Here is a 42,920-nt window from a genome sequence, read left to right as displayed (position 1 = left end):
CCGGCGCGCGCGCCGGCGACCGGGCAGATCGCCATCGTCGTGCATGGCTCGTCAGGATCGAGCATCGCCGTCCATGCGCTGGCAAAGGGGCTCGCCGCGCGCGGCATCGATGTCTACGCGCCCGATATTCGCGGCCATGGGGCCTCCGGGACGCGCGGCGACATCGGCTATCTCGGCCAACTCGAGGACGATCTTTCCGATTTCGTCGGCGAGATCCGCCAAGCCAATGCGACCGCTGCGTTGACGCTGATTGGCCATTCTTCCGGCGGCGGTTTTGCGCTGCGGGTCGCGGGCTCGCCGATCCAGAACCTGTTTGCGCGCACGATGCTGCTGGCGCCCTATCTCGGCCACGACGCGCCGAGCAGCCGGAAGGACGCGGGCGGCTGGGCAAGCCCGGACATTCCGCGTTTCCTCGCTCTGTCGATGCTGCGCCGGCTCGGAATTGTCTGCTGTGAATCGCTGCCGACCATTGCGTTTGCAGTCGACCCGAACACGAGTGCAATCCTGGCTCCGACCTATTCCTATCGCCTGATGCGCAATTTCGGTAGCTCGAACTCTTATCGCGACGATCTTGCCGCCGCCGGCAAACCGGTCGCGCTGTTCGCGGGCGCCGCCGACGAATTGATGTTTCCGGACAGGTTCCAGGAGGCCGTCGGTCAGCGTATCCAGGTGAAGCTGATCGCCGGCGCCAATCACATGGGGATCATCAGCGACCCAGCGGCGGTGTCGGCGATTGCGGATGAGATGGTGAGAGCGGGGAGCGGATCATGATCAGTATCGATTCCAAGGACGCCGCCTCGGCACTGAAGGAGATCGACGACATCGTCCAGCGCGTGAAGCAATCGCAGCTCTATGAGCTGGCCAGCGCTGCGGCGTTATGGTGGGGTGTGCTGGTCTTCGCCGGCAACGTCGTCACCTGGCTCTGGCCCTACTACGCGGTCTACGCCTGGCCCGCCGTCGACATCCTGGGTGTCGGCGGCCTGGTTGCGCTCCGCCTGCTGAGTCCACCGCAGGTCCATGGTGCCGCCTTCGACATCAGGCTCGTGCTGGTCTTCGTGCTGTTCTTCGCGTTCGGTTATATCTGCACCAACGTGCTCGGTCATTTCGGCCCGCGCGAGCTCGGCGCATTCTGGCCGATCTACTTCATGTTGTTCTACACACTCGCGGGGCTCTGGTTCGGCTATGCATTCGTTGCGATCGGCCTCGGCATCATCGCTCTGACGTTGGTCGGCTTCTTCTATATCGGTGAGCCGTTCCCGCTCTGGATGGCCTTCGTCAACGGCGGCGGCCTGATCCTGGGCGGCCTCTGGATGCGGCGGATCTGATGGCCGAGCTTGACGACATCATTCATCAGCCGTTGCGGCTGAAGATCATGGCCGCTCTGAACGCACTGCCGGTCGCCACCGGCCTGGAATTCGCGCGCCTGAAGAAGCTCACCGGCGCCACCGACGGCAATCTCGGCGCGCATATCGAGACCCTGGCCAAGGCCGGTTACGTCTCCGTGGATAAGGCCTTCGTCGGCAAGAAGCCGCAGACCACCGTCACCGCGACCGCCTCGGGCCGCGGCGCGTTCGCCCGGCATGTGGCGACGTTGCAGGAGATCATTGCGGGGAAGCAGAGCTAGGCGTATCCCCGCCGTCATTCCGGGCTCGCGCCAAGAGGCGCGCCCCGGAATGACGGAGCCCCCTCTTGAGGCCAGCGCGGATTCGTGCGACCGACGCGTCCAGCACACCCCCGTTTTGAGACACGCATGCACATTCTACTGCTCGGTTCCGGCGGCCGCGAACATGCCCTCGCATGGAAGATCGCGGCGTCCCCTCTGGTGACCAAATTCTGGTGCGCACCGGGCAATGCCGGGATCGCCCGCGAGGCGGAGTGCGTGGCGCTCGATGTCGCCGACCATGCCGCCGTGATCGACTTCTGCAAGACCAATGCTGTCGAACTGGTCGTAGTCGGCCCTGAGACCCCGCTCGCGGCCGGCATCGTCGATGATCTTGCAGCCGCCGGGATCAAGGCGTTCGGGCCGAGCAAGGCCGCCGCCCAGCTCGAAAGCTCCAAGGGCTTTACCAAGGCGCTGTGCTCCGAGTTCGGCATTCCCACCGGCGCCTACAAGCGCTTCACCAAGGCAGCCGACGCACTCGCCTACATCCACACCCAGGGCGCGCCGATCGTGGTCAAGGCCGACGGCCTTGCCGCCGGAAAGGGCGTCGTCGTCGCCAAGAGCATGCGCGAGGCCGAGGACGCCATCGCCATGATGTTCGACGGCGCCTTTGGCGAGGCCGGCGCCGAGGTGGTGATCGAGGAATTCCTGCCGGGCCGCGAGATCAGCTTCTTTGCGCTGTGCGACGGCGAGACCGCCATTCCGCTGGCCTCCGCCCAGGACCACAAGCGCGTGTTCGACCATGACGTCGGCCCGAACACCGGCGGCATGGGCGCCTATTCGCCGACGCCGCTGGTCACGCCGGCGATCCATGACGCGATCATGGCCAAAATCATCCTGCCGACAGTCGCCGGCATGAAGCAGCGCAGCACGCCGTTCCGCGGCGTGCTCTATGCCGGGATCATGCTGACGACGCAGGGCCCAAAGCTGTTCGAGTTCAACGTCCGCTTCGGCGATCCCGAGTGCCAGGTGCTGATGCTGCGCATGATGTCCGACATCGTGCCGGCGCTGCTCGCCTCCTGCGACGGGCAACTCAAGAACTTCGATCTGCGCTGGTATCCGGAATCGGCGCTCACCGTCGTGATGGCCGCTAACGGCTATCCCGGCGACTACCGGAAGGGCACCCGCATCGACGGGCTCGACGAGGCCGCTGAGGTCGACACCGTCGAGATCTTCCATGCTGGCACGGTGGCGAAGGATGGCGCGATCCTCGCCAATGGCGGCCGCGTGCTCAACGTCTGCGCGCTCGGCAAGACTGTGGCGGAGGCGCAGGCGCGCGCCTACCAGGCCGTCGATCGCATCCGCTGGCCAGAGGGCTTTTGCCGCCGCGATATCGGCTGGCAGGCGGTGGAAGCGGAGAAGGCCAAGATTTAACTAACGTTTTTCCGGAACGCGCGCATCGGACGCACGCTTGCCGGCAGCCGCCGTGCTACTTTGCATGGGGTTGTTTTCGGCATTTTGGTTGGTGCCGCCGTGGCCGCGCCTCAAAGGGTGGCCGAAAACGACATTTGAGGGGAGGAAAGTCATGTCCGATCTCGCCGACCTCTACCCGGGCTTTGCCTCCGAATGGATCAACACCTACTCGGGCCGCATCTTTGCCCGCGTCGGCGGCAAGGGGCCGCCGCTGCTGCTGCTGCACGGCTTCTCCGAGACGCATGTGATGTGGCACCGCGTCGCGCCGCAGCTTGCCGACGCCTTCACGCTGATCATTGCCGACCTGCCGGGCTATGGCTGGTCGGACATGCCGGACAGCGATGCGCAGCATACGCCCTACAGCAAGCGCGCAATGGCGAAGACCATGGTCGAGGCCATGGAGCAACTCGGCCACGTGCATTTTGCGCTCGCCGGCCACGACCGCGGCGGGCGAGTCTCCTATCGCCTCGCGCTCGATCATCCCGGCCGGCTCTCGCGGCTCGCCGTGCTCGATATCCTGCCGACCTATGATTACTGGGAGCGCATGAACCGGCAGTATGCACTGAAGATCTATCACTGGACCTTCCTGGCGCAGCCCGCGCCGCTGCCGGAAACGCTGATCGCGAGCAACGGCGAATTCTTCCTGCGTTTCAAGATGGCGAGCCAGACCAAGTCGAAGACGCTGGACGCGATCGACAGGCGCGCGCTCGAGCACTACCTCGCGCCGTTCCGCGACCCCGCGCGCGTGCATGCGATGTGCGAGGACTATCGCGCCGGCGCCTATTTCGACTACGAACTCGACAAGGCCGATTTCGCGGCCGGCAAGAAGATCACGATCCCGATGCTCGCGCTGTGGGGAAACGCCGGCGTCGCCCAGGCCGCCGCCACGCCGCTCGACACCTGGAAGCAATGGGCGACCAATGTCGAGGGCATGCCGGTGGACTCGGGGCATTTCCTGACCGAGGAAAACCCCGACGTGACCGCGAAAGCGCTGCGCGAGTTTTTCGTAGGCAGCTAGCGCCGCTCGCGAAAGAACTCGCGCAAGAGCCGCGCGGCCTCGCTCTCGCCGACCGCCGAATAGACCTCGGGCGTGTGATGGCAGGTTGGGGAGGCGAAGAACCGCACCCCGGACTCCACCGCGCCGCCCTTGGGGTCGGCCGCGCCGTAATAGAGCCGCCTGACCCTTGCAAAGGAGATCGCGCCCGCACACATGGTGCAGGGTTCGAGCGTCACGTAGAGGTCGCAATCGACCAGCCGCTCGCTGCCGATCTTCTTGGCGGCTTCGCGCAGCGCGATGATCTCGGCATGGGCCGTGGGGTCGTGGTCGGTCAGCGTTCGGTTGGCGGCGGTCGCGATGACCTCGTAATTGCGCACCACGACGCATCCGATCGGAACTTCGCCCGATTTTCCGGCATTTTCGGCGGTTTTGAGCGCCAAATCCATGAAAGAAGGGGCTTTCATGCCTCGTATCATCGCCAGAAACCTGCTACTAGCTCCGCCTTCAGCAAGAGTGGATACCGATTTTGCCTGAGCATGCGGCTCCGAACGAGCGCGCACAATGCTCATCGCGCCGCCCCCCAAGTGAGATTATTCATGCCCCGCGACAGCGACAAAGACAACGATTCCCGCGACCGGCGTGATCGAGGCCCGTCCAAGGGTCGCACCGGCAAGCCGCGCGGCCCCGAGAAGAAGTTCGCCAAGCGCGGCTTTGCCGGCAAGGGCGATCGCGACGAGCGCCCGTCCCGTGGCGACCGCGACAGCCGCCCGTTCCGCCGCCGCGAGGACGGCGACGCGCCGCGCCGCGACTATGGCGACCGGCCGCGCTTCAAGCGCGACGACCGCGGTCGCGAGGAGCGCGGCGAGCGCAGCTTCAAGCCGCGTGGCGACCGTCCGTTCAAGCCGCGCGGAGACCGCCCGCAATTCGACCGCGACGAGCGGGCGCCGCGCGGCGAACGGTCCGAGCGGCGGTTCGACGACCGAAAGTTTTCGCGCGGCGGCTCCGACCGGCCGCGCAAGGACTTTGGCCGCGATCGCGATTTCGAAGGCAAGCGCGACTTTAGGGATCGCAAGGGCGACTCCGGAGATCGCAAAGGCGACTCTGGAGATCGCAAGCGCACCTTCGAAGGTGGGGATCGCAAGCGCAGCTTTGGCGATCGCCCGCGCGACCGTGACGATCGTCCCCGCAAGTCTTTCGGCAAGGATTTTGGCGGCCGTGAGCGCGGTGAGGATAAGCCGTGGCGCCAGCGCGACGACCGGCGGGAGGGTGGTCGTGGCGAAGATCGTCCGCGCTTCTCGCGGCGCCGCGAGGAGGGCGGTGAAGATCGTCCGCGTTTCCAGCGCTCGCGCGAGGAACGCTTTGGTGACGACCGTCCCAAGTTCGGCCGGTCGCGCGACAAGCGGCCGGAGGGCCGCATGGACTGGCAGGAGCATCCGCGCAGCGAAGGCCGCTTCCGCGACCGGCCGCGCCGCGACAACGAGGACGACGGTCAGATCTTCGCCAGGCGTCCGGCCTTCGGCGGCCGCGGCGCCTATCGCGAGCGCGATCGTGATTTCGACAGGCGGCCGCGTCGTGAGGAAGAGCCGAAGCCGAAGAAGGCCGGCGAGCGCATCGCCAAGGTGCTTGCGCGCGCAGGCCTCGCCTCGCGGCGCGATGCCGAGGAGATGGTCACGCAGGGCCGTGTCACCGTTAACGGTCGCGTGATCAACTCGCCGGCGCTCGATGTCACCCAGAACGACGTCGTTGCCGTCGACGGCAAGCCGTTGCCGCCGCGCGAGCGCACGCGGCTGTTCCTCTATCACAAGCCGCGCGGGCTGATGACGACGCATGACGACCCCGAGGGGCGGCCGACGGTGTTCGACAACCTGCCGGAAGGCCTGCCGCGGCTGATCAGCGTCGGCCGGCTCGACTTCAACACCGAAGGTCTCTTGCTGCTCACCAATGATGGCGGCCTCGCGCGCACGCTCGAATTGCCCGACACCGGCTGGCTGCGCCGCTACCGCGTCCGTGCCCATGGCGAGATCACGCAGGCCCAGCTCGATGCGTTGAAGAATGGCATCGAGGTCGAGGGCGTCAAATACGGCCCGATCGACGCCACGCTCGAGCGCGACCAGGGCGCCAATGTCTGGCTGGTGTTCGCGATCCGCGAAGGCAAGAACCGCGAGGTGCGCAACGTCTGCGCTCATCTCGGGCTCGAGGTGAACCGGCTGATCCGCGTGTCCTACGGTCCGTTCCAGCTCGGCGAGATCCCCGAGGGGCAGGTCGACGAGATCAAGTCACGCGTGCTGCGCGAGCAGCTCGGCGACAAGGTGATCGAGAAATCCGGTGCGCAGTTCGACGTGCCCTCGAAATCCGCCTCCCGCGACGACGATGCTCCGCACGAGAAGAAGCCGATGAAGCGTGCCGTGATCAATGACCGCAAGGGTCGCCGTGTGCTGGTGCAGCGCACCGGCAGCGAGGAGGCGCGGGAGCGCAACGAGATGGAAGCGAGCGGCTACGGCCCGCCGCGCCGTCCCAAGCGCGGCTATCACGGCAAGCGCGATCTCAGGCCGAAAGACGAGTAAATGCGCGTCGTCGGCGGACGATTGAAGGGGCGCAATCTCGCCTCGCCGTCCTCGCGCGACATCCGTCCCACGGCGGATCGTTTGCGCGAGTCCGTGTTCAACATCCTGGTGCACGCCTATGACGATCCGATCGAGGACGCGCGCGTGCTCGATCTTTTCGCCGGCACCGGCGCGCTCGGCATCGAGGCGTCCTCGCGCGGCGCGAAATTTACGCTGTTCGTCGACAATGGCGCCGAGGCGCGCGCGCTACTCCGCAATAATGTCGAGGCGCTGGGCTTGGGCGGCGTAACGAAGGTCTATCGTCGCGATGCAACGGACCTTGGACCTGCGCATCCCGTCGAGCCGTTTTCGCTCGTGTTCCTCGATCCACCCTATGGCAAGGGTCTGGCTGAGAAGGCGCTTGGTTCATTGCGTGATGGCGGCTGGCTGACGCCAGATGCATTGCTGGTGGTCGAGGAAGCGAAAGCCGCGCAATTCGCCGCACCTGAAGGTTTCGAGGAACTGGAGCGGCGCGCGTATGATGACACCGAGTTCGTGTTTTTGAGGAAATCGTAGGGTGGGCAAAGGCGCGCTCTTCGCGCGCCGTGCCCGCCTCTTTTGTCGCAATCGTGGAGAGATGGTGGGCACGGCGCGTTGCGCCTTTGCCGACCCTACGACATCGGGATCATCTTCGCCCGAACAGCTTCTCGACATCCGCGAGCTTCAGCTCCACATAGGTCGGCCGGCCGTGATTGCACTGGCCGGAATTCGGCGTCTCCTCCATCTCGCGAAGCAGCGCGTTCATCTCCTCAGGTCTGAGCCTGCGGCCCGCGCGCACCGAGCCGTGGCAGGCCATGGTGGCGGCGACGTGCATCAGGCGGCGCTCCAGTGGCAGCGCCTCGTCCCACTCGGCCATGTGCTCGGCGAGATCGCGCAGGAGGCCGCCTGCATCGGTCTTGCCGAGCAGAGACGGCGTCTCGCGCACCGCGACGGCGCCGGGGCCGAAGGATTCGATCGCGAGCCCGAACGAGGACAGCTCGCGGCTGCGCGCGAGCAGCCGCTCCACCGTCGCCTCGTCCATCTCGACGATCTCGGGGATCAACAGGAGCTGCCGCTGCACACCGTTTTTCGCCAGCGACGCCTTCAGCCGTTCGTAGACGATACGCTCATGGGCTGCATGTTGGTCAACGATGATGAGGCCGTCGCGGGTCTGTGACACGATGTAGGTCTCGTGGATCTGCGTGCGCGCAGCACCGAGCGGACGATCGACCATATCGCCGACCAGCTGCGCCTCGATTCTCACATCCGCAGCCGGCGCGCCGACGTCGAAGGCCGCCTGCACGCGCTCCGCGAAAGCGGGCGCAGCGGTGCCCTCGAACGACGGCAGCGGCGCCGTCGGGGCGGATGGCGACTGCCGCCAGTCCCAGTTGCCGGGGCGCGGCGCGAACGCGGGGCGGAATGACGACAGCGCGCTGCCGCCGCTGTTCGCGGCGGTACGCCGGCCCTCGCGCGCTAGACCTTCCTTCAATCCGTGCACGATCAGCGCACGCACGAGACCAGCATTGCGGAATCGCACTTCGGTCTTGGCTGGATGCACGTTGGCGTCGACCTCGCGCGGGTCGAGCGTGACGAACAGCGCCAGCACCGGATGGCGGTCGCGCGGCAGATAGTCGAAATAGGCCGCGCGCACCGCGCCCAGGATCAGCTTGTCGCGCACGGGCCTCCCATTGACGAAGAGATATTGCCCGAGCGCATTCGCCTTTGTCAGCGCCGGGGCAGCCGCGTAACCCGCGACGACGACGCCGTCGCGCTCGGCATGAACCTCGATCGCGTGGCTACGAAATTCCGCGCCCAAAATGTCGCCGAGCCGGGTCAGCCGGCCGGCGGCGCCGGGCAGGGCAGCAGCCCAGGTGACCGGCGCGCGCTCCTCGCCGGCGAGCGTGAAGGCGATATCGGGCCGCGCCATCGCCAGCCGCCGCACGACCTCGCGGATCGCTTCGGCCTCGGTGCGGTCGGTCTTCAGGAATTTCAACCGCGCCGGCGTTGCGTAGAAGAGATCGTTGACCTCGACGCGCGTGCCGTGCGCAAGCGCCGCCGGCATGATCTCGGACCTCTCTCCGCCCTCGACCGACAGCGCCCAGGCGTGCGACTCGCTGGCGTGGCGCGTGGTGATCGAGAGCCGCGCGACCGAGCCGATCGAGGGCAGCGCCTCGCCGCGGAACCCGAGCGTTCGGATTTGCAGGAGGTCTTCGTCGTCGAGTTTCGAGGTCGCGTGGCGTTCGACTGCGAGCGACAGGTCCTTCACGGTCATGCCGCTGCCGTCGTCGGTGATGCCGATCCGCCGCCGGCCGCCGCCATCGGTGAATACGTCGATGCGGCTCGCGCCGGCATCGACGGCGTTCTCGACCAGTTCCTTGACCACGCTCGCCGGACGCTCGACCACCTCGCCGGCGGCGATGCGGTTGACGACTTGCTCTGGAAGCTGACGGACGGGCATGGGCTCGGACTTGGATTCGCTCGGGGACGGCTATCTTAAGCCGTGTTGCGTCAAAAGCATGTGTTGGGCAACGCCAACGTGGCGGGCTGGGGAAGAGGGCGGTCTATCACATTGAAGACATTGGACGTTCGAAAAAAATCGCGTGCCGGCAGCGGGCCCGTCTTCTCCGTCGGTCCTGATTGTGAGCCGTGGGGTGCGGGTGTAGCATCGTGAAAAAACGGCAACAGGACGGGAGGACGCCATGTGCCATTTGTTCGCGCATCAGCCCCAACGCGATTATGAGTCCCAGACCCGCTCGCTCAGGATCGGCGGGCATTGCACCTCGATCCGGCTGGAAATGGCGTTCTGGGATACGCTGGAGGAGATCGCGGCCAAGGAGAGCATGAGCCTCGGCAAGTTCCTGACGACGCTCTACAACGAAGTCCTCGACCATCATGGCGAGGTCAACAATTTCGCCTCGCTGCTGCGCTGCTCCTGCCTGATCTACCGCTCCAAGAACGTCGTGCAGGTGCAGGAGTTCAAGGGTGCGGCCACGCGCATTCTCGATGCGGCCGAATAAGCCGCATCTGTCCTTCAGGCGCGCGCAATCGCACAAACGCAAAAGCGGCTCTGTCCGGCAGGACTGAGCCGCTTCGTCATGTAGGGTATCAGATTTCCTTCTTCTGCATCGCGCCGGCGATGTAGTCCGCCTGACGGATAGCGAGCGCGACGATGGTCAGCGTCGGGTTGCAGGCCGCGCCGCTGGTGAATTGGCTGCCGTCCGAGACGAACAGATTCTTGACGTCGTGGGTCTGACCGAACTTGTTGACCACGCCATCCCGCGGCTTTTCGCTCATCCGGTTGGTGCCGAGATTGTGGGTGCTCGGATAGGGCGGTGTCGGATAGGTCACGGTGGCGCCGACGGCGTCGTAGACCGCCGCACCCTGCTTGTAGGCGTGCGCTCGCATCGCGACATCATTGGGATGATCGTCGAAATGCACGCTTGCGACCGACATTCCGAACTTGTCCTTCACGGTCGGATCGAGCGTGATGCGGTTCGTCTCCTGCGGCATGTCCTCGCCGACCAGCCACATGCCGGCCATCCGAGGATAGCCGTCGAGCGCAGCGGTGAACGGCCGCCCCCAGGCGCCGGGATTGAGGAACGCCGCCATGAAGGGCAGGCCGATCGACAGCGTCTCCATCTCGTAGCCTCCGACGAAGCCGCGCTTCGGATTGTTGGCCGCCTCGTCGCGGATGATGCCGGCCATGGTCGTGCCGCGATACATGTGCACCGCCTTCTCGAACACCGCATAGACGCTGCCCGTCATGTGGCGCATGTAGTTGCGGCCGACCTGTCCGCTCGAGTTGGCAAGGCCGTCGGTGAATGTGTTCGAGGCACTGTTGAGCAACAGCCTCGGGCTTTCGATCGAATTGCCGGCGACCGCAACGATGCGGGCCTTCTGGCGCTGCATCGCGCCGGTCTCGTCGGCGTAGACGACACCGGTCACCTTGCCGCTCGCATCATGCTCGATCTTGATCGCCATGCTGTTGGGCCGGACCTCGAGATTGCCGGTCGCCTCGCCCTTCGGGATCTCGGTGTAGAGCGTCGACCATTTGGCACCGGACTTGCAGCCCTGGAAGCAGAAGCCGATCTGCTGGCACGATCCGCGGCCATCGCGCGGCTGGCTGTTGATCGCCATATTGCCGGTGTGCACGGTCTTGTAGCCGAGCTTCTTGGCGCCGGCCTCGAGCACCTTGAAATTGTTGTTGCCGGGAAGCCCGGGAATGCCGTTGGTGCGGGTTACGCCCATCTTGTCTTCGGCCTTGGCGTACCACGGCTCCATCTCCGCGAGCGTGACCGGCCAGTCGAGCAGGTTCGCACCGGGAATGTTGCCGTAGGTGCTCTTCACCCTGAACTCGTGCTCGTCGAAGCGCAGCGACGCGCCGGCCCAGTGCACCGTGGAGCCGCCGACCGCCTTGACGATCCAGGCGGGAAGATTCGGGAAGTCCTTGGCGACCCGCCAGGTCCCCGACGTGGTGCGTGTGTCCGACCAGGCGAGCTGGGAAAAGCTGTCCCACTCGTCGTTGATGAAGTCCTGATTCTCGATGCGCGGACCGGCTTCGAGAATGACGACCTTGACGCCCTTCTGTGCGAGCTCGTTGCCCAGCGTGCCGCCTCCGGCACCGGAGCCGACGATCACCACAACGCCGCTGTCGTTCAGATCGAATTTTGCCATATGCGTTTCTCCTGAACCGTTGGGTGCGACTTAAGCTTTCGATAGCCAGTCGATGTCGGCAAAGCCGCGGTTGATGTAGCCGCCATGCTCGGCGGATGAGCCCTCGTAGCCGAACCGCGGCCAGACCTCTTTCTGGTTGTAGAGCGACACGATGAGGTCCCCGCGCACCTTCTGGAAGAAGTCGCTCTGCTCGATCTCCTTCAGCAGCACGACGCGGTCCGCTTCCCAGGGCACCTCGGCGTAGGGCAATTTGTGGCGGTCGCGTGAGTTCTGGTCGAGCCTGGCGATGCCGTCGCTGATGAGGGTTTTGACGGTCGGGTCCTTGGCCGCCTTGCCGTCCCATGGCTTGATCGCCGTGATGTAGTAGCTGTCGCCGAGAACGTCGTGCGGATAGATGTCGCGCGCAACCTTCAACAGCGTCTTCATCGTCGCGGGCTCCAGCGCGCTCGAGTCATCGGCCCAAGCGTTTTCGATGTTCACGCCAACGCTGGTCGCAGCGGCCACGACCGGCACGGCCGTTGCCGCGCCCTGAAGGAAGACGCGGCGACTATGCTTGCTTCGACGATCGACTTCTCTCATGGGATTCCTCCGTGATTTTGCGTTTTGATCAGTTGAAACGTCCGCCCCGCTGGATCACCTCGATCTTGTAGCCATCGGGATCACTGACGAAGAAAAAGCGCGCCAGCGTCTTGCCCTCATGCTTGAAGTCGCGCAGCGGCCCCGGTGCCAGCTGCTCGCGCTCGAAGCGGGCGTGTTCGGCGTCGAGATCCTCGACCACCACGGCGAGATGTCCGTAGCCGTCGCCGAGCGCGTACGGCTCCTTGCGATCGGAATTGACCGTCAGCTCAACCTCGAAAGGTGAGGAAGGGTGACGCAGATAAATCAGGGCGAAGTCCGGAAATTTCAGATGGTCGGCGATTTCGAGGCCGAAGGCGCGCCTGTAGAAGTCGAGCGAGCGTGCCTCCTCGAGCACGCGGATCATGGAATGAACCGGCTTTGCCATCAGTTCAGCTCCTTCAGATAAGCGATGATGGCGGCGCGGGTCTCGGGCTTGGCCTGCCGGTAGGCCATGACCACGCCGGGAATGACGGCTTGCGGATTGGTCAGCCAGGCATCGAGTCTCGCCTCGTCCCAGGCGAAGTCCGCCTTCGCGAGGCCCTCTGAATAGTGAAACCCTTCAGTCTTTCCGGCCGGTCGTCCCACGATCTTGACCAGTGGCGGGCCTTGCCGCATCGGTTCCGACAGGTTCGTCGTGTGGCACACCGCGCATTGCTGCTTGAAGAGTGTTGCGCCATCCGCCGGCTTTGCAGCCGGCAACGGCATTTGCGCGTCGGCGACCCGCACCACCAGCACCACTGCGGTGCACAATCCCACCACGACTGCGCGCATCGGCAAGAACCCGCCCATCCACATCAACGTCAGCGTGCGCAAACTCTAGGCGGCGCCAAACATGCAGTGGTAGTAGCGGGCTGTTTCGTCGCAAGTGGGGGCTCGCGGCTTGTGTGTGTTCCGCGCCGCCGCATATGAGGAACACAATTTCGCGAAACCGCCTAGAAATCCCTAAACGATCACCACACGACGCGGATTGCATGAGAGTCGCGCCGTTCGAACTCTCTAGGCGATGAAATGGTCCGGCACATGCGAGCGGCGCGGGGAGCAACCGAACCGTTCATCGCGAAAAAATCCAGGAGAAATGGATGAAGTTGGTGAAGACCTCTGTGATCGCATGCGCTGTTTCGGCTCTCATTGCTGCGCCAGTTTTCGCGCAAGGTGCGTCAACCGGCGTCAAGACAGGCGGCACCGTGCAAAGCAAACCTATGCAGGGCGCCGCGCCGTCGGGCGAGGACGAAGCGCTCGGCGCACAGCAGGGAGCTGCGGGCGAGCAAATGGGCATGAAGTCGACCAAGGGTACGAAGGGCGCGGTCGGCACCACGGGCAGCGCAATGCATAAGGGGACGGTCAACGATTCCGTTTCGGGCAGTGCCGCCGGCGGCAAGCGCTACTAGCATCGAGACGCGAAACAGCTAACCTCCGGTCGCTCTGCGGCCGGAGGATTTGGCCGGTCAATCGTCGAAACCGCCGCCGCGCCTGGCCTTGATGTCGCCGCGGCGCTTCTTGCTGTCGAGCCGGCGCTGCTTGGAGGCGAAGGTCGGTCGTGTCGCACGGCGTGGCGTCGGCCGTACCATGGCCTCGCGCAGCATCTCGAGCAGGCGATCGATCGCGTCCTGGCGGTTGCGCTCCTGGGTGCGGAAACGCTGCGCCTGGATCACGATGACGCCGTCCTTGGTCATGCGCTGGCCGGCGAGGCGCGCAAGGCGCAAGGCGGCGTCCTCCGGCAAAGTCAGCTTGCGCGTGTCGAAGCGCAGTTGCGCTGATGTCGCGACCTTGTTGACGTTCTGTCCGCCCGGGCCGGAGGCGCGGACGAAGCCGATCTCGATGTCTTCTTCGTCGATGACGAGATCGCGGGAAATCCGCAGCATGGTGGCACCACTCGTGATGCCCCGACCTATCGCGGGCACCCTCATTTGGCAATGCTGCATCAGGGAAAATGCGAATGGCCGGGGCAAGCCCGGCCATTCAGCGCGGAGAAGCGCGAGTTCAGTTCGACTTCGGCGCGGCCGCAGCGGCCGCTGCGGCGGGCTGCGCGGCCGCCTGGGGGGCGCGGCCGACGATGACGGTCAGGAGGCCCTGGCCCCACAGCCGCTTCGCGGCCTGCCTGGCGTCGTCCAGCGTCACGGCATCGACGATGGCATTGCGCTTCTCGATATAATCGATCGGCAGCTTGTCCTGTTGATATTGCAGCAGCGCCTGGGCGAGCTTGGAGGAGGTGTCGAGCGCCAGCATCTGTGAGCCCTTGAGGTAGGACTTCGCCTCGTCGAGCTCCTTCTGCGTCGGTCCCTCCTCGGCGATGCGTCGCACCTCCTTCTCGATCGCATCGATGGTGTCGCCGGCGCGGTCTGCACGCGTGCCGGTGTTGCCGATGAAGACGGCCGAGTGCTCCATCCACAACAGCGATTCAAACACCGAATAGGCCAGCCCGCGCTTCTCGCGCACCTCGCGATAAAGCCGGGAGGACAATCCGCCGCCACCCAGGATGTGGTTGACGACGTAGGCGGCCATGAAGTTCGGATCGCTGCGCTTCACGCCGGGGCCGCCGAAGGTGATCACCGTCTGCGGCACGTCGAGCGGCACGAAAGCGCGCTGCGGCGGCGAGGCTGGCTCGATGTCGGGGACCGGCGTGAGGTTCGCCTTGGCCGGCAGGCCGCCAAACGTCTTGTCGAGCAGCTTGCCGAGCGTTGCGGGGTCGACGTCGCCGACGACCGCAACCTTCAGCGTGTCCCTGGCGAGGACGCGACCGACATAATCCTTCATGTCGGCGACCGTGATGGTCGGCACGCTTTCCAGCGTCCCGCTGGTCTGCCGACCGTAGGGATGATCGCCGAAGGCGATCTCCAGGAACTTGCGGCTGGCGAGAGCGGTCGGATTGGTGGTGTCACGGCGCAGGCCCGAGATGATCTGGGAACGGATGCGCTCGACGTCGGCGGTGTCGAAATGCGGCGAGGTCAGTGCCATCCGCAACAGGTCGAAAGCTTCGTCCTTGTTGTCGCGGAGCATGCGCAGGCTGCCGCGGAACGTGTCGCGGCTGGCGCTGAAGGAGAGCTCGATGGCGCGGCGATCGAGCCGCTCGTGGAAGGTCTTGGAATCGAGATCGCCGGAGCCTTCGTCGAGGAGGTCACCGACGAGGTTGGCGACGCCCGGCTTGCCCTTGGGATCCTGCGATGCGCCGCCGGCAAAGGAATACTCCATCGCGATCAGCGGCACGGTCGCGTCCTGCACGAACCAGGCTTCGATACCGCCCGGCGAGGTCAGATGCTGGATCCTGGCTGCGGCCTGCGACGGCGACAGGGACGCCAAAGAGAGAGCCACCGAGGTGACGACGGAGAGCGCAATGCCGCGCACGCGGAGGAAGGGATGGGTCACGAACGCTTCTCCTCGCGCTTGGCGGTGGTGGTGTCCTTGATCAGATAGCCGGTGACCGAGCGCTTCTTCTCGAGCCACTTTTGCGCGGCGGCGCGTACCTGTTCGGCGGTCACGGCGCGGATGCGATCGGGCCAGCTGCGGATGTCCTCGATGGACAGGCCCGTCGTCAGCGCGCCGCCATACCAGCGCGCCAGCACTGCCTGATTGTCCTGGGCGTAGATTGCTTCGGCGATGAGCTGGGTCTTGACCCGCTCGAGATCCTCGGCGCGGATCGGGTTCTGCACGATGTCGGCGATCACGCCGTCGATGACCTGCTCGACCTCTGCAAAGCTGACGCCCTGCTTGGGAGAGGCCGCGATCGAGAACTGGCTCGGGTCGAGCGAGGTACTCGAATAGCTGGCGCTGGCGGAGACCGCGAGCGGCTTGTCGACCACGAGCGCACGGTAGAGATAGGAGTTGCTGCCGCTGCCCATCAGTTGCGCAAGCACGTCGAGCGCGGCGCTCTCACCGGCCGCCGCCGTGGTTGCCGATGGCACGAGGTAATAGCGGCGCAGACCGGGCTGCTCGACGCGCGGATCGGATAGCGTGACGGTGCGCGGGGCCGCCGGCTCCGGCTCCTGCGGTCGGATGCGTTGCGCGGGGATCGCTGGCTGTGCCGGGATCGGGCCGAAATTGCGCTCGACCAGCGGGCGCACGTCGGCGACCTCGACATCGCCGGCGATCACCAGGATCGCGTTGTTCGGCGCATAGAAGCGGCGGTAGAATGCCAGCGCATCCTCGCGATTGAGCTTCTCGATCTCCTGGTGCCAGCCGATCACCGGCCGGCCATAGGGATGGTTGAGATAGAGCGCGGCCATGACCTGTTCGTTCAGCCGTGCCTCGGGGCTGTTCGCGACGCGCATGTTGTACTCTTCGAGCACGACGTCGCGCTCGGGCAGCACGTTCTCGTCCTTGAGCACGAGCCCGGTCATGCGATCAGCTTCGAACTCCATCATGGTCGGCAGCTGTTCGCGCGGCACACGCTGATAGTAGTTGGTGTAGTCGACCGAGGTGGAGGCGTTCTCGTTGCCGCCGACGCGCAGCACGGTCTGGGAAAACTCGCCGACCGGATGTTTCTCCGTGCCCTTGAACATCAGATGCTCGAGAAAATGGGCGAGCCCCGATTTGCCGGGCGTCTCGTCGGCCGAGCCGACCTTGTACCAGATCATCTCCGTGACCACGGGCGTGCGGTGGTCGGGGATCACCACGACCTGGAGGCCGTTACCGAGCGTGAAGCTGCTGGGCGGTGCGGATGTTACCGTTGTCTGGGCGAATGCGCCGCCGGTCGTAAGAGCACAAGTCGAAAGCAACGCGGCGAGGAGGCAGGCAGCCGATCGGTATGAGGACATCACAATCCTTGTGAAAGCCCGGAGCCAAATGTCCGGGTGCAAAAGCACGGCATGCTACACCGTGCGGCCTAGCACTTTGCGTCACGAAGCAGAGAACGCCGTCATCGTGAAGTTAAAGATACGTCATGTGCCGCGTCCGGCCTACACCGGACGATTGCGGCAGTTCCGCAGAAGCACGCGGGCCGGCAAGAGCGCTATTGCTCTTTCTCCTTGCCGCTCAGCACGTCGTAATACGTCTTGCGGGTCTGGTCCGGCCCCGTGCCATAGGAATAATTCGGCGAGGGCGTCTGGTAGCCGGCGGGCGGCTCGGTCAGGGATTCCCGCGGCGGCTCAGACTTGAATTGCGTGGATTCGCTGCTGTTGCCCTTGAGGAGCTTGAACAGGCCGCCGGTGTAGCCGAGCTGGGCCGGACTCATGGTCGGATTGTTCTGAGTAGGCTGGCCCGGTTCGTTGCTGGTGGTACGAGTAGGGCCGTTCGTCTTGCCCGCGTTCAGCTCGGCTGGCGTGAGCGGCCGGGCGGCTTCCCACGGCTGCTGGAATTTGGTGCCGGATTTCTTTCTTGCGGCAGCAAGCTCCTTGCGGCGCTTTTCGTCGGGGTCCTTGGGCCAGTTCGGTGCGCTCGCCTCGGCGGACGACGCTGGCGGCGGCAGGTCGAGCTTCGGCGGCACCACCAGGGGCGAACGTTCGCGGTATTCGATGCCGGGCCTCTCCAGGCTGCGGCCGCCCTGGGCGCCGAGGCCCGTCATCAGATTGTCGATGATCTTTTCCTCGAACGTCCGGTCGTCCTCTTCGTCGTCATCGCCGGCACGGGCTGCGCCGGCCACCATCACGAGACCGATGCCGAGTGCGACCGAAGTGAGCTTCAGCGAGCGCAACAGCCCGTGCCTCGGGCTTAGCATCATCCAACCTTTCGGCTCGCTTTCGCGCATCGCTGTACCTGTTCTGTTTCGTATTCGATCGCCGCGCCTTGCGCGGGCCTGCCTCGCAAGCAAGGTTCCACCGTCCGGGCCCGTATCGGCCGGGATCAGGGCGCTTTTGCGGCGGGTACCCCCAGGAAGGAATCATACAATAGGGCCGCCACCCCAGCAACGATGGCCACGTCAGCGAGGTTAAAGACGTACCAATTGTAGGTTTTTCCGGCGATTTCGATGTGAAACAGCGCGAAATCAAATACGGCCCCATAGGCTAGGCGATCGATGGCATTGCCGAGGGCGCCGCCGATGATCAACCCCAGCGCCACCGTTGCCAGCCGGGTCTGCGCGCGGGTCATCCAGACCGCCAGCAGAACCACCGCCACGGCCTTGACCGCCATCAACGCGATCGGCCCCGCCGTGCCTTCGGTCTGCAGCCAACCATAGCTGATGCCTTTGTTCCAGGCCGGCATGAGGTCGAAGAACGGCGTCAACCTCAGCCCGCCGCGACGGTCGAGGTCGAACACGTTGAGCAGCCAGAGTTTCGAGACCTGGTCCAGCACGAGCGAAATCACGGCAGACAGAATGCCGGCGCGGAGAGGGGTCATTTCGAGATGGCCTCCGGCGCCGCAACGAATTCCAATGTCGTCCCGGCGAAGGCCGGGACCCATAACCCCAGGCGGTTATCGTTTGAAAGACGCGTGGTCATCTGTCTTCGCTGCAAATTGACGGCGGGGGATTATGCGTCCTGGCTTTCGCCAGGACGACATCGAACTAGATTGCTACCCCCAACGCCTTCCATTCGCGCAGCGCCTTGGCATCGCGCGGGGTGACGTCGGGATAGTCCGCGTCCTCGCCGACGGTCGGCAGGATCTTCCAGGAGCGGGCGCATTTGGTGCCCACCGCCTTCTCGACCACGACCGCAACGCCAGGAACGGCATCGAGACGGAACGCTGCCTCCGGCGCCTCGCCCTCGCGCACCTCGTAATTCGAGGTGATGCAGACCTCGGCGAGATCGACGTCAAATAGCGTCATCTGTGTGTTCCGGTCAGCGATATAGATCACCGGTGATGCCTCGAGCGACGAACCGATGTTCTTGGCCGCGCGCTCGAGCTCCAGCGCGCCGGTGACGACGCGACGCACGTTGCGGATGATCTCCCATTTCGCGGCGAGCTTGTCGTCGCGGAAGTCTTCGAGACCTTCGGGGAACAGCGTCAGATGAACCGAGGGCTCGGCGTCGGGCCGGTACATGCGCCACGCCTCCTCGGCGGTGAAGCTCAGGACCGGCGCCAGCCATTTCAGGATCGCGTTGCAGAGCGTATCGATCGTGGTCAGCGCCGCCTTGCGCGTCAGCGAGGAAGGCGGATCGCAATAGAGCGTGTCCTTGCGGATGTCGAAGTAGAACGCCGACAGCTCGCTGTTGAGGAACGCCGACAGCGTCGCGATCACGCTCTTGAAGTCGAAGGCTTCATAGGCCTTGCGGATCACATCGGTGCGGACCGCAAGCTCGTGCAGCATCAGCCGCTCGAGCTCGGGCATGTCGGCGGGCGCAACGGCGTCGGCCGGCTTGTAGTGATGCAGTGTGCCGAGCATCCAGCGCACGGTGTTGCGCAGCTTGCGATAGGTCTCGACCGTGTTCTTCAGGATCTCGGGGCCGATGCGCTGGTCGTCGGTGTAGTCGCATGACGCGACCCAGAGCCGGAGGATGTCGGCGCCGGACTCCTTGATGACGGCCTGCGGCTCGATGGTGTTGCCGAGCGACTTCGACATCTTGCGGCCATCCTCGGCCTGGGTGAAGCCATGGGTCAGCACGATGTCGTAGGGCGCGCGCCCACGCGTGCCGCAGCTCTCGAGCAGCGAGGAGTGGAACCAGCCGCGATGTTGGTCCGAGCCCTCCAGATACATCACCGTGTCCGTGCCGCCGTCGACCTTGCGCTTGATGCCGGCAAGGCCCGGGAAATGCACGGGGTCTTCCAGCACGAAGGCGTGCGTCGAGCCGGAATCGAACCAGACGTCGAGGATGTCGTCGACCTTCTTCCAGTCCTCATTGGCGCGGCTTCCGAGGAAGCGCTCGCGGGCGCCGTCCATGTACCAGGCATCGGCGCCCTCCTTCTCGAAGGCGTCGCCGATGCGCGTGTTGACGGTCTCGTCCTGGAGGATCTCGGCCGAGCCGTCGCCCTTCTCGCGCACGAACACGGCAATCGGCACGCCCCAGGCACGCTGGCGCGAGATCACCCAGTCGGGGCGCGCCTCGATCATGCCGTTGATGCGGTTCTCGCCTGATGGCGGCACCCATTGCGTCACCGAGATCGCGTGCAGCGCGCGGGCGCGCAGCGTATCGCCGGACTTCGTCTTTCCGTCCACAGCAATGTCCTTGTCCATCGCGATGAACCATTGCGGCGTGTTGCGGAAGATCACCGGCTTCTTGGAGCGCCAGGAATGCGGATACTGATGTTTCAGCCGGCCGCGCGCGATCAGCTTGCCGGCATCAACCAGCGCCTTGATCACGGCCTCGTTGGCGTCGCCCTTCTCGCCCCTGTCGTTGATGACGCGCTTGCCCGCAAAGCCCGGCGCCTGATCTGTATAGGCACCGTTCTCATCGACGGTGTAAGGGATCGCGGTCGGGATGCCGCGTGCATCGAGCTCGCGCGTGTTCGCCGTCCAGACGTCAAAATCCTCGCGGCCGTGGCTCGGCGCGGTGTGCACGAAGCCGGTACCGGTGTCGTCGGTGACGTGATCGCCGGGCAAGAGCGGCACGGTGAAGCCGTAGCCGGCGCCAAGCCCCTTCAGCGGATGGGCGCACTCGATCGCGTCCATCGTGTCGCCGGGGATGTCGCGGACCTTCTCGTAAGACGTCACGCGGGCCTGCTTGAAGACCTCTGCGGCGAGCGCGTCGGCGAGGATCAGGAGATCGCCAGTCTTGGCCCAATTGTCGGCCGGCGCGTCCGTCACCTTATAGAGGCCGTAGGCGATCTTCGGCGAGAACGAGATGGCGCGGTTGCCGGGCAGGGTCCACGGTGTAGTGGTCCAGATCACGACGCTCGCGGAAGCGAGCGCGCCATGCGCGGGCGAAGTGACCGGAAATTTCACCCAGACCATGTCCGAGGTGTAGTCCTCATATTCGACCTCGGCTTCGGCGAGCGCAGTCTTCTCGACCACGCTCCACATCACCGGCTTGGAGCCGCGATAGAGCGTGCCGTTGGCGGCGAACTTCATCAATTCACGCGCGATCTGGGCTTCCGCCGGATAGCTCATGGTGGCGTAGGGGTGGGACCAGTCGCCGATCACGCCGAGACGCTTGAACTCCTCGCGCTGCACGTTGAGCCAGTGCGTCGCATAGGCGCGACATTCTTTGCGGAAGTCGACCATCGCCGCGGAGTCGCGGAAGTCGGGCTTCTGCTTGCCCTTCTTGCGATAGTGCTCCTCCTCGACCTTCCACTCGATCGGCAGGCCGTGGCAGTCCCAGCCGGGCACGTAGTTGGAATCGAAGCCGAGCATCTGCTGGCTCTTGGTGACGAGATCTTTCAGGATCTTGTTCAGCGCCGTGCCGATGTGGATGTTGCCGTTGGCGTAGGGCGGGCCGTCATGCAGCACGAATTTTTCGCGGCCGCGCGCGGTTTCCCGCAGCTTCTCGTAGAGGCCGATCTCGTACCAGCGCTTGAGGATCTCCGGCTCGCGCTGCGGCAGGCCGGCGCGCATCGGGAATTCCGTCTGCGGCAGGAACAGGGTTTTTGAATAGTCTTTGGCTTCGGACTTTTGCGGCTTTTCGGACATGAATGATCTGGCTCGGAAGGGCGCGGAAGGAATGCGATCACGATCGCGGGGTGAAACGACAAAATCCCGGTCTTGCGCCGAGCGAAAGCTCAGACGGAAGCCGGGCCGCTAATCCCTATGATGCGCCGCGCAAACATGGGCTCTCCATAGCAGTCGGGCGGCCAAATCGCAAAGGGCCGGGAGGGGCCGTTTTGGGCTTCAGTCGACGCTTCCCAGCCTCGGGAAGGCGTTGGGGGTGGCCGCCAGCAGGGCCTTCGCACGGGCTGAATCCTCGTCCATCTGGCGGATCAGCGGCTCGATGTCGTCGAACTTCAGTTCCTCGCGAATGAAGCCCACGAACGCGCAATCGAGCTCTTGACCGTAGAGGTCGCCCTTGAAGTCGAACAGGAAGATTTCCAGCAGCGGCGCGCCATTGTCGAAAGTCGGACGCCGGCCGAAGCTTGCGACCCCCTCCAGCCGCTCGGCCCCGCGGCCGACCCGGACCGCGTAGATGCCGTGCTTGAGGGCGCAATTGGCGTCGAGGCGGATATTGGCGGTGGGATAGCCGAGGTCGCGGCCGCGCTTCTCGCCGTGGATGACCTCGCCGGTCACAAACCAGGGCGCGCCCAGCATGGTCGTGGCCTCAATGAGCTGGCCTTCCGCCAGTGCGGTGCGGATCGCGCTGGAGGAGACCGGCCGCTCGTCGATATCGACATGCGGCTGGACGTCGACCTCGATACCCAGGCGGGGCGCCTCATTGACGAGCAGGCCCGGCGAGCCGACCCGGCCCTTGCCGAAATGAAAGTCGTAGCCGACCGCGATCCCGCTGACCCCGAGCCGGCCGATCAGCTCATGGTGAATGAAATCCTGCGCGGATGTCCCGGCGCGGGTCTTGTCGAACGTCATGACTACGGCGCCGGCAAGCCCGGTGCCGGCCAGAAGCCGCAGCTTGGCTCGCTCATCCGTGAGGCGGAATTGCGGGGTGTTAGGGCTGAAAAACCGTCGCGGATGCGGCTCGAAGGTCAGCGCAAATGCCGGCCGGTTGTGCGTCCGGCCCATCTCCAGCGCAGCCGCAATCACCGCCCGATGGCCGAGATGAACGCCGTCGAAATTGCCCATGGCGACCACGGCTCCCCTTGGGATCGTGTGAGCCGGCGTGGAATCGCGGATAACAGTAAAATGCGGAGCCATCAGGGGAATTCTCTGGGGCGGGTCGGCCCGGGACCGTGACGTGACGCGCCAGGCGAAGTCAAGCGGAGGATGCGGCCGCATCGCTTCGCATTTCCGGGGTTTCCGGCAAGGGCCAATTAACGCGCTGTTTAACGCCTTGGTGCTAGTCCTTCTGAGATGGAACTGTGGGGCGTCGGGCCCGGCAGTGCGATCGTTAATATTCCTGTTGCGTTTGGGGGAGTCGAGATGGCGGTTGATTTGTCGATGCCGGTTCTGGTGGTGGATGACTACAGCACCATGATCCGTATCATCCGGAATCTGCTGAAGCAGCTTGGCTTCGAGAATATCGATGACGCCAGCGACGGCTCGGCGGCGCTGAACAAGATGCGCGGCAAGAAGTACGGGCTCGTGATTTCCGACTGGAACATGGAGCCGATGACGGGCTACGACCTCCTGCGCGAAGTGCGGGCCGATCCCAACCTCGCCACCACGCCCTTCATCATGATCACGGCGGAATCCAAGACGGAGAACGTGATCGCGGCCAAGAAGGCCGGCGTGAACAACTATATCGTCAAGCCGTTCAACGCGGCGACGCTGAAGACCAAGATCGAGGCGGTCTTCCCGGACATGGCAAGCGCGTAAGCGTCGATCCATCAGATGGATTTGAATGCCCGGGCTTGTCCCGGGCATTTGCTTTGGGCACCGTCATTCCGGGGCGATGCGAAGCATCGAACCCGGAATCTCGAGATTCCGGGTTCGCCCTTCGGGCGCCCCGGAATGACGGTCATGCATTTACCATTTCAATTCGCGCATCAGCGCCTTCGGCGGGTGGCCGAACAACTCCAGCACCGAGGCCGGATCAAGCTGGTCGAGGCCCTCGAACTCCTCGGAATGAATGCCGCGGGTAACGAACAGGCAGTCGATGCCGAACTCGCGCGCGCCGGTTAGGTCGGTGCGCACGGAATCGCCGATCGCGAGAACCTTCTTGCGATCGATCTGATGGCCCTGGCGCTCGCCCGCGAGTGCCATCGCGCGCTCGTAGATCGGCCGGTGCGGCTTGCCGTAGAAGATCACCTCGCCGCCGAGTTCGCGGTAGAGTTCGGCGATGGCGCCGGCGCAGTAGATCAGCCGGTCGCCACGCTCGACCACGATGTCGGGATTGGCGCAGACCAGCGTGAGCTTGCGCTCGCGCGCCTTCAGCATCATGCCGCGATAATCTTCTGCCGACTCGGTCTCGTCGTCATAGAGGCCGGTGCAGACGATGTAGTCGGCCTCCTCCAGCGGCGCGAGCACCGCGTCGAGCCCGCGATGGATCGAGCTGTCGCGCTCGGGGCCGAGCCAGAACAATTTTCGGCCGGGATGATCGGCGACATAGAGCCGCGTCAGATCGCCCGAGGATACGATGGCGTCATAGGTCTCGTCGGCAACGCCGAGCTTGCGCAACTGTCGCTGCACCGAATCCGCTGGACGCGGCGCGTTGGTGATCAGGACGACCGTCCCGCCCTGGTGCCGGAAATTGTGCAGCGCCTCGCAGGCTTCGGGGAAGGACTCTAGCCCGTTATGGACCACGCCCCAGATGTCGCTGAGCACGACGTCCACGTCCGCGACGAGCTCGCGGAGGCTCTCGACGAAATGCAGCGTGGTCATGACATGAACAGACGGTCAGATGCGGCGCGCGAGCGCCGCATTGCCGGTGATGCGCTGTGACGGCGGCACGGAAGTGGTTTCGCCTGAGCTGGACGGGGCGGAGCCATTGGATACCTGTTGCTGCGCCTGGTCCGGCGCGCCTCCGGCCGTAGCAGATGCACCCTCCGGCCGCAATGGCCGGGGCGGGGCGAACAGGAAACCCTGGCCGAACCGCACGTCGTAATCCAGGAGATCGACGACTGCGCGCTCGCCCTCGATCCGCTCGGCGATGAGGTCGATGCCGAAGCGGCCGAGCAGGTCGGACAGGTCGGAGGGATGGATGTCCGAGGTCGAGGCCTGCTTGGGATCGAGCAGCAGCGCAGCCGGCACCTTGATGAAGCGCACGCCGCGGTCGGCGAGCTCGCGCGGCTCGATGCGCAGGTCAGTCACGTGGTCGATCGAGAAGCGGAAGCCGCGCTGGGCGAGCGCTGCTAGGTTCTCGGTCTCGGCGGGACCGAGGTTGCGGAACGTCGATTGCTTGAATTCGAGCACCAGCGAAGGCGCGAGCGCCCGGTTGGCCTCGAGGAAGTCGAGGCATTGGGCAAAGGTGGTGGAATTGCCGAGCGTGGAGGCCGCGACGTTGCAGAACACGCCGACGTCCTTGTTGCGCACCATCAGTCGGCGCAGCACCTGCACACAGCGCAGCATCACCATGTTGTCGATGCGCCCGATCAGCCCCGAGGCTTCCGCGATGCTGATGAACTCCTCGGCGGCGACGAGCTGGTCGCGCTCGTCGCGCACCCGCGTCACAGCCTCGTAGAAACGGACCTTGCGCTGCGGCAGCGTCACCATCGGTTGGAGGAAGATGTCGATGCGGTTCTCGTCGATCGCGCTGCGCAGTGTCGCGAGCAGCTGCGTTTGGTTGCGAGCGCTGGCAGTCGCAACGGGAGCGATTGGGGCTGCCCGTGGAACCGGCGGCGGCGCGGCTGGCTGAGGCTCCGGAGTTGCCAACAGTCCGTGTGCCGTCTCGGCTTCCGGCTGTGCGGCGGGCGTGTCCGTTGCCAGCAGGTCCTCATGCGTCGCCACGGTAGCGGCGAGCTGCTTGACGAGCCCGCCGAGCTCGTTGATCTCGGCGGCCACCGACTGGACGCGGTCCGCGTTGGTGGAATTGGCGGACGCGACGCGCCCCTCGACCGCCGCCAGCCTGCGGCCGAATTCGGCGACCTGGCGGGCGAGATCGGCAGTGCCGCGCGACAGATCGGCGATCTGGTTGCCGACGTCGCTGCGGTCGCGCAGGCGCATCGAGACCGCGTTGTACAGGATCAGGAAGGTCAGCGCGGTCAGTGCCACGATCGCGGATTCGGTTCCACTGATGCCGGCCACCGAATGAAGGACGAGGCCCAGCGAGGCTGCGACCAGCACCATGCAGATGGCGATGAAGATCGTAGAAATACGGATCATGACGTGCGCTACGCCCTAAGTGTTGACTGCCCCACCCGGGAAGACACGGGCACGTCTCTTGCACGCTTTTGTCAAACGCTCCCCCAAGCGGGGGTGACCTTAACATCATTGTTGATTCGCGGGGATAGTCGTCGCGCGCTAGGCGAGACCGGCGCGGCGAAAGCCTTCCAGGTAGCGATTGCGGTCGGTCGCGAACTGGATCGGCATGAACTCGGCAATCCAGGCGAGCGAGACGTTCGGCTGGGCCCGGCGTAGCTCCCGCAGTGCGGAGCGGGCAAGGTCCGCGTGGCCGGCCATGCCAGCTGCCGAGGTCAGCACCCTGTGCGCGCCGACGAAATCGCTGCGCTGGCGCAAGGCCTCGTGCGCGAGCCGAATCGCCTCCTCATAATCGCCGCCGAGGAAGCGGGCATAGGCTGCGATGCCGAAATAGACTGGCGCGTAAGGATCGCGCGGGCTGAGGCGGATGGCGCGGCGGGCTGCCGCGTCAGCATCCTGCCAGCGGCCGCAATAGCTGAGCGCCAGCCCATGATAGCCCTGCGCCAGCGCGAAGCTCGGATTGAGCCGCTGCGCGGTCTCGAATTCGGCGAGCGAATCCTCGAAGCGCCGCGCGAACAGATGGACGTGGCCGAGCGCGTTATGTGCCCACGGATCCTCGTCGTCGGCCCGGATCGCCGCGAGTGCCGCGCGCTCGGCGATCGGCACCGCGGCCGCCATGTCCATCCAGCCCATATGGGCGGTGAACATGTAGCTGGTTCCGAGCAGGCCCAGCGCCTTGCCGTAATTCGGGTCGAGCGCGATGGCCTTTTCCAGCAGGGCCTGCGCGACCACGTGGTCCTGCCGCGTCACGCGCCAGTAGTGCGAGAGTGCACGCATCAGCAGGTCCCAGGCATCCATGCTGTCGGGTGGTTTGTGCTGGGCGCGAAAATTCTCGGCCGCGTAGAGCTGCGGCTCGATCGCGGCGACGATGGCTTCCGTGATCTCGTCCTGCACCGCGAACACGTTGGCGAGCTCGCGGTCGTAACGTTCCCCCCAGAGATGGCTGCCGGTCGCGACGTCGTTGAGCTGCGCGGTGATGCGCACACGGTCGCCGCCCTTGCGCACGCTGCCTTCGACGACATAGCGGACGCCGAGCTCGTCCGCGACCTGCCGGAGGTGAACCGTCCGGCCCTTATAAATGAAGGAGGAGTTACGCGCGATCACGAAGAACCAGCGCAGCTTCGACAGCGCCGTGATGATGTCCTCGCTGATGCCGTCGGAAAAATACTCCTGCTCAGTATCGCCGCTCATATTGGTGAACGGCAGCACGGCGATTGCCGGCCGGTCGGGCAGCGGCTGGGCGGATGGCTGCGTCCGCCCGGCCGGCGCCGCCGACGGGGCAGCTTTGCTCGTTTCGACGACGTCGCCGACGAAGCGCACGCCCTTGCGCGCTACGGTGCGGATCAGCCGTTGCTCATCGCCGGTGTCGTTTATCGCGCGCCGTGCCGCGTTGATGCGGCTTGCGAGCGTGGAGTCGGAGACGACGCGCCCGTTCCACACTGCATCGAGCAGATTGTCGCGCGTCACCACGCGGTCGCGGTTGCGGATCAGATGCATCAGCAGGTCGAACACCTGCGGCTCGAGCGCGATGAGGCTGTCCGCCCGCCGCAATTCGCGGCGTTCGGGATCCAGCGAAAAATCCTCGAACTGGAACGCCACGGCCGGCTCCCGCTCAGAAATCAAGGCGCTCTCAACGTAAAATAACGGCACTCTCAAAGCCAGTCACGGGCCTGCGCTCTATCGTCCCGGCATCTTCAACCGGAGGAAATTGCCATGTCGACATCCGCAGCACTCAGCAAGCCCGCCGACGCACAGCCGGACCTCGCCGCGCTCAAGCAGCGCCAGCACGGAGCCTGGTCGTCCGGCGATTATGCCGTCGTTGGCACCACCTTGCAGATCGTCGGCGAACAGCTCTGCGAGGCGCTCGACCTGCGCGCCGGCAGCAAGGTGCTCGACGTTGCCGCCGGCAACGGCAATGCGACGCTTGCCGCCGCCCGCCGCTGGTGCGATGTCACCTCGACCGATTACGTGCCGGCGCTGCTCGAGCGCGGCCGCGAGCGCGCCGCGGCCGAGCGCCTGACCGTCGCCTTCCGTGAGGCGGACGCCGAGGCGCTGCAGTTCCCGGATGCCTCATTCGACGCTGTACTTTCGACCTTCGGCGTCATGTTCACGCCCAACCAGGACAAGGCGGCTTCCGAACTTGCGCGGGTGTGCCGCCCAGGCGGCAAGATCGGGCTCGCCAACTGGACGCCGCAGGGCTTTATCGGGCAGCTCTTCAAGACGCTCGGCAAGCACCTGCCGCCGCCGGCCGGGGTGAAATCGCCGGCCCTGTGGGGCACAAAGGCCCGGCTCGAGGAGATGTTCGGCGGCCAAGCGTCGGAGATCGTCGCCGAGCCTCGAATGTTCGTTTTCCGCTACCGATCACCCGAGCACTGGCTCGACGTGTTCAAGTCGTTCTATGGACCCATGCTGAAGGCATTCGCCGCGCTCGACGACAACGGCCAGGCGGCGCTGCGTCGCGATCTCCTGGGTCTCGTCGGCGAGTTCAACCATGCCGATGACGGTACGGTGGTCGTGCACAGCGAATACCTGGAAGTGGTGATCAGCAAGCGCTGAGCTGCCGTGGTCAGGCCGGCGCATGTCCGGCCTGACCACACCAAAGCGCAATGAGATTAGTATGAATCGTCATCGCGCTTTCGGTTGTTGTTTGAGCATGATCTCCGCGCAAACGCGTTCCGCGTTTGTCGCGTGGGAAAACCGCTCCGCACTCTTCCGGATCATGATCTAGGATGGCGCGGCGGCGCCGACCGTATCGGCCGAAACGGCTTCGCGACGGCCGAGCGGCTTGGGCTTTCCCTTGGTTGTATCCCGCAAGGTTTGCCGCTCGATCTCCGAGTTCAGCTCGGCTCCGAACATGATGACGATGGCGGATACCCACATCCACATCATCAATCCGATCGCTGCTCCCAGCGAACCGTAGGTGGCGTTGTAATTGGCGAATTCCGAGAGATACCAGGAGAGCAGCGCCGAGCCGGCGATCCACAGAACGGAGGCCGTCACCGCGCCGATGCTGAGCCATTCCCAGCGCGCGGCGTCGCGGCTGGGCGCGAAGCGGTAGAGGATGGCGAGCGCGACCAGCAGGACGACGAACAGCAGCGGCCACCGCGCCGTCGCGACGATCAGCTTGCTCTCCGGAGCGAGGCCGAGATGGTTCAGCGCGAGCGGTAAGGCGACCACGGCGCCGACCATCAGCAGAAGCGCGACAAGGCTGCCGACCGTGAAAGCCAGCGACACCAGATTGAGCCGGATGAAGCTGCGCTTCTCGCGCTCCTCATAGGCGACGTTGAGCGCGTCGATGATGGATTTGACGCCGGCATTGGCGCTCCAGATCGCCAGCACGAGGCCGAACAGGAAGGTGGCGCCAAGAGCCGTGTTGCCCTTCGACACCACCCGTCCGATCTGGTCCTCGATGATCTGGAACGTTCCCTCGGGCAGCATCATCGCCAGCGTCTGCAGGTTGGCGCTGATCGTCGAGGGGTTGGCGAACAGCCCATAAAAGGAGACGAGGGCGGTGATGGCGGGAAAAATCGCAAGCAGCCCGAAGAAGACCACGCCGCCTGCGGTCGCGAGCAGGCGATCCTCGTCGATGCGCTGGTAGGTGCGCCAGAGAATGTCCTTCCAGCCGGCAAAGGGAATCTTGAACGGGCTTTTGGACCGGCGGCCGTGGCCGCCCTGCAAGGCGGCGCGAGCGGGATGGGTTTCGGGCGAATTGCCTTCCGAGTTGCGGCGATCCTCGACGGCGGCGGATCGCGGCGAGACGTAGCCCTGAAAGTAGCGTTCCGCCGATAGCACCAACACCGTGGTGGCGGCGACAAGCAGCCAAACGTCGAGCTGCTCGGAACGCCGCGGCAGCATCATGCGTCCAATCGATGGCTGTGGCGCCTTCGGCGCGCCGCCGTCAGACCCAATAGCCCGATGGCCGCGAGCATCAGGCCGAGCTGCACCGAACGGTTGCCCCGGGCCGGCGAACCGCCGTTGCGATGGCTCTTTTCGCCCGGCGCGAGTGGCACCAGTGGGATCGCGGTCGCGACCTCCTTCACGGCCTCCTTGACCGTTCCGCGCGGAATCCGGGGCGTGGCAATCGCGACACGCAGCCGGCTTGCGAGCGGCACGACCGTTTTGGGCTGACGTTTCATCTGGGCCATCGCGATGCCGGCACAGATCGCCGCCAGCACCAGAAGCACGGCGCCGACGGCGCCGAAGGCCCAGAACATTCCGTAGGTGAGCTCGACCCAGCGGAACAGCGCCATCAGTCCGACGAAGAAGGCGGCGATGACGAACAGGCCCGCGACGGCGAACAGCCCGGCGGCGACCGCATAGGACGTGGCCTTGCCGGTGGCTTGACTGGTTCGGTCGCGGAAGTAGGACCGGGTGGCGCGCTTGAGGTGGTTGAGCTTGAGCGCCACTCCGGCGCGCAGCAATTCGCCCGATGGCGCAAGCATGCGAAACATCCTCCAGCGGCCGTGGCTGACAGCGTTGTTGGTGGATGAACGTAGAGGCGTTTGACTTGTTCCGGCAACCGCTCGCGTCAGCCGAGATCGGCGGCCGCAATCCAGAATACCTCGCCCTCCGAGTCCTCGGTGTCGAGCCAGAGCAGCGGCAGTTCGGGGAACACCTCATCGATGCGCTCGCGTCCCCGGCCGATCTCGCACAGCAATCCACCCCCAGGCGTGAGGTAGCGAGGTGCGTCTTGCAGGATGCGGCGCACGACATCGAGCCCGTCGGCGCCGCCATCGAAGGCGAGCTTCGGCTCGGCACGGCATTCCGGCGGCAATGACTTCATCCCTTCCGCATCGACATAAGGCGGGTTGGAGATGATCAGGTCGTAGCGTGCGTTGCCGAGCGGCGCGAACAGGTCGCCGCGATGGAGCGTGACGCGGTCTTCGAGACCGTAGTCGGCGACATTGCGCGCGGCAACCTCGATCGCCCCTTTGGAGATGTCGACGGCATCGACTTGCGCGTTCGAGAAATGCTGCGCAGCGAGGATCGCAAGGCAGCCGGAGCCGGTGCAGAGATCGAGCACACGTTCGACGCCGGTGGGATCGTCGATCAGCGAGCCTTCCTCGCCGTCACCGCCGAGATGCGAATCCAGGAGCTCGCCGATGAAGGAGCGTGGCACGATCACGCGCTCGTCGACGTAGAAGGGCAGGCCGCGCATGTAGACCTTGTTGACGAGATAGGCGGCTGGCTTGCGCGTGGCGATGCGCGCCTCGATCAGAGCAAGGATGGACTTGCCTTCGGCCGCGCTGACGCGGGCATTGGCGAAAATCTCGAACTGCTCGGGATTGAGATGCAGCACCTCGCAAATCAGGAAGGCAGCCTCTGCCACCGGATCGGTCGTGCCATGCGCGAAGGCAAGCTTGGTTTCGACGAAGCGGCTCACCGCATAGCGGACGAAATCGAGCAGCGTCACGAGCTCGCCGGCCGCGACCTTTGCAAGCTTTGGCGCGGCGCGGCCGCGCGTGGTCTTCTTGGATGCTTTTGCCATCAGGATTTGGTCCAGCGTGCGGCGGCCTGGTCGTCGCGGGTATTAGCCTCGACCCAGCCGGTACCCGTCGCGCTCTCTTCCTTCTTCCAGAACGGCGCGCTGGTTTTCAAGTAATCCATCAGGAACTCGGCGGCCTGGAATGCCGCCTGGCGATGCTGCGAGGCGGTCACCACCAGCACGATGTTCTCGCCGGGCGTGATCCGGCCGACGCGATGGATCACGGTGACGCCGTCGAGCGGCCAGCGCGAGGTGGCCTCGTCGACGTGACGCTTGATCTCTTCCTCGGCCATGCCCGGATAATGTTCCAACGTCAGCGCCGAAATCTTCGCCCTGTCCTCGTCGCCGCGACAGATGCCGGAGAAGCTTACGACCGCGCCGATATCGGTGCGACCGTTCGTCAGCGCAGCGATCTCGCTTGCGACGTCGAAATCGTCTTGCTGGATGCGGATGGTGACGGGGCCGGACATGCGCGCGACGCTAGCCGCCGGTCATCGGCGGAAAAAACGCGATCTCGCGGGCGCCGGCGATCGCCGCATTCGGCTTGACGTGGGCGTGATCGATCGCGGCGCGGATCACCTTGGGCTTCTCGAACGCATAGGCATAGGCTTCGCTCCGGCCGGAGAGCCATGCGATCAGTTCCTCGATCGTGCGCACGCTGGCTGGCGGCTCGATCGTCTCCTCCGCTTTGCCGATGCGCTCGCGCACCCAGGCGAAATACTTCACCTTCATCCCTCATCCTCCTTGATGAGGTGATGGATGCCGGCGCGGAAATAATCATAGCCGGTGTACATGGTGAGCAGCGCCGACGCCCACAGCAGGAGCAGGCCGATCTGGGTCACCACCGGCACCACCTGGTCGCCGGCCTCGCCCGCGAGCAGGAAGCCGATCGCAACGAGCTGGACCGTCGTCTTCCATTTGGCGAGCTTGGTCACGGGCACGCTGACGCGCAGCGCCGCCAGATATTCGCGCAGGCCCGACACCAGGATCTCGCGGCACAGGATCACGATGGCGGCCCACAGCGACCAGCCGTGGATGATGCCGTCGGCCGCCAGCATCAGAAGGCACGAGGCGACCAGGAGTTTGTCGGCGATCGGGTCGAGCATCCGACCGAAGGCTGACTGCTGGTTCCAGATCCGGGCGTAATAGCCGTCGAGGTAATCCGTCACCCCTGCCGCGATGAAGATGGCAACCGCCACCCAGCGCAGCCACAGCGGCCCGTCCATGATCGACTGGGCGTAGATGCAGCCCACCACCACCGGGATCGCAGCGATCCGGGCGTAGGTCAGGATGTTCGGAAGGGACATCGAGCTCTTGGTGGCCCCCCGTGTCGTGGCGATGTTCATTCGTTCTACCAATACCGCTGCCGCATCCAGGTCAACCGTCCCGGCCTCAATGAGGTGCGGAGACGACGACCATATGACTGCTGTCCCCTTTAGTTCACCCCGGCTGGGGATGGAAATACTCGAAAATCTTGCGGGCGCTTTCCGCGCTCACTCCCGGAACCTTGCCGAGATCGGCGATCGACGCCCGCTCGATCTCCTTCAGGGTTCCGAAATGATGCAGCAAGGCACGTTTGCGTGACGGGCCGATGCCCGGGATCTCCTGCAAACCGGCCTCGCGGATGTCCTTTTTGCGCAGCTTGCGGTGCGAGCCGATGACGAAGCGGTGGGCCTCGTCCCGCAACCTCTGAATGAAATAGAGTACGGGATCGCGCGGTTCGAGCTTGATCGCCTCGCGTTCCGGCATGAACAGCGTCTCGCGCCCGGCGTCGCGTTCCGGCCCCTTGGCGACCGACATCAGTGATACCTGGGTGAGCCCGAGGGTCTCGAAAATCTCCCGGACGGCGTTGAGCTGGCCGCGGCCGCCATCGATGATCACGAGATCGGGCCATTGCGGGAAGTCGTCGTCCTTGGCCTTCGTAGTTTCTTCGGGCGGACTGAGCAGCCGCTTGAAGCGGCGCTGCAGGACTTCCCGCATCATCGCATAGTCGTCGCCGGGCGTGAGCCCTTCCGACTTGATATTGAACTTGCGGTACTGGTTCTTCACGAAGCCGTCGGGCCCTGCGACGATCATGGCCCCGACCGCATTGGTGCCCTGGATATGACTGTTGTCGTAGACCTCGATGCGTTTCGGCGGATGGGGCAGGGTAAGGGTGGCGGCCATCGCTTCGAGCAGCCGGCTCTGTGTCGCCGTGTCAGCGAGCTTCCGCCCCAGCGCTTCGCGCGCATTGGTCAGAGCGTGGGTGACGAGCTCCTTCTTCTCGCCGCGTTTCGGCGTCGAGACTTCGACCTTGTGGCCGGCCTTGATCGACAGAGCGTTGGCAAGCAGCTCGCTTTCCTCGATCTCGTGCGAGAGCAGGATGAGCTTTGGCGGTGGCTTGTCGTCGTAGAACTGCGCGAGGAACGAGCCGAGCACCTCCTCCGGTGTGAACGTCTTCTCCGCGCGCGGGAAATAGGCGCGGTTGCCCCAGTTCTGCCCGGTGCGGAAGAAGAACACCTCGACGCAGGAGAAACCGCCCTCCTGGTGGATCGCGAACACGTCGGCTTCTTCCACGGTGCGCGGATTGATGCCCTGCTGCGACTGGATCGCCGACAGCGCGGCGAGACGGTCGCGATAGAGCGCGGCGCGCTCGAATTCGAGCTCGCCGGAGGCCTTCTCCATCTCGCCGGCAAGCTCCTGCTTCACGGCGTGGCTCTTGCCGGAGAGGAAGTCGGTCGCTTCGCGCACCAGCGTCGCATAGCCCGTGAAGTCGATCTCGCGGGTGCAGGGGCCGGCGCAGCGGCGGATCTGGTGCAACAGGCAGGGCCGGCTGCGGCTTTCGAAAAACGAATCGGTGCAGGAGCGGATCAGGAACGCGCGTTGCAGTGCGGTGATGGTGCGGTTGACGGCGCCCGCGGAAGCGAACGGGCCGAAATAGCGCCCGGGCCGGGTCTGCGCGCCGCGGTGCTTGAGGATCTGCGGCGCCCAATGGTCGCCGGTGATCAGGATATAGGGAAACGACTTGTCGTCGCGGAGCTGCACGTTGAAGCGCGGCCGGAGCTGCTTGATGAGGTTGGCCTCGAGCAGCAGCGCCTCGGTCTCGGTCGTGGTCGAGACGATTTCGACCGAGACCGTCGCCGCGATCATGCGCAAGATGCGCGCCGGCTGCGGCGCGCTAAGGCGCGCGTAGTTGGAGAGGCGTTTTTTGACGTTCTTGGCCTTGCCGACATAGAGCACGTCGTTGTTCGCATTGAGCATGCGATAGACGCCCGCCGAGGTGGGGGCTAACCGCACCGCGCGCTCGATCGCGTCATGTCCGGTCGCCAGCGGGCCTTCGCCGACTGCGCCGGTCTCTTCCAGGATGTCCGGCAGCCGCGCCTCGTCCTCGTCGTCGCCGCCATTCGTCGCGGGATCGACGTCGGGCGGCGTCAGCGCCTGCGGCGAGACGTCCGGCGCTGGGCCGCGCCGCACCTTCCGCGCGCGCGCAGTGTCCGGGGTGTCGGAGGAATCGTGATCCATATTGCGAATTTAGGCGCTGGGAGTGCCGATTTGAAGTTTCACCGGGGCTGGCCAAGCGGACCGCGCGCGGTGTTCCCGGTAACGCTTCCTTAAGACTGTTAAGCGGGCGGTAACCGCGCTTAACAACCCTTTAACTTAAAACTCTCGATAAATCCTACGCGAAAAGTTCTTGGTTCCGTAACCATGCGGTTTTGCCTTGCGCGCCGGTGCATGCAGACCGCGATGGCCTTGCGGCGGTTGCGTTGGAGTGTGTGATGAAGAGGCTCGTTATGGGCGCTGTGGCTCTGGTTGCAGCGGGCTGGAGCGCTTCGGCAGAGGCCGCCGATCTCAATTACGGGCAGCGTGCACCCTATACCGTCAACCAGCCGCTCAATGCCTATAGCTGGGCCGGTCCCTATCTCGGCGCCAATCTCGGCTATGAATGGGGTTCGGTCGGCAATAATCCCGCCAAGCCGGCCGGCTTCGTCGGCGGCATCCAGGCCGGCTACAATTTCCAGAACGGCCCGTGGGTGTTCGGCCTGGAAGGCGATATCCAGGCGGCCGGCGCCGACGATACGTTCGCGCCGTGGAAGTTCTCCAATCCCTGGTTCGGAACGTTGCGCGGTCGCGCCGGCTACGCCTTCAACAACATCCTGTTCTATGGCACCGCCGGTCTTGCCTTCGGCGAGTTGCGTGCGGAGACTTTCGGCTGGACGGAATCGCACACCACGGCGGGCTGGACTGCAGGTGTCGGCGCCGAGTTCGGCATCGCGCAGAACTGGAGCGCCAAGATCGAATATCTCTTCCTCGATCTGTCCTCGAGCCAGTTCGCGATCACTGGCGTGTCGAACGGTTATAGCGCCAGCGTGGTGCGCGCAGGCGTGAACTATCACTTCTGATAGCTAAGAAGAAAATACCGGACCTAAATCTCCCGGCCTCGCGCCGGGACTTTTTTGCGTCAGGCTTCGCCTAAGAAAGGATCACCAGGTTGACCGCCTTGGGTCCCTTGCCCTTCTTGTCCGGCTCGACTTCGAAAGTGATACGCTGTCCTTCGGTGAGGTCCTTCAGTCCCGCCCGCTCCACCGCCGTGATGTGAACGAAGACGTCGCGACCGCCGTCGTCCGGCTTGATGAAGCCGTAACCGCGCTCGCCGTTGAAAAACTTAACCGTGCCCGTCATGGCCATCGGGACTCCTCCCCCGCATTGCTCCTCCGCCGTGATGCAGTCCCGCACCTCGGCATGACCGGACATACGAGCCCGGGGAGCTGGCCACCCTTGGGCGGACGCGTCAGTCCGCCTGGATCCTTGTTAGGCCTTCACTCCGCCGCAACCATTCGCGGAAGCGGAACGTAAAGCCAGTCACGGGGCACAGCATAATACGGTTCTTTGCGGATTGACTACCGTTCATGCATAGTTTTCCCAATAGGTGTACTACTTTAGGGCTTTGGTACCTCCAGGCGGAAACGGGCCGCGCCGCCCTGGCCCAGCGGCTTTTCGAGCTCCGGCAGGATGGTCTTGAGCTCGCTCTGCAGCGTAAAGGGTGGGTTGACGATCAACAGCCCTGTCGTGACGAGTGGCGCGTCGGTACTTTGCGGTGCGACGCTGAATTCGAGCCGCAGGCATTTGCCCTGAGGTTTGGCTGCGGCTGCGGCCCGCGCCACCTGTTGCGCGAGCGCGTCGGTCGCGCGCCTGGATTTGGCGGGATACCAGATCACATAGATGCCGGTCGGCCACTTTGCGAACGCTTCCGAGAATGTCTCTCCGAGCCGCTCGAACTCGTCCTTGGCCTCGAAGGGTGGGTCGATCAGCACCAGACCGCGCCGCTCCTTCGGCGGCACGAAGGCCGGCAGCGCAACCCAGCCGTCGAGATCGACCACGCGCGCCTGCGTGTCGCGGCGCAGCACATCGATCAGCGCCTTGCGCGCCTTCGGCTCGAGCTCGCAGGCGACGAGGCGGTCCTGCGGCCGCAACAGGCCACGCACGATCAGCGGCGATCCGGGATAGGTCTTCAATTCGCCGCGTGGATTGAAAGCGCGGACGATGTCGAGATACGGCTTTGTGAGTGCGGCGACCTCGTTGGTCAGGCGTGCCTGCATGACGCGGGCGATGCCGGTCAGCCACTCGCCGCTGCGGCGCGCCTCCTCGCCTTCGAGATCGTAGAGGCCGGCGCCAGCATGCGTGTCGATGACGCGGAATGCGGCCGGCTTGTCCTGGAGGTAGGTCAGGATACGCGCCAGCACGATGTGCTTGATGACATCGGCGAAGCTGCCGGCGTGAAAGGCGTGGCGGTAGTTCATGTCGGACAGTTACGACATCGGGCGATGAAAGTAACTGCTGTCGTTGCGCAAAGGCGCCTCGCGTCGTTCCGCAATCACGAGGATGCAGACCTGCGATTTCAACCGCCGCGGATCGGCGGCATCGTCACCTGATCGCGGCGGCAGGCGCGGCGGTCGAGCTCCTCGCAGGAACGGAATTGCAGGTCCTTGTTCAGGCAGATGCGCACCTCCGACAGCCGTGTCCGGTTGCACGTCACCGAAACGCCGGAGCTGCTCAGACCCGGATTGGCCTTGATGAAGGCCTCCTCGACATCGGCGGGCGATACGGTCTTGGGCTGCGACAGATCGAGGTATTCGGCAGGAATCTTGATGACCGCGCGCGCTTTCCGGATGGTCTCGAAGTAATTGCGGTCCGTCAGGCCCGAGCAGGTGCCGTGCTTGTCCCATTCGTTGAAGATCAGCCCCGGCGCCGGCATCAGATCGAGCATGGAAGAGACGATGTTGCGGTTCAGCCGCGGCGCCGGCCGTTGGCAGAATTCCGGAAAGCCGTTCTCATATTGCGGCCACAGGCCGTGCACCACGAAGGCGTAGGGCCGTCCTCCGCACTGGATCTGGGAGCGGCCGCCGCGCTCGGCTGCCTCCTCGCAGAACGACGGCGACCAGGACAGCGACAACACGTAGAAATCAAACTCGCCGGGCGCATTCTGCCGCTTGTCCTGCGCCATTGCGTTGCCCGCCAGCGCAACGAGGCCTGCGGTGAGCAGGAGGGAGATCAGGAAACGGGACAGGGAATGCAATCTGGAATAAAACATGGCGACGCCCTTCAACTAGACTGTGCAAGAGAGCCTAGCAGGCGGCAAGAACATTTCAAGAACAAAATTGACGCCGCCGCTTTGGCGCGTACGATTCGCCCGAATCAGGGTTTTGCCGACCGGCAGACGGGATTGTATGCCCAGTTGCGGTCTAGACCGACCACGCACCATTCGACGCCCTGGCCGAACCCGGCAAAGCCACCGTCCTCGATGATCGAGAAATGCACCTTGCGCACCTTGCCGTCGCTGAGCATGGCCTCGCCCGTGCAATAGCGGCGCGGAATGTTGTCGGACTGCCAGGGCCGGAAGGCGGTCTCGTGGATGCCGGCGAAGCCCGTGATCTTCAACGAAGAATTCCAGAAGGAGCTTTCCTTCTCCCAGAACTGGGTGGCAATCGTGGGCAGCGCCTTGTCGCAGTCGGCGACGCGGCCGTCATAGCGCGGCCCATCCAGCCAGAAGTTCAGCTCCAGCGGATTGGCTGCCTTGGCCTCGCTGAGCGACAGCGCCCCCAGAACGAGGCCGAAGACCGCGGCAAAGCGGAGCGATTTCAGGGAGGTGGCGAGGTCGCGCATGGGCAATCCAGGAGGCATGGCTGCAGGCACCCGACCGTGCCGTGAAGGGGAGGAGAGGTCAAGTGCAGCACGGCAACACTCGCCGACGAGTTACACGTAAGGCCGCGTTCCGAAGGCCTTCCGTTCTTTTCAGCGCGCTCGCGGCGCCGTAGACTGGCGCCAGCCAAATGGAGTGACGGGAATGCGAATCATTGCGGCCGCGAGCCTTGTTGCCAGCCTGGTTGTCTCGGGACTGCTGGCGAGTGCGCCGGCGCGCGCCGACATCCTCCCGCTGCCCCCCTTCAAGGGCAACGACACCGGCGGCATCATCGCCTATTCGATGGCGACTCAGGTCGATGCGCGGCAAGTCGCGGTCGACCACTGCGCGCGTTACGGCAAGGTGGTGAAATTCCTCGCCGTGCAGCCCTATGATGGCGGCTACATCTCCTTCTCCTGCCGCTGGGTGCCGTATGGCGCAACCGAGCAGCCGCTGCGCACGCTTTACTGATCCTTTAAGACCGCAAGCGGCGACCGGGAGTTTGGCGCATGACGCGACGGCCTGTTGTTTTCTGCGTTAGCCTCTTCGCGCTCGCGGTGTCGGCGACGACGGTTGCGCATGCGGTGGATCTGCCGGTGCGCAAGGCCGGCCTCTGGGAAATGAAGATGCTCCGGTCCGGCGGGCCGATGCCGGAAATGACCATGCAGCACTGCACCGACGAGAGCGTCGACAAGGAGATGAACAACAACGTCTCCCCGATGGCCAAGCAGATCTGCACCAAGCAGGACATCCAGAAGACCGCCAGCGGTTACGTCAGCGATTCCGTCTGCAACGTCGCTGGCGCCACCACGACCTCGCATGCCGAAATCACCGGCGACTTCAACACTGCCTATACGGTGAAGAGCACCGCGCACATCCAGGGCGGCGTTGCCGGAACTGCCGGGCACGACTCGACTACGACGATCGAGGCCAAGTGGCTCGGCCCGTGCAAGGCGGACCAGAAGCCCGGCGACATCGTGATGCCCGGCGGCTTCAAGATGAACGTCAAGGACGCCGCGAAGCTGAAGGATCTGCTGCCGAAGTAGCTAAAGCATGATCCGGAAAAGTGTGAAGCGGTTTTCCGAAAAGATCATGCTCAAACAACAACCTAAAGCGCGATGATGATTCAGCCGAATCTCATCGCGCTTTTGGCTTGTAGCCCGGATGGAGCGAAAACGAAATCCGGGGCCGGTCTGTCGTCGCCCAGCAGAATTCCGGATGCGCTGGGCTCCATCCGGGCCACGCAGCTTACACCGGTATCCGCACCGACGCCCGCAATCCGCCCATCGGGCTGTCGCCGAGCGTGATGTCGCCGCCATGCGAGCGGGCGATGTCGCGGGCGATCGCAAGGCCGAGGCCGGTGCCGCCTTCGTCCTGGTTGCGGGCGTTGTCCAGCCGCAAGAACGGCTTGAACACTTCCTCGCGCAAATGCGTGGGGATGCCGGGCCCGTCGTCGTCGATGGTGACGGTGAGGTAACGGTGATCGCGCTGGCCGGTGATGGCGATCGTCTTGCCGTAGCGCGCCGCATTGGTGACGAGGTTGGCGAGGCAGCGCTTGAACGAGGCCGGCTTCACCGTCACCACGGGCAGGCCATTGAACGCGACGGTCGCGGTGTGGCCGTGGCGCTCGGCATCGCTGCGCAATTCCTCGAGCGCCTGCGCCATGTCGGTCGGCTGCGACTGCTCGCCGGAATCGCCGCGCGCGAAGGCAAGGTAGTCCTCGAGCATCATCGACATCTCGTCGACATCCTTGCGCATGCCCTCGAGCTCGGGATTGTCGCCGATCAGGGCCAGCTCCAGCTTGAAGCGAGTCAGGATGGTGCGCAGATCGTGGCTGACGCCGGCCAGCATCGCGGTGCGCTGCTCGATCGAACGCTCGACGCGCGATTTCATTTCCAGAAACGCCATTGCGGCACGCCGGACCTCGCGCGCACCGCGCGGGCGGAAGTGGGGCGCATCGCGGCCCTTGCCAAAACTTTCGGCAGCGTCCGCAAGCTTGAGGATCGGCTTGATCTGGTTGCGCAGAAACAGCACGGCAACGATCAAAAGGATCGACGAAGTGCCGACCATCCAGAACAGGAAAATCTCCGAGTTCGAAGCATAAGCCGCGCTACGCTGCGCGAACACGCGCATGATGGCGTCGTCGAGCTGGATGCGGATCTCGACGACGTTGGAGCGGCCGACGGTATCGATCCAGAACGGGCGTCCGATCTGGCGGCCGAGCTGCACCGAGAGCGTCTGGTCGAGCAGCGAGAAGAACGGCTTTGGTCCTGGCTGCGGCATGTCGCCGGCGGGCAGGAAGTCCACCACCAGCCCCAATCGCTGCTGGGCGATGCGTCGGATCTGGTCGCGGTCCTTGTCCTGCGGATAGCCCTTGTAGACGTCGATCAGCGCGGCGACGTCCTGCACCACCGCTGCCGACAATCTTCGTGTCACCGTGTTCCAGTGCCGCTCCATGAACACGAAGGCGACTACCGATTGCAGCACCACCATCGGGACGATCATGATCAGGAGTGCGCGGGCATAGAGGCCGGTCGGCATCCAGCCCTTGAACGCGTTGCCCATCCAGCCATTGGCTGCGGACACGCGGTCGGCGGCGCTCCTCAGCAGCGTCAGGCCGGTATCGATTGTACTCATCGCGTCCGCTTCATCCGGTCTCTATGGCGAGGCCACCAGCCGGTAGCCGATGCCCCGCACCGCCTGGAGGAACAGCGGATTGGCGGGGTCACGCTCGATCTTGCGGCGCAGACGGTTGATCTGCACGTCGACCGCGCGCTCGTTGACGCTGCCATTGCCGGTCAGGGCTGCGCGCGGCACCGTCTCGCCCTGGCTGTCCGCGAGGATGCGCAGCATCTCGCGCTCGCGGTCGGTCAGGTGGATGACCTCCTCGCCCTGGCGCAATTCGCCGCGATCGAGATGGAAGACGTAAGGGCCGAACGCGATCTTCTCGATCGTGGTGACCTGCGGCGGGGCGGTACGCTTGAGGATGTTGTTGATACGCAGTGCAAGCTCGCGCGGCTCGAAGGGCTTTGCCACATAGTCGTCTGCGCCGATCTGCAAGCCCTCGATGCGGGCTTCCGCCTCGTGGCGCGCCGTCAGCATCACGATCGGCACCGAGGAGGATGTCCGGATGAAGCGGGCGAGTTCGAAGCCGGTCTCGCCGGGCATCATGACGTCGAGGATCAACAGATCGAAATGCAGGCCCATGAGCTTGGCGCGGGCATCGCTCGCGCTGGCGGCGGTCGAAACGCGATAGCCTTCTGCGGCGAGGAAGCGCGACAGAAGATCGCGGATGCGGCGGTCGTCGTCGACGAGCAGGATATGCGGTGCGTCGTCGGCGGGCTCCACCGGCGGACGGGCGAGCGTGGCTGCGAGCGGCACGGTCACTCCTTTGTGGCTTGGTTGACGTTGGCGAAGATCGTCTCCAGCACCTTGTCGGGATCCTCGCGGTCGATCATCGCGCGCAGGAAGCGTTTCACGGTCTCGGCGTCCTGCGGGCCGATCTCGGTGAGTGCCCGGTTGATTCGCGTGGTCTGGAGTCCGGCGAGCTTCTGCACCAGCGCCTCGCCCTTCGGTGTCGCATAGAGCAGGCGCTGACGGCGGTCGTTATCGCCGGTCTTCTGCACGATATAGCCCTCATCGAGCAGTTGCTTGAGCACGCGCCCGAGCGACTGCTTGGTGATGCGCAGGACGTCGAGCAGGTCGGCGACCTTGAGGCCGGGATAGCGGTAGACGAAATGCATGACGCGGTGATGGGCCCGGCCGAAGCCGAACGCCTCCAGTTCCTGGTCGGGATCGCCAACGAAATCGCGATAGGCGAAGAACAGGAGCTCGATGATATCCCAGCGCAAATTGCCCGCATCGCTTGCTGCCGGCTTGGTCTCGGCGGCATCGGGGGAGGGGTGTGCGAAATTTATGTCAGGCATATTGACGTATCTTGGGTTCAATGTTACAAAACGATCGGCCCGGACGAAATTTTAGATCGCTTCGTTCGGGAATGATGTTGTCCAAAGCGGCCGGGGAAGTGCCGGACAGGCAGCGCCGGCCGGACCAGATCTACCGTGCGATTGTCGAGCGGCATGTCGGCAAAACATACTGGACTTCCGCCCTCCGCAAAAGCATGTCCTGTCGCGACATGCTGGCCACGGGAAACCGGCCGTAACAAGGCTGGTCACGGTCGGGGCCAGACCTGGTTAAGTTTATCAAGCCCGAAAGAGGCAGGCCGGCGCGATTCCGCGCGCCGATTGCGACAGCGGGAGGCAAGGGAAAAATGAGTCTGAAATTTGAAATCCAGCCTGCCACCACTCCGACCTCCGAGGCGGAGCGCATGGCAAAGCTTGAAAACCCTGGCTTCGGCCGGGTGTTCACCGACCACATGGCCGTGGTCCGCTACAGCCAGGCCAAGGGCGGTTGGCATGATGCGCACGTCGAAGCCCGTGCCAATTTCCAGCTCGATCCGGCCGGCGCCGTCCTGCACTACGCCCAAGAGATCTTCGAGGGCCTCAAGGCCTACAAGCGCGACGACGGCGGCGTGAACCTGTTCCGCCCCGACGCCAATGCGCGGCGC

45 protein-coding genes and 1 pseudogene are annotated in these 42,920 nt (G+C 64.8%); 15 read left to right on the top strand and 31 right to left on the bottom strand.

The genetic code is table 11. The features are described from left to right. From SO156_RS37910 to purD, 4 genes are all read left to right on the top strand, one after another. A partial coding sequence (locus tag SO156_RS37910) for an alpha/beta hydrolase (RefSeq protein WP_498538355.1) occupies nt 1-771 on the top strand: 771 nt, incomplete at its 5' end. Beyond that, on the top strand, nt 768-1,325 hold the full coding sequence (locus tag SO156_RS37905; RefSeq protein WP_458150274.1) for a hypothetical protein: 558 nt from the start codon (nt 768-770) through the stop codon (nt 1,323-1,325). The genes SO156_RS37910 and SO156_RS37905, both read left to right, overlap by 4 nt. After that, a complete protein-coding gene (locus SO156_RS37900; protein WP_458150275.1) occupies nt 1,325-1,624 on the top strand; it encodes a winged helix-turn-helix domain-containing protein in 300 nt (99 codons plus the stop codon). Before SO156_RS37905 ends, SO156_RS37900 begins: the two co-directional genes overlap by 1 nt. Nucleotides 1,625-1,750: 126 nt before the next feature. Next, nucleotides 1,751-3,034, top strand: a complete 1,284-nt coding sequence (gene purD, locus SO156_RS37895) for a phosphoribosylamine--glycine ligase (protein WP_458150276.1) — start codon at nt 1,751-1,753, stop codon at nt 3,032-3,034. Here purD and SO156_RS37890 read toward each other — a convergent pair whose 3' ends face one another. Then, a complete protein-coding gene (locus tag SO156_RS37890) occupies nt 3,035-3,187 on the bottom strand; it encodes a hypothetical protein (protein ID WP_498538354.1) in 153 nt (50 codons plus the stop codon). Here SO156_RS37890 and SO156_RS37885 point away from each other — a divergent pair. Continuing rightward, nucleotides 3,186-4,091, top strand: a complete 906-nt coding sequence (locus tag SO156_RS37885) for an alpha/beta fold hydrolase (RefSeq protein ID WP_498538353.1) — start codon at nt 3,186-3,188, stop codon at nt 4,089-4,091. The two genes, SO156_RS37890 and SO156_RS37885, sit on opposite strands and share 2 nt — an antisense overlap. Here SO156_RS37885 and SO156_RS37880 read toward each other — a convergent pair. Then, on the bottom strand, nt 4,088-4,546 hold the full coding sequence (locus SO156_RS37880; RefSeq protein ID WP_283040273.1) for a nucleoside deaminase: 459 nt from the start codon (nt 4,544-4,546) through the stop codon (nt 4,088-4,090). The two genes, SO156_RS37885 and SO156_RS37880, sit on opposite strands and share 4 nt — an antisense overlap. A gap of 120 nt (nt 4,547-4,666) precedes the next feature. On the opposite strand from SO156_RS37880, the gene SO156_RS37875 reads away from it, so the two are divergent. Together SO156_RS37875 and rsmD are read left to right on the top strand one after the other, a co-directional pair. Continuing rightward, nucleotides 4,667-6,634 carry a pseudouridine synthase gene (locus SO156_RS37875; protein ID WP_498538352.1) on the top strand — a complete coding sequence of 656 codons (1,968 nt, stop codon included), beginning with the start codon at nt 4,667-4,669 and terminating at the stop codon, nt 6,632-6,634. Next, the gene (rsmD, locus tag SO156_RS37870) at nt 6,635-7,189 is read left to right on the top strand and encodes a 16S rRNA (guanine(966)-N(2))-methyltransferase RsmD (protein ID WP_498538351.1); all 555 of its coding nucleotides are present in this window, start codon (nt 6,635-6,637) and stop codon (nt 7,187-7,189) included. A 109-nt stretch (nt 7,190-7,298) separates the two neighbouring features. Here rsmD and mutL read toward each other — a convergent pair whose 3' ends face one another. After that, on the bottom strand, nt 7,299-9,110 hold the full coding sequence (gene mutL / locus SO156_RS37865; protein ID WP_498538350.1) for a DNA mismatch repair endonuclease MutL: 1,812 nt from the start codon (nt 9,108-9,110) through the stop codon (nt 7,299-7,301). Nucleotides 9,111-9,351: 241 nt separating this feature from the next. On the opposite strand from mutL, the gene SO156_RS37860 reads away from it, so the two are divergent. After that, nucleotides 9,352-9,669: a ribbon-helix-helix domain-containing protein gene (locus SO156_RS37860; protein WP_458148776.1), complete on the top strand. Its 318-nt coding sequence runs from the start codon at nt 9,352-9,354 to the stop codon at nt 9,667-9,669. An 88-nt stretch (nt 9,670-9,757) separates the two neighbouring features. Here SO156_RS37860 and SO156_RS37855 read toward each other — a convergent pair whose 3' ends face one another. From SO156_RS37855 to SO156_RS37840, 4 genes are read right to left on the bottom strand one after another with little or no spacing between them, the layout of a single operon-like run. Further along, complete coding sequence (locus SO156_RS37855; protein ID WP_498538349.1) at nt 9,758-11,326, bottom strand: GMC family oxidoreductase; 1,569 nt, start codon at nt 11,324-11,326, stop codon at nt 9,758-9,760. Between the two features lie 30 nt (nt 11,327-11,356). Next, a complete protein-coding gene (locus tag SO156_RS37850; protein ID WP_498538348.1) occupies nt 11,357-11,905 on the bottom strand; it encodes a gluconate 2-dehydrogenase subunit 3 family protein in 549 nt (182 codons plus the stop codon). Between the two features lie 28 nt (nt 11,906-11,933). After that, a complete protein-coding gene (locus SO156_RS37845; protein WP_498538347.1) occupies nt 11,934-12,329 on the bottom strand; it encodes a VOC family protein in 396 nt (131 codons plus the stop codon). After that, on the bottom strand, nt 12,329-12,715 hold the full coding sequence (locus tag SO156_RS37840) for a c-type cytochrome (RefSeq protein WP_458148783.1): 387 nt from the start codon (nt 12,713-12,715) through the stop codon (nt 12,329-12,331). The genes SO156_RS37845 and SO156_RS37840 overlap by 1 nt, the downstream gene beginning before the upstream one ends. 308 nt (nt 12,716-13,023) lie before the next feature. Between SO156_RS37840 and SO156_RS37835 the strand changes: the two genes are divergently transcribed. Continuing rightward, nucleotides 13,024-13,332 carry a hypothetical protein gene (locus SO156_RS37835; RefSeq protein WP_498538346.1) on the top strand — a complete coding sequence of 103 codons (309 nt, stop codon included), beginning with the start codon at nt 13,024-13,026 and terminating at the stop codon, nt 13,330-13,332. Between the two features lie 57 nt (nt 13,333-13,389). Here SO156_RS37835 and arfB read toward each other — a convergent pair whose 3' ends face one another. The 7 genes from arfB to SO156_RS37800 form a co-directional block, all read right to left on the bottom strand. After that, the gene (gene arfB / locus SO156_RS37830; RefSeq protein WP_458148771.1) at nt 13,390-13,806 is read right to left on the bottom strand and encodes an alternative ribosome rescue aminoacyl-tRNA hydrolase ArfB; all 417 of its coding nucleotides are present in this window, start codon (nt 13,804-13,806) and stop codon (nt 13,390-13,392) included. Nucleotides 13,807-13,924: 118 nt separating this feature from the next. Further along, nucleotides 13,925-15,307: a M16 family metallopeptidase gene (locus SO156_RS37825; protein ID WP_498538345.1), complete on the bottom strand. Its 1,383-nt coding sequence runs from the start codon at nt 15,305-15,307 to the stop codon at nt 13,925-13,927. Beyond that, nucleotides 15,304-16,695, bottom strand: coding sequence for a M16 family metallopeptidase (locus SO156_RS37820; RefSeq protein WP_498538344.1), 1,392 nt, complete (start codon nt 16,693-16,695; stop codon nt 15,304-15,306). Before SO156_RS37820 ends, SO156_RS37825 begins: the two co-directional genes overlap by 4 nt. A gap of 194 nt (nt 16,696-16,889) precedes the next feature. Next, complete coding sequence (locus SO156_RS37815; RefSeq protein ID WP_498538343.1) at nt 16,890-17,624, bottom strand: hypothetical protein; 735 nt, start codon at nt 17,622-17,624, stop codon at nt 16,890-16,892. A 95-nt stretch (nt 17,625-17,719) separates the two neighbouring features. Continuing rightward, on the bottom strand, nt 17,720-18,214 hold the full coding sequence (gene lspA, locus SO156_RS37810) for a signal peptidase II (RefSeq protein ID WP_498538342.1): 495 nt from the start codon (nt 18,212-18,214) through the stop codon (nt 17,720-17,722). Between the two features lie 166 nt (nt 18,215-18,380). Continuing rightward, entirely contained in the window at nt 18,381-21,380 is a 3,000-nt protein-coding gene (gene ileS / locus SO156_RS37805; protein WP_458148767.1) for an isoleucine--tRNA ligase, read from the bottom strand. Between the two features lie 198 nt (nt 21,381-21,578). Then, entirely contained in the window at nt 21,579-22,550 is a 972-nt protein-coding gene (locus SO156_RS37800; RefSeq protein WP_498538341.1) for a bifunctional riboflavin kinase/FAD synthetase, read from the bottom strand. Nucleotides 22,551-22,775: 225 nt separating this feature from the next. Between SO156_RS37800 and SO156_RS37795 the strand changes: the two genes are divergently transcribed. Then, nucleotides 22,776-23,171, top strand: coding sequence for a response regulator (locus tag SO156_RS37795; protein WP_008567674.1), 396 nt, complete (start codon nt 22,776-22,778; stop codon nt 23,169-23,171). Nucleotides 23,172-23,321: 150 nt separating this feature from the next. On the opposite strand, the gene SO156_RS37790 is transcribed toward SO156_RS37795, so the two are convergent. The 3 genes from SO156_RS37790 to SO156_RS37780 form a co-directional block, all read right to left on the bottom strand. Beyond that, complete coding sequence (locus SO156_RS37790) at nt 23,322-24,176, bottom strand: TIGR01459 family HAD-type hydrolase (RefSeq protein WP_458148764.1); 855 nt, start codon at nt 24,174-24,176, stop codon at nt 23,322-23,324. A gap of 15 nt (nt 24,177-24,191) precedes the next feature. Continuing rightward, nucleotides 24,192-25,616, bottom strand: a complete 1,425-nt coding sequence (locus SO156_RS37785; RefSeq protein ID WP_458148763.1) for an EAL domain-containing protein — start codon at nt 25,614-25,616, stop codon at nt 24,192-24,194. Between the two features lie 138 nt (nt 25,617-25,754). Then, on the bottom strand, nt 25,755-27,311 hold the full coding sequence (locus SO156_RS37780; protein ID WP_498538340.1) for a winged helix-turn-helix domain-containing protein: 1,557 nt from the start codon (nt 27,309-27,311) through the stop codon (nt 25,755-25,757). A 114-nt stretch (nt 27,312-27,425) separates the two neighbouring features. Between SO156_RS37780 and SO156_RS37775 the strand changes: the two genes are divergently transcribed. After that, nucleotides 27,426-28,268, top strand: coding sequence for a class I SAM-dependent methyltransferase (locus SO156_RS37775; RefSeq protein ID WP_498538339.1), 843 nt, complete (start codon nt 27,426-27,428; stop codon nt 28,266-28,268). 168 nt (nt 28,269-28,436) lie between these two features. On the opposite strand, the gene SO156_RS37770 is transcribed toward SO156_RS37775, so the two are convergent. The 7 genes from SO156_RS37770 to uvrC form a co-directional block, all read right to left on the bottom strand. Next, nucleotides 28,437-29,567 carry a YihY/virulence factor BrkB family protein gene (locus tag SO156_RS37770; RefSeq protein ID WP_498538356.1) on the bottom strand — a complete coding sequence of 377 codons (1,131 nt, stop codon included), beginning with the start codon at nt 29,565-29,567 and terminating at the stop codon, nt 28,437-28,439. After that, a complete protein-coding gene (locus SO156_RS37765; protein ID WP_458148760.1) occupies nt 29,567-30,154 on the bottom strand; it encodes a phage holin family protein in 588 nt (195 codons plus the stop codon). Before SO156_RS37765 ends, SO156_RS37770 begins: the two co-directional genes overlap by 1 nt. Before the next feature lie 86 nt (nt 30,155-30,240). Beyond that, complete coding sequence (gene prmB, locus SO156_RS37760; RefSeq protein WP_458148759.1) at nt 30,241-31,200, bottom strand: 50S ribosomal protein L3 N(5)-glutamine methyltransferase; 960 nt, start codon at nt 31,198-31,200, stop codon at nt 30,241-30,243. Then, entirely contained in the window at nt 31,200-31,667 is a 468-nt protein-coding gene (locus SO156_RS37755; RefSeq protein WP_458148758.1) for a molybdenum cofactor biosynthesis protein MoaE, read from the bottom strand. The genes prmB and SO156_RS37755 overlap by 1 nt, the downstream gene beginning before the upstream one ends. Before the next feature lie 10 nt (nt 31,668-31,677). Next, entirely contained in the window at nt 31,678-31,929 is a 252-nt protein-coding gene (gene moaD / locus SO156_RS37750; RefSeq protein WP_027523064.1) for a molybdopterin converting factor subunit 1, read from the bottom strand. After that, on the bottom strand, nt 31,926-32,543 hold the full coding sequence (pgsA, locus tag SO156_RS37745; RefSeq protein ID WP_449382822.1) for a CDP-diacylglycerol--glycerol-3-phosphate 3-phosphatidyltransferase: 618 nt from the start codon (nt 32,541-32,543) through the stop codon (nt 31,926-31,928). The genes moaD and pgsA overlap by 4 nt, the downstream gene beginning before the upstream one ends. A 94-nt stretch (nt 32,544-32,637) precedes the next feature. Then, nucleotides 32,638-34,698 (bottom strand): excinuclease ABC subunit UvrC, encoded by a 2,061-nt coding sequence (gene uvrC / locus SO156_RS37740; protein WP_498538338.1) that lies wholly within the window; start codon nt 34,696-34,698, stop codon nt 32,638-32,640. 254 nt (nt 34,699-34,952) lie between these two features. Here uvrC and SO156_RS37735 point away from each other — a divergent pair, with 254 nt between their 5' ends. Beyond that, on the top strand, nt 34,953-35,576 hold the full coding sequence (locus tag SO156_RS37735; RefSeq protein ID WP_458148755.1) for an outer membrane protein: 624 nt from the start codon (nt 34,953-34,955) through the stop codon (nt 35,574-35,576). A 70-nt stretch (nt 35,577-35,646) separates the two neighbouring features. Here SO156_RS37735 and SO156_RS37730 read toward each other — a convergent pair whose 3' ends face one another. The 4 genes from SO156_RS37730 to SO156_RS37715 all read right to left on the bottom strand — a co-directional run bounded on the left by SO156_RS37730 (nt 35,647) and on the right by SO156_RS37715 (nt 38,337). Further along, nucleotides 35,647-35,862, bottom strand: coding sequence for a cold-shock protein (locus SO156_RS37730; protein ID WP_027523068.1), 216 nt, complete (start codon nt 35,860-35,862; stop codon nt 35,647-35,649). A 251-nt stretch (nt 35,863-36,113) separates the two neighbouring features. Continuing rightward, nucleotides 36,114-36,974 carry a 23S rRNA (adenine(2030)-N(6))-methyltransferase RlmJ gene (locus tag SO156_RS37725; RefSeq protein ID WP_498538337.1) on the bottom strand — a complete coding sequence of 287 codons (861 nt, stop codon included), beginning with the start codon at nt 36,972-36,974 and terminating at the stop codon, nt 36,114-36,116. 98 nt (nt 36,975-37,072) lie between these two features. Beyond that, nucleotides 37,073-37,765: a ribonuclease T2 family protein gene (locus SO156_RS37720; RefSeq protein ID WP_458148753.1), complete on the bottom strand. Its 693-nt coding sequence runs from the start codon at nt 37,763-37,765 to the stop codon at nt 37,073-37,075. A gap of 104 nt (nt 37,766-37,869) precedes the next feature. Further along, nucleotides 37,870-38,337 (bottom strand): hypothetical protein, encoded by a 468-nt coding sequence (locus tag SO156_RS37715; protein ID WP_458148752.1) that lies wholly within the window; start codon nt 38,335-38,337, stop codon nt 37,870-37,872. A 181-nt stretch (nt 38,338-38,518) separates the two neighbouring features. Between SO156_RS37715 and SO156_RS37710 the strand changes: the two genes are divergently transcribed. Beyond that, complete coding sequence (locus SO156_RS37710; protein WP_458148751.1) at nt 38,519-38,824, top strand: hypothetical protein; 306 nt, start codon at nt 38,519-38,521, stop codon at nt 38,822-38,824. 38 nt (nt 38,825-38,862) lie between these two features. Beyond that, complete coding sequence (locus SO156_RS37705; RefSeq protein WP_498538336.1) at nt 38,863-39,399, top strand: DUF3617 domain-containing protein; 537 nt, start codon at nt 38,863-38,865, stop codon at nt 39,397-39,399. A 202-nt stretch (nt 39,400-39,601) separates the two neighbouring features. Here SO156_RS37705 and SO156_RS37700 read toward each other — a convergent pair whose 3' ends face one another. Genes SO156_RS37700 through SO156_RS37690 form a run of 3 tightly spaced genes read right to left on the bottom strand, consistent with a single transcriptional unit; the run spans nt 39,602 to nt 42,279 of the window. Beyond that, nucleotides 39,602-40,990 (bottom strand): ATP-binding protein, encoded by a 1,389-nt coding sequence (locus tag SO156_RS37700; protein WP_458148749.1) that lies wholly within the window; start codon nt 40,988-40,990, stop codon nt 39,602-39,604. A gap of 21 nt (nt 40,991-41,011) precedes the next feature. Then, the gene (locus SO156_RS37695) at nt 41,012-41,740 is read right to left on the bottom strand and encodes a response regulator (protein WP_458148748.1); all 729 of its coding nucleotides are present in this window, start codon (nt 41,738-41,740) and stop codon (nt 41,012-41,014) included. Then, nucleotides 41,737-42,279, bottom strand: a complete 543-nt coding sequence (locus SO156_RS37690) for a MarR family winged helix-turn-helix transcriptional regulator (protein ID WP_458148747.1) — start codon at nt 42,277-42,279, stop codon at nt 41,737-41,739. Before SO156_RS37690 ends, SO156_RS37695 begins: the two co-directional genes overlap by 4 nt. A 344-nt stretch (nt 42,280-42,623) precedes the next feature. Here SO156_RS37690 and SO156_RS37685 point away from each other — a divergent pair. Continuing rightward, a pseudogene (locus tag SO156_RS37685) lies at nt 42,624-42,920 on the top strand (branched chain amino acid aminotransferase); the annotation flags it as partial.

The organism is Bradyrhizobium sp. UFLA05-125 (assembly GCF_059803515.1).
Note: the sequence above shows the minus strand (reverse complement) of the source record. Positions and strands in the feature narration are given on the sequence as shown.

What these genes read in the sequence shown, in the direction of transcription:
- SO156_RS37835 (WP_498538346.1), top strand. Translation starts at nt 13,024, where the DNA reads ATGAAGTTGGTGAAGACCTCTGTGATCGCATGCGCTGTTTCGGCTCTC.
- SO156_RS37735 (WP_458148755.1), top strand. Translation starts at nt 34,953, where the DNA reads ATGAAGAGGCTCGTTATGGGCGCTGTGGCTCTGGTTGCAGCGGGCTGG.
- SO156_RS37775 (WP_498538339.1), top strand. Translation starts at nt 27,426, where the DNA reads ATGTCGACATCCGCAGCACTCAGCAAGCCCGCCGACGCACAGCCGGAC.
- SO156_RS37815 (WP_498538343.1), bottom strand. Translation starts at nt 17,624, where the DNA reads ATGCGCGAAAGCGAGCCGAAAGGTTGGATGATGCTAAGCCCGAGGCAC.
- arfB (WP_458148771.1), bottom strand. Translation starts at nt 13,806, where the DNA reads ATGCTGCGGATTTCCCGCGATCTCGTCATCGACGAAGAAGACATCGAG.
- SO156_RS37855 (WP_498538349.1), bottom strand. Translation starts at nt 11,326, where the DNA reads ATGGCAAAATTCGATCTGAACGACAGCGGCGTTGTGGTGATCGTCGGC.
- SO156_RS37800 (WP_498538341.1), bottom strand. Translation starts at nt 22,550, where the DNA reads ATGGCTCCGCATTTTACTGTTATCCGCGATTCCACGCCGGCTCACACG.
- ileS (WP_458148767.1), bottom strand. Translation starts at nt 21,380, where the DNA reads ATGTCCGAAAAGCCGCAAAAGTCCGAAGCCAAAGACTATTCAAAAACC.
- prmB (WP_458148759.1), bottom strand. Translation starts at nt 31,200, where the DNA reads ATGGCAAAAGCATCCAAGAAGACCACGCGCGGCCGCGCCGCGCCAAAG.
- SO156_RS37755 (WP_458148758.1), bottom strand. Translation starts at nt 31,667, where the DNA reads ATGTCCGGCCCCGTCACCATCCGCATCCAGCAAGACGATTTCGACGTC.
- SO156_RS37820 (WP_498538344.1), bottom strand. Translation starts at nt 16,695, where the DNA reads ATGTCCTCATACCGATCGGCTGCCTGCCTCCTCGCCGCGTTGCTTTCG.
- SO156_RS37875 (WP_498538352.1), top strand. Translation starts at nt 4,667, where the DNA reads ATGCCCCGCGACAGCGACAAAGACAACGATTCCCGCGACCGGCGTGAT.
- SO156_RS37900 (WP_458150275.1), top strand. Translation starts at nt 1,325, where the DNA reads ATGGCCGAGCTTGACGACATCATTCATCAGCCGTTGCGGCTGAAGATC.
- moaD (WP_027523064.1), bottom strand. Translation starts at nt 31,929, where the DNA reads ATGAAGGTGAAGTATTTCGCCTGGGTGCGCGAGCGCATCGGCAAAGCG.
- SO156_RS37790 (WP_458148764.1), bottom strand. Translation starts at nt 24,176, where the DNA reads ATGACCACGCTGCATTTCGTCGAGAGCCTCCGCGAGCTCGTCGCGGAC.
- SO156_RS37705 (WP_498538336.1), top strand. Translation starts at nt 38,863, where the DNA reads ATGACGCGACGGCCTGTTGTTTTCTGCGTTAGCCTCTTCGCGCTCGCG.
- SO156_RS37840 (WP_458148783.1), bottom strand. Translation starts at nt 12,715, where the DNA reads ATGCGCGCAGTCGTGGTGGGATTGTGCACCGCAGTGGTGCTGGTGGTG.
- SO156_RS37710 (WP_458148751.1), top strand. Translation starts at nt 38,519, where the DNA reads ATGCGAATCATTGCGGCCGCGAGCCTTGTTGCCAGCCTGGTTGTCTCG.
- SO156_RS37690 (WP_458148747.1), bottom strand. Translation starts at nt 42,279, where the DNA reads ATGCCTGACATAAATTTCGCACACCCCTCCCCCGATGCCGCCGAGACC.
- SO156_RS37885 (WP_498538353.1), top strand. Translation starts at nt 3,186, where the DNA reads ATGTCCGATCTCGCCGACCTCTACCCGGGCTTTGCCTCCGAATGGATC.
- SO156_RS37880 (WP_283040273.1), bottom strand. Translation starts at nt 4,546, where the DNA reads ATGATACGAGGCATGAAAGCCCCTTCTTTCATGGATTTGGCGCTCAAA.
- rsmD (WP_498538351.1), top strand. Translation starts at nt 6,635, where the DNA reads ATGCGCGTCGTCGGCGGACGATTGAAGGGGCGCAATCTCGCCTCGCCG.
- pgsA (WP_449382822.1), bottom strand. Translation starts at nt 32,543, where the DNA reads ATGAACATCGCCACGACACGGGGGGCCACCAAGAGCTCGATGTCCCTT.
- mutL (WP_498538350.1), bottom strand. Translation starts at nt 9,110, where the DNA reads ATGCCCGTCCGTCAGCTTCCAGAGCAAGTCGTCAACCGCATCGCCGCC.
- SO156_RS37725 (WP_498538337.1), bottom strand. Translation starts at nt 36,974, where the DNA reads ATGAACTACCGCCACGCCTTTCACGCCGGCAGCTTCGCCGATGTCATC.
- SO156_RS37890 (WP_498538354.1), bottom strand. Translation starts at nt 3,187, where the DNA reads ATGACTTTCCTCCCCTCAAATGTCGTTTTCGGCCACCCTTTGAGGCGC.
- SO156_RS37845 (WP_498538347.1), bottom strand. Translation starts at nt 12,329, where the DNA reads ATGGCAAAGCCGGTTCATTCCATGATCCGCGTGCTCGAGGAGGCACGC.
- SO156_RS37905 (WP_458150274.1), top strand. Translation starts at nt 768, where the DNA reads ATGATCAGTATCGATTCCAAGGACGCCGCCTCGGCACTGAAGGAGATC.
- purD (WP_458150276.1), top strand. Translation starts at nt 1,751, where the DNA reads ATGCACATTCTACTGCTCGGTTCCGGCGGCCGCGAACATGCCCTCGCA.
- SO156_RS37785 (WP_458148763.1), bottom strand. Translation starts at nt 25,616, where the DNA reads ATGATCCGTATTTCTACGATCTTCATCGCCATCTGCATGGTGCTGGTC.
- SO156_RS37720 (WP_458148753.1), bottom strand. Translation starts at nt 37,765, where the DNA reads ATGTTTTATTCCAGATTGCATTCCCTGTCCCGTTTCCTGATCTCCCTC.
- SO156_RS37765 (WP_458148760.1), bottom strand. Translation starts at nt 30,154, where the DNA reads ATGCTTGCGCCATCGGGCGAATTGCTGCGCGCCGGAGTGGCGCTCAAG.
- SO156_RS37730 (WP_027523068.1), bottom strand. Translation starts at nt 35,862, where the DNA reads ATGGCCATGACGGGCACGGTTAAGTTTTTCAACGGCGAGCGCGGTTAC.
- SO156_RS37850 (WP_498538348.1), bottom strand. Translation starts at nt 11,905, where the DNA reads ATGAGAGAAGTCGATCGTCGAAGCAAGCATAGTCGCCGCGTCTTCCTT.
- SO156_RS37860 (WP_458148776.1), top strand. Translation starts at nt 9,352, where the DNA reads ATGTGCCATTTGTTCGCGCATCAGCCCCAACGCGATTATGAGTCCCAG.
- SO156_RS37795 (WP_008567674.1), top strand. Translation starts at nt 22,776, where the DNA reads ATGGCGGTTGATTTGTCGATGCCGGTTCTGGTGGTGGATGACTACAGC.
- uvrC (WP_498538338.1), bottom strand. Translation starts at nt 34,698, where the DNA reads ATGGATCACGATTCCTCCGACACCCCGGACACTGCGCGCGCGCGGAAG.
- SO156_RS37700 (WP_458148749.1), bottom strand. Translation starts at nt 40,990, where the DNA reads ATGAGTACAATCGATACCGGCCTGACGCTGCTGAGGAGCGCCGCCGAC.
- SO156_RS37770 (WP_498538356.1), bottom strand. Translation starts at nt 29,567, where the DNA reads ATGCTGCCGCGGCGTTCCGAGCAGCTCGACGTTTGGCTGCTTGTCGCC.
- SO156_RS37715 (WP_458148752.1), bottom strand. Translation starts at nt 38,337, where the DNA reads ATGCGCGACCTCGCCACCTCCCTGAAATCGCTCCGCTTTGCCGCGGTC.
- lspA (WP_498538342.1), bottom strand. Translation starts at nt 18,214, where the DNA reads ATGACCCCTCTCCGCGCCGGCATTCTGTCTGCCGTGATTTCGCTCGTG.